The 57,292-nt window shown below is 60.0% G+C and carries 54 protein-coding genes and 3 riboswitches (2 of these 57 only partly in view); of the genes, 28 read left to right on the top strand and 26 right to left on the bottom strand.

Translation table 11 applies throughout. The features are described 5' to 3' along the window. Window positions 1-1,003 carry the end of a porin family protein gene (locus tag BM400_RS16665; RefSeq protein WP_089840857.1) on the top strand. Its footprint begins 1,133 nt before the window's first position, so 1,003 of the gene's 2,136 nt are visible here — the last part of the coding sequence; its start codon lies off the left edge, out of view; the stop codon is at window positions 1,001-1,003. An 11-nt stretch (window positions 1,004-1,014) separates the two neighbouring features. Here BM400_RS16665 and hypE read toward each other — a convergent pair whose 3' ends face one another. From hypE to BM400_RS16610, 11 genes are all read right to left on the bottom strand, one after another. Beyond that, on the bottom strand, window positions 1,015-2,097 hold the full coding sequence (gene hypE, locus BM400_RS16660; protein ID WP_245781923.1) for a hydrogenase expression/formation protein HypE: 1,083 nt from the start codon (window positions 2,095-2,097) through the stop codon (window positions 1,015-1,017). After that, the gene (hypD, locus tag BM400_RS16655) at window positions 2,015-3,100 is read right to left on the bottom strand and encodes a hydrogenase formation protein HypD (RefSeq protein WP_245781922.1); all 1,086 of its coding nucleotides are present in this window, start codon (window positions 3,098-3,100) and stop codon (window positions 2,015-2,017) included. Before hypD ends, hypE begins: the two co-directional genes overlap by 83 nt. Before the next feature lie 41 nt (window positions 3,101-3,141). Beyond that, a complete protein-coding gene (locus tag BM400_RS16650; protein ID WP_089840850.1) occupies window positions 3,142-3,399 on the bottom strand; it encodes a HypC/HybG/HupF family hydrogenase formation chaperone in 258 nt (85 codons plus the stop codon). A 12-nt stretch (window positions 3,400-3,411) separates the two neighbouring features. Further along, on the bottom strand, window positions 3,412-5,658 hold the full coding sequence (gene hypF, locus BM400_RS16645) for a carbamoyltransferase HypF (RefSeq protein WP_089840847.1): 2,247 nt from the start codon (window positions 5,656-5,658) through the stop codon (window positions 3,412-3,414). A 1-nt stretch (window position 5,659) separates the two neighbouring features. Beyond that, a complete protein-coding gene (hypB, locus tag BM400_RS16640) occupies window positions 5,660-6,337 on the bottom strand; it encodes a hydrogenase nickel incorporation protein HypB (RefSeq protein ID WP_089840845.1) in 678 nt (225 codons plus the stop codon). After that, window positions 6,304-6,696 carry a hydrogenase maturation nickel metallochaperone HypA gene (hypA, locus tag BM400_RS16635; protein ID WP_175529079.1) on the bottom strand — a complete coding sequence of 131 codons (393 nt, stop codon included), beginning with the start codon at window positions 6,694-6,696 and terminating at the stop codon, window positions 6,304-6,306. Before hypA ends, hypB begins: the two co-directional genes overlap by 34 nt. Further along, window positions 6,689-7,270: a hydrogenase maturation protease gene (locus tag BM400_RS16630; protein WP_175529078.1), complete on the bottom strand. Its 582-nt coding sequence runs from the start codon at window positions 7,268-7,270 to the stop codon at window positions 6,689-6,691. The genes hypA and BM400_RS16630 overlap by 8 nt, the downstream gene beginning before the upstream one ends. Next, entirely contained in the window at window positions 7,267-8,964 is a 1,698-nt protein-coding gene (locus BM400_RS16625) for a nickel-dependent hydrogenase large subunit (protein WP_175529077.1), read from the bottom strand. Before BM400_RS16625 ends, BM400_RS16630 begins: the two co-directional genes overlap by 4 nt. Beyond that, entirely contained in the window at window positions 8,964-10,100 is a 1,137-nt protein-coding gene (nrfD, locus tag BM400_RS16620; protein WP_342714596.1) for an NrfD/PsrC family molybdoenzyme membrane anchor subunit, read from the bottom strand. Before nrfD ends, BM400_RS16625 begins: the two co-directional genes overlap by 1 nt. 182 nt (window positions 10,101-10,282) lie before the next feature. Continuing rightward, a complete protein-coding gene (gene hybA, locus BM400_RS16615; RefSeq protein WP_089840837.1) occupies window positions 10,283-11,230 on the bottom strand; it encodes a hydrogenase 2 operon protein HybA in 948 nt (315 codons plus the stop codon). Further along, a complete protein-coding gene (locus BM400_RS16610) occupies window positions 11,227-12,420 on the bottom strand; it encodes a hydrogenase small subunit (RefSeq protein WP_089840835.1) in 1,194 nt (397 codons plus the stop codon). The genes hybA and BM400_RS16610 overlap by 4 nt, the downstream gene beginning before the upstream one ends. A gap of 313 nt (window positions 12,421-12,733) precedes the next feature. Between BM400_RS16610 and BM400_RS16605 the strand changes: the two genes are divergently transcribed. The 4 genes from BM400_RS16605 (at window position 12,734) to BM400_RS16590 (ending at window position 16,252) form a co-directional block, all read left to right on the top strand. Beyond that, window positions 12,734-13,015, top strand: a complete 282-nt coding sequence (locus BM400_RS16605) for a c-type cytochrome (RefSeq protein ID WP_175529075.1) — start codon at window positions 12,734-12,736, stop codon at window positions 13,013-13,015. A 117-nt stretch (window positions 13,016-13,132) separates the two neighbouring features. Continuing rightward, window positions 13,133-14,467, top strand: coding sequence for a cytochrome c3 family protein (locus tag BM400_RS16600; protein ID WP_245781920.1), 1,335 nt, complete (start codon window positions 13,133-13,135; stop codon window positions 14,465-14,467). Between the two features lie 197 nt (window positions 14,468-14,664). Further along, window positions 14,665-15,195 carry a general stress protein gene (locus BM400_RS16595; protein ID WP_089840829.1) on the top strand — a complete coding sequence of 177 codons (531 nt, stop codon included), beginning with the start codon at window positions 14,665-14,667 and terminating at the stop codon, window positions 15,193-15,195. Window positions 15,196-15,259: 64 nt separating this feature from the next. Beyond that, window positions 15,260-16,252, top strand: a complete 993-nt coding sequence (locus BM400_RS16590; RefSeq protein ID WP_089840827.1) for a zinc-dependent alcohol dehydrogenase family protein — start codon at window positions 15,260-15,262, stop codon at window positions 16,250-16,252. Between the two features lie 11 nt (window positions 16,253-16,263). On the opposite strand, the gene BM400_RS16585 is transcribed toward BM400_RS16590, so the two are convergent. Beyond that, window positions 16,264-16,956 carry a Crp/Fnr family transcriptional regulator gene (locus tag BM400_RS16585; protein WP_342714595.1) on the bottom strand — a complete coding sequence of 231 codons (693 nt, stop codon included), beginning with the start codon at window positions 16,954-16,956 and terminating at the stop codon, window positions 16,264-16,266. A gap of 466 nt (window positions 16,957-17,422) precedes the next feature. Between BM400_RS16585 and BM400_RS16580 the strand changes: the two genes are divergently transcribed. Next, a complete protein-coding gene (locus BM400_RS16580) occupies window positions 17,423-18,139 on the top strand; it encodes a nitroreductase family protein (protein WP_175529074.1) in 717 nt (238 codons plus the stop codon). 169 nt (window positions 18,140-18,308) lie between these two features. Here BM400_RS16580 and BM400_RS16575 read toward each other — a convergent pair whose 3' ends face one another. From BM400_RS16575 to BM400_RS21765, 3 genes are all read right to left on the bottom strand, one after another. Then, window positions 18,309-18,911: a DUF1269 domain-containing protein gene (locus tag BM400_RS16575; protein WP_245781919.1), complete on the bottom strand. Its 603-nt coding sequence runs from the start codon at window positions 18,909-18,911 to the stop codon at window positions 18,309-18,311. A gap of 111 nt (window positions 18,912-19,022) precedes the next feature. Beyond that, entirely contained in the window at window positions 19,023-19,559 is a 537-nt protein-coding gene (locus tag BM400_RS16570) for a DsbA family protein (protein WP_089840818.1), read from the bottom strand. A gap of 11 nt (window positions 19,560-19,570) precedes the next feature. Further along, window positions 19,571-20,254: a hypothetical protein gene (locus BM400_RS21765; protein ID WP_141223977.1), complete on the bottom strand. Its 684-nt coding sequence runs from the start codon at window positions 20,252-20,254 to the stop codon at window positions 19,571-19,573. Between the two features lie 158 nt (window positions 20,255-20,412). On the opposite strand from BM400_RS21765, the gene BM400_RS16560 reads away from it, so the two are divergent. From BM400_RS16560 to BM400_RS16530, 6 genes are all read left to right on the top strand, one after another. Further along, window positions 20,413-20,919 carry a universal stress protein gene (locus BM400_RS16560; RefSeq protein WP_089840814.1) on the top strand — a complete coding sequence of 169 codons (507 nt, stop codon included), beginning with the start codon at window positions 20,413-20,415 and terminating at the stop codon, window positions 20,917-20,919. A gap of 24 nt (window positions 20,920-20,943) precedes the next feature. Next, window positions 20,944-21,588, top strand: a complete 645-nt coding sequence (locus BM400_RS16555; protein ID WP_175529073.1) for a hypothetical protein — start codon at window positions 20,944-20,946, stop codon at window positions 21,586-21,588. Window positions 21,589-22,021: 433 nt separating this feature from the next. After that, window positions 22,022-22,582: a hypothetical protein gene (locus BM400_RS21760; RefSeq protein ID WP_141223976.1), complete on the top strand. Its 561-nt coding sequence runs from the start codon at window positions 22,022-22,024 to the stop codon at window positions 22,580-22,582. A 313-nt stretch (window positions 22,583-22,895) separates the two neighbouring features. Further along, window positions 22,896-24,368, top strand: a complete 1,473-nt coding sequence (locus BM400_RS16540; protein WP_089840808.1) for an FAD-linked oxidase C-terminal domain-containing protein — start codon at window positions 22,896-22,898, stop codon at window positions 24,366-24,368. Window positions 24,369-24,387: 19 nt separating this feature from the next. Next, window positions 24,388-25,593 carry an FAD-binding oxidoreductase gene (locus BM400_RS16535; protein WP_089840806.1) on the top strand — a complete coding sequence of 402 codons (1,206 nt, stop codon included), beginning with the start codon at window positions 24,388-24,390 and terminating at the stop codon, window positions 25,591-25,593. Continuing rightward, on the top strand, window positions 25,593-26,939 hold the full coding sequence (locus BM400_RS16530; RefSeq protein ID WP_089840804.1) for a (Fe-S)-binding protein: 1,347 nt from the start codon (window positions 25,593-25,595) through the stop codon (window positions 26,937-26,939). The genes BM400_RS16535 and BM400_RS16530 overlap by 1 nt, the downstream gene beginning before the upstream one ends. On the opposite strand, the gene BM400_RS22605 is transcribed toward BM400_RS16530, so the two are convergent. Together BM400_RS22605 and BM400_RS22600 are read right to left on the bottom strand one after the other, a co-directional pair. Next, the gene (locus tag BM400_RS22605) at window positions 26,936-27,412 is read right to left on the bottom strand and encodes a helix-turn-helix domain-containing protein (RefSeq protein ID WP_245781918.1); all 477 of its coding nucleotides are present in this window, start codon (window positions 27,410-27,412) and stop codon (window positions 26,936-26,938) included. The genes BM400_RS16530 and BM400_RS22605 overlap by 4 nt on opposite strands. A gap of 8 nt (window positions 27,413-27,420) precedes the next feature. Then, entirely contained in the window at window positions 27,421-27,693 is a 273-nt protein-coding gene (locus BM400_RS22600; RefSeq protein ID WP_245781917.1) for a hypothetical protein, read from the bottom strand. A 266-nt stretch (window positions 27,694-27,959) separates the two neighbouring features. Here BM400_RS22600 and BM400_RS22145 point away from each other — a divergent pair, with 266 nt between their 5' ends. Then, window positions 27,960-28,127: a hypothetical protein gene (locus BM400_RS22145; RefSeq protein WP_175529072.1), complete on the top strand. Its 168-nt coding sequence runs from the start codon at window positions 27,960-27,962 to the stop codon at window positions 28,125-28,127. Between the two features lie 60 nt (window positions 28,128-28,187). Here BM400_RS22145 and BM400_RS16520 read toward each other — a convergent pair whose 3' ends face one another. Next, a complete protein-coding gene (locus BM400_RS16520; protein ID WP_089840799.1) occupies window positions 28,188-29,504 on the bottom strand; it encodes a glycerate kinase type-2 family protein in 1,317 nt (438 codons plus the stop codon). A gap of 124 nt (window positions 29,505-29,628) precedes the next feature. After that, a riboswitch (cobalamin riboswitch) is annotated at window positions 29,629-29,806 on the top strand. A gap of 172 nt (window positions 29,807-29,978) precedes the next feature. Here BM400_RS16520 and BM400_RS16515 point away from each other — a divergent pair. The 11 genes from BM400_RS16515 (at window position 29,979) to BM400_RS16465 (ending at window position 42,479) form a co-directional block, all read left to right on the top strand. Continuing rightward, window positions 29,979-31,376, top strand: a complete 1,398-nt coding sequence (locus tag BM400_RS16515) for a cobyrinic acid a,c-diamide synthase CobB (RefSeq protein WP_089840797.1) — start codon at window positions 29,979-29,981, stop codon at window positions 31,374-31,376. Then, entirely contained in the window at window positions 31,373-32,233 is an 861-nt protein-coding gene (locus tag BM400_RS16510; RefSeq protein ID WP_089840795.1) for an ABC transporter substrate-binding protein, read from the top strand. Before BM400_RS16515 ends, BM400_RS16510 begins: the two co-directional genes overlap by 4 nt. Window positions 32,234-32,257: 24 nt before the next feature. Next, window positions 32,258-32,435, top strand: a riboswitch (cobalamin riboswitch). A 119-nt stretch (window positions 32,436-32,554) separates the two neighbouring features. Next, entirely contained in the window at window positions 32,555-34,948 is a 2,394-nt protein-coding gene (locus BM400_RS16505) for a TonB-dependent receptor (protein ID WP_175529071.1), read from the top strand. Continuing rightward, the gene (locus BM400_RS16500) at window positions 34,933-36,039 is read left to right on the top strand and encodes a FecCD family ABC transporter permease (RefSeq protein ID WP_175529070.1); all 1,107 of its coding nucleotides are present in this window, start codon (window positions 34,933-34,935) and stop codon (window positions 36,037-36,039) included. The genes BM400_RS16505 and BM400_RS16500 overlap by 16 nt, the downstream gene beginning before the upstream one ends. Continuing rightward, window positions 36,036-36,794, top strand: a complete 759-nt coding sequence (locus BM400_RS16495; RefSeq protein WP_089840791.1) for an ABC transporter ATP-binding protein — start codon at window positions 36,036-36,038, stop codon at window positions 36,792-36,794. Before BM400_RS16500 ends, BM400_RS16495 begins: the two co-directional genes overlap by 4 nt. Next, window positions 36,791-37,609, top strand: a complete 819-nt coding sequence (locus BM400_RS16490; RefSeq protein ID WP_089840790.1) for a hypothetical protein — start codon at window positions 36,791-36,793, stop codon at window positions 37,607-37,609. Before BM400_RS16495 ends, BM400_RS16490 begins: the two co-directional genes overlap by 4 nt. Then, the gene (locus tag BM400_RS16485) at window positions 37,606-38,181 is read left to right on the top strand and encodes a cob(I)yrinic acid a,c-diamide adenosyltransferase (protein WP_089840787.1); all 576 of its coding nucleotides are present in this window, start codon (window positions 37,606-37,608) and stop codon (window positions 38,179-38,181) included. Before BM400_RS16490 ends, BM400_RS16485 begins: the two co-directional genes overlap by 4 nt. A 26-nt stretch (window positions 38,182-38,207) precedes the next feature. Further along, window positions 38,208-38,870, top strand: a complete 663-nt coding sequence (gene bluB / locus BM400_RS16480) for a 5,6-dimethylbenzimidazole synthase (RefSeq protein ID WP_175529069.1) — start codon at window positions 38,208-38,210, stop codon at window positions 38,868-38,870. Then, window positions 38,867-40,435, top strand: coding sequence for a cobyric acid synthase (locus BM400_RS16475; RefSeq protein WP_089840783.1), 1,569 nt, complete (start codon window positions 38,867-38,869; stop codon window positions 40,433-40,435). The genes bluB and BM400_RS16475 overlap by 4 nt, the downstream gene beginning before the upstream one ends. Further along, window positions 40,432-41,394: an adenosylcobinamide-phosphate synthase CbiB gene (gene cbiB, locus BM400_RS16470; protein WP_089840780.1), complete on the top strand. Its 963-nt coding sequence runs from the start codon at window positions 40,432-40,434 to the stop codon at window positions 41,392-41,394. Before BM400_RS16475 ends, cbiB begins: the two co-directional genes overlap by 4 nt. After that, window positions 41,391-42,479, top strand: coding sequence for a pyridoxal phosphate-dependent aminotransferase (locus tag BM400_RS16465; protein ID WP_089840778.1), 1,089 nt, complete (start codon window positions 41,391-41,393; stop codon window positions 42,477-42,479). Before cbiB ends, BM400_RS16465 begins: the two co-directional genes overlap by 4 nt. Window positions 42,480-42,507: 28 nt before the next feature. On the opposite strand, the gene BM400_RS16460 is transcribed toward BM400_RS16465, so the two are convergent. From BM400_RS16460 to BM400_RS16430, 7 genes are all read right to left on the bottom strand, one after another. Next, entirely contained in the window at window positions 42,508-44,181 is a 1,674-nt protein-coding gene (locus BM400_RS16460; RefSeq protein WP_089840776.1) for an AAA family ATPase, read from the bottom strand. Beyond that, window positions 44,178-48,542: a cobaltochelatase subunit CobN gene (locus tag BM400_RS16455; protein WP_089840774.1), complete on the bottom strand. Its 4,365-nt coding sequence runs from the start codon at window positions 48,540-48,542 to the stop codon at window positions 44,178-44,180. The genes BM400_RS16460 and BM400_RS16455 overlap by 4 nt, the downstream gene beginning before the upstream one ends. 2 nt (window positions 48,543-48,544) lie before the next feature. Then, window positions 48,545-49,504, bottom strand: coding sequence for a FecCD family ABC transporter permease (locus BM400_RS16450; RefSeq protein ID WP_175529068.1), 960 nt, complete (start codon window positions 49,502-49,504; stop codon window positions 48,545-48,547). Between the two features lie 29 nt (window positions 49,505-49,533). Next, complete coding sequence (locus tag BM400_RS16445; protein WP_175529067.1) at window positions 49,534-50,301, bottom strand: ABC transporter ATP-binding protein; 768 nt, start codon at window positions 50,299-50,301, stop codon at window positions 49,534-49,536. Further along, window positions 50,298-51,188, bottom strand: coding sequence for an ABC transporter substrate-binding protein (locus BM400_RS16440; RefSeq protein ID WP_175529066.1), 891 nt, complete (start codon window positions 51,186-51,188; stop codon window positions 50,298-50,300). The genes BM400_RS16445 and BM400_RS16440 overlap by 4 nt, the downstream gene beginning before the upstream one ends. Before the next feature lie 60 nt (window positions 51,189-51,248). Next, window positions 51,249-51,436, bottom strand: a riboswitch (cobalamin riboswitch). A gap of 25 nt (window positions 51,437-51,461) precedes the next feature. After that, complete coding sequence (locus tag BM400_RS16435) at window positions 51,462-52,184, bottom strand: CbtA family protein (protein WP_089840765.1); 723 nt, start codon at window positions 52,182-52,184, stop codon at window positions 51,462-51,464. A gap of 3 nt (window positions 52,185-52,187) precedes the next feature. Then, window positions 52,188-52,406: a CbtB domain-containing protein gene (locus BM400_RS16430; protein WP_089840762.1), complete on the bottom strand. Its 219-nt coding sequence runs from the start codon at window positions 52,404-52,406 to the stop codon at window positions 52,188-52,190. Window positions 52,407-52,478: 72 nt separating this feature from the next. Between BM400_RS16430 and BM400_RS16425 the strand changes: the two genes are divergently transcribed. The 4 genes from BM400_RS16425 to BM400_RS16410 all read left to right on the top strand — a co-directional run bounded on the left by BM400_RS16425 (window position 52,479) and on the right by BM400_RS16410 (window position 56,640). Then, complete coding sequence (locus BM400_RS16425; RefSeq protein ID WP_089840760.1) at window positions 52,479-53,078, top strand: histidine phosphatase family protein; 600 nt, start codon at window positions 52,479-52,481, stop codon at window positions 53,076-53,078. A 36-nt stretch (window positions 53,079-53,114) separates the two neighbouring features. Next, window positions 53,115-54,593, top strand: a complete 1,479-nt coding sequence (locus tag BM400_RS16420; protein WP_089840758.1) for a sulfatase family protein — start codon at window positions 53,115-53,117, stop codon at window positions 54,591-54,593. A 263-nt stretch (window positions 54,594-54,856) separates the two neighbouring features. Then, window positions 54,857-55,684: a peptidylprolyl isomerase gene (locus tag BM400_RS16415; protein ID WP_089840756.1), complete on the top strand. Its 828-nt coding sequence runs from the start codon at window positions 54,857-54,859 to the stop codon at window positions 55,682-55,684. Further along, complete coding sequence (locus tag BM400_RS16410; protein ID WP_089840754.1) at window positions 55,681-56,640, top strand: formylglycine-generating enzyme family protein; 960 nt, start codon at window positions 55,681-55,683, stop codon at window positions 56,638-56,640. The genes BM400_RS16415 and BM400_RS16410 overlap by 4 nt, the downstream gene beginning before the upstream one ends. 194 nt (window positions 56,641-56,834) lie before the next feature. Here the strand turns inward: BM400_RS16410 and BM400_RS16405 are convergent, their stop codons facing one another. Continuing rightward, on the bottom strand, window positions 56,835-57,292 hold the 3' end of the coding sequence (locus tag BM400_RS16405; protein WP_175529065.1) for a rhamnogalacturonan acetylesterase. 850 nt of this gene lie beyond the right edge of the window; the window shows 458 of its 1,308 coding nt (coding positions 851-1,308); its start codon lies off the right edge, out of view; the stop codon is at window positions 56,835-56,837.

The following is a 57,292-nucleotide window of genomic DNA, read 5'->3' as shown; positions in this document are numbered from 1 at the left end:
GGCGACCAACCTCTTCGACTTCTCCGACTTCCGGGTTCCCGGCACCAATTCGTTGACCGAGACGGACTATGCAGGAACCACGATGCTCGCCGCGCCAGGCATCGCTACGGCGACCACAACCCCGAGCTATCAGGCGTTGAATCAGAAGACAAAGACGGACACCTTCGTCGTCGCCTGGGATGTGAAGCCGCGTGCACGACTGACGGCAGGCTATCGTTATCGTAGTCGCATCATTACGACTTCCGGCGGAGACTTCATCCCGATACACGAAGACTGGGGGCTCTTTGGTGCGGCTCTTCGCCCGACACCCCAACTGCGCATCAACTTCAATCTCGAAGCGATGTATGCCGATCGCTCTTATACACGGATCAGTCCCCGGCAACTTCAGCACTACATCGTGCGGACGACGTACAAGCCGAGGTCGTGGCTTGTTTTTGCAGGTACGATGAACCTCCGTGAGAGCCGCAACAATGTGCAGACCGTCAATCATCTAGAACACAATCGCGACTTCTCCCTGGGGAGCTCGATCTCGAAGAGTGAACGTTGGTCTCTCGATCTCAACTATTCCTACAACGACGTTTATTCGAGCACTCTCGAGTGTTACGCTTCCACTCCCGCGCCACCTACGGCTGGTGTTGCTCCAGCAGTCTGTGTCACGGCTGCTACGCCATTTCGCAGTACTGGCTACTACAACGCACCGACACATTTCGCCTCTCTGGGCTTGATGATGATGCCGGCTAAGCGGGCTCATCTTAACGCCGGGTACCGCGTCACGGCCGTGAACGGTACGGTCGACAACATCAATATCCGGGAGGTGCCAGGATCGTTGCAGTCGCAGTTTTATACTCCGTATGCGGGCTTGTCGATCGATATGGCGCCGAACTGGTTGTGGAAGGGTGACTACAACTACTACGGTTATGGCGAAGCCGGTCCTACCGGTCCCACGTTGCCTCGCAGCTTTCACGGAAACGTCACGACAATGGCCGTCCGGTACGCATTCTGACCGGAATGAGATCAGCAGATCCGTGGCAGTTGTTCGCCGGATAGCATATCGAGCACACGATTTCCGCCTATGCGGCTGCGCAGCGTGACGATCCCCGATGTGTGTTCGTGGACCATGCCTACTTGAACAGCTCCTGCTGAGACGGGCTCGGCACGGAGGATGGCAAGCGCCTGATCTGCATCCTTTGCTGGAACAAATATGGCGAAGCGGCCTTCATTGGCGACATAGAGCGGATCGAGCCCAAGCAATTCGCAGGCACCGCGAACGACCTCCTTTACAGGGATGAGAACCTCGTCGACCGTGATGCGGTGTCCCGCAATCATAGCGATTTCGTTCAGCGCGGAAGAAAGTCCTCCACGCGTGAGGTCGCGCAGACAATGTACTTCGATGCCAGCAGTAAAGAGTGCTTCGACCGCGGGCCAGAGGCAGGCCGTATCGCTGCGGACATCGCCCTCAAACTCGAGCCCGTCCCGCACCGAGAGGATGGCGATTCCATGCGATCCCAGGTCTCCGCTAAGGAGCACAACATCGCCGCTGCGGATATGCTCTGGGCCGATCGGATCCGGAGCAAGGACGACTCCGACGCCGGTGGTGTTGATGAAAATTCCATCTCCCTTTCCTTTGTCGACAACCTTGGTGTCACCCGTAACGATAGGAACACCTGCAGCCCTGGCTGCATCCCGCATGGCTGAGACAACATGGATCAGCGTCGCCATGGCAAGGCCTTCTTCAAGAACGAATCCTGCGCTTAATGCGATGGCCTTTGCACCACACATCGCGAGATCGTTGACTGTGCCATTCACAGCGAGGTCACCGATGTTGCCGCCTGGGAAGATGAGGGGTTTGACGACATAGGTGTCTGTCGTCATCGCGAGCCGCTCCCCGCTTCTCGCAAGAAGCGCTCCGTCGTGGCGAGCGTTCAAGGCAGGATTGGAGAAGGCGGGCAGAAAGACGTTCTCGATGAGTTGATGCGTGAGCCTGCCGCCGCCACCATGGGCGAGCAGGATGCGGTCAGTGGCAGGGTGAGGCAAGGGACACGAGAGAGGGTTCATCTTCTTTACGCCTTCCAAAGTGAAAGTAGGCTGCGCAAGCACCCTCGGACGAGACCATGGGCGCTCCGAGCGGAGTGTCGGGGGTACAGCGTGTGCCAAATGCAGGACAGTCATAGGGGCGGCGCATGCCCTGAAGCACGAGACCGGCGATGCATTCCCGAGACTCCTCAGCTTCTTCGAGAATGAGACCAAATCGAAATTCAGCGTCGAAGTCGCGATATGCAGCGCGCAGACGCAGCCCACTGGACGCGATGTTTCCGATGCCACGCCAAACCCGATCGGTGACCTCAAAGACTTCGCTCACACGCTGCTGGGCGTGTGTATTCCCCGCCTGTTGCACAGCGCGGGTGTACTGGTTCTCCACCTCGTTGCGCCCACTCTCAAGCTGCTCGACGAGCATCAGGATTCCCTGGAGGAGGTCCAATGGCTCAAATCCAGTGACCACGATGGGAACGAGATACGTTGAGCTGATGGAGAGGTATTCGTGATAACCGGTGACCATGCAGGCGTGGCCTGCCGCGAGAAAGGCCTGCACGCGACAATCGGGTGAGGCAAGCACTGCCTCCATAGCTGGGGGCACCAGAACATGGGAGACGAGCATTGAGAAGTTAGTGAGCTTCTCTCGAGCCGCCTGCCATACGGCCATTGCGTTTGCGGGTGCTGTCGTCTCGAATCCTACGGCGAAGAAAACGATCTCCCGTTGTGGATGAAGGCGCGCGAGTTGCAAGGCATCGAGCGGTGAATAGACGATACGCACATCTGCGCCCAGAGCCTTGGCATCGAGCAGGCTCTGGGCCGATCCCGGAACGCGCAGCATGTCGCCAAAGGAGCAGAGAATAACCTGTGGCAGCGATGCGGTTGCGACGGCGCGATCAATCATGGCAACGGGCGTGACACAGACGGGGCAGCCAGGACCGTGGACAAGAGTGATTCCTTTGGGCAGAAGCTCCTGCAAGCCGCTCTTGACGATGGTGTAGGTCTGGCCACCGCAGACTTCCATGATGGTCCAGGGGTGAGTGGCGATGCGGTGGATCTCCTTCGCCATGCGTTGAACGGAATCATATTCTCGGTACTCGTCGAGGAACCTCATGTCGCGATCACCTCCAACTCCTCCAGCAGATCCATCTCTTTGAGTGCATCAAAGACGTAGTTCGCTTCGGCTTCATCGACGACCGAGAGCGCGAAACCTACGTGAACCATTACGTAGTCACCCACACACGCATCGGGTGTGTAATCGAGTGACACCTCTTTACGGATGCCGCCGAAATCTACTTTTCCTCGGCGCAGGCCAAAGTGCGGGTCGACGAGGATCGTGAGAATCTTCCCTGGTACAGCGAGACACATGGCATTACCTCTCTAGTGCATTTGTCCCGCGAGGACAGCCTGGCCGAGCGCGAGACCGCCATCATTAGCAGGAGCCTGGTGGTGGGTTGAGACGAAGAAACCATGAGACTCGAGAAGTCGGCTCGTCTGCATGGTGAGGTAGGCGTTCTGAAAGACACCACCGCTGAGCACAACGCAAGGAAGGTCGCTGCTTTGAGCCACGGCAAGAATCCAGTTTGCCAGGGCGTTGTGGAACTTGATGGCAAGTATCTTTCTGTCTACCCGCATCTGCCGATCTGTAACCAGTTGGCGGATAAGGGGTGTCCAATCGCCGACACCATCCCGCCAGCCGATCTCATACGATGCATCCGATCGCGTGTCTCCTATGGCGCTCTCGAGCAGCATGGCGGCTGCACCCTCGAATGGGTTTCCTGCGGCGACCCCCGTGATATGCGCTACAGCATCGAAGAGTCGGCCGACACTTGAAGTCGCAGGAGCCTGGATGCCGTGCTCGAGTATGGTTGCGATACCCGGCGCGATGAGCGTTCGCGCTTGCTTGGGACCGAGCGCCTGCCAGAGCACACCCGCTGCCGAACGGGAGCAGTCTCGCATTGCTTGCTCTCCGCCTGGCAAGAGGAAGGGGCGAAGGTGACCGACTCGTACGAATCCTTCGGCGCTTGCACGGAAGAACTCACCGCCCCAGATAGTTCCATCTGTGCCGAGACCTGCTCCGTCGAAAGCCACACCAAGGTACTCTCCACGAAGGCCGTTCTCTGCAGCACAGGAGGCGACATGAGCGTGGTGGTGCTGAACTTCGACGAGAGGAAGTCCCATGGCAAGAGCGTGCTCTCTTGCCCAGGTGCTGGATGCATAGTCGGGATGAGAATCACACGCGAGCAATTCGGGCTTGAAGCGGTGCAGCGCGCAGAGGTCCGCGATCGTGCGGCTGAACGCATCGCGTGCTTCCATTGAATCGAGGTCGCCGATATGTTGACTGAGCACGACTTGGCGACCAAGTCCGATGGCGACAGTGTTCTTGAGGTGACCACCAACGGCAAGCACAGGCCGTAGGTGGTGTGGCACGGCGATGGGCAGAGGTGCATATCCGCGGGCGCGGCGCAGAACCTGCGGGGCAGAACTCGTCATCACGCGCACGATGGAATCGTCACAGGCACGGGCTATCGGGCGATTGTGAAGAACGAAGAGATCAGCTATTTCTTTCAATCGAAGAAGCGCCTCTTCATCTTCCGTTGCGATTGGCTCGCCAGCGAGGTTGCCGCTCGTTGCGACCACCGGGTAGGGGAACTGCAGCATGAGAAGATGATGGGTCGGAGAGCAGGGAAGCATTACCCCGAAGAAGGGGGAGAAGCGTGCGATCTCCGGGGCGAGTCCATGGGAGTCCTTCGGACGAAGCAAGACGATCGGCGATGCTTGCGACTGCAGCAAGTCTTGCTCGGCTCCGCTGACCCGGCAATATTGGTGAACACTCTCGATAGACGGCATCAGCAACGCGAAGGGCTTCTCGTCGCGATGCTTGCGCTCGCGCAGACGGCTCACGGCCGCGGAACTGCGGGCATCTGTGAGTAGTTGGAAGCCGCCGATGCCTTTCAATGCGACGATCTTACCCTCTGCGAGTGCGCACGCCGCCACGGCAAACGGGTTATCTCCCTTCATGCCTGGCGGCCAGAGGTAGAGACGAGGCCCGCAGGCGCGACAGCCATTAGGTTGCGCATGAAAGCGCCGATCTTGATACGAGTCATACTCGCGGCGACACGCCGCACACTGAACGAACTGCTTCATCGTGGTGTGCGCTCGGTCATAGGGTATGTCGAGAAGAATGCTGTAGCGCGGGCCGCAGAGTGTACAGTTCGTGAATGGGTAACCGAAGCGACGGTTGGCAGGGGCAAGAACTTCAGCAAGACACTCCGGACAGGTGGCAAGATCAGGGAGTACGCTTATTCCCTTGGGTTCCGATGCATCTCCGCGACTCCCCAGGATCTCGAACCCCACCTTGCCCGTGGGAGGAATGCGGGATATCTCCTCAGTCGCGATGACGGCTGCTTCGGGCTTGCAGACTTTTAGCTCGAGAAGCAATGCTTCGAGTTGGTCCGATGTGCCCTCGACCTCCATCTCGATGCCACTTGCCATATTTCGCACCCAGCCAGAAAGTCGCATCCTGGTCGCCAGCCGGTAGACCGTGGGACGAAATCCAACGCCTTGCACAGCGCCACTCAGCGCGATGTGAAGACGTTCAACCGGTGCGGATGCCGCGACGCCCATGCTATACACTCGCCATGGTTTTCACCGCATGGAGTTCGATGGCTTGCTCGAGCCACTCAATCCAGGCATCAAGACCGATCCGGGTCTTTGCGGAAAGGAGAAAGATCATCGCATTGGGATTGACCTGCCTCACGTTCGACTCCAGTTCCTGCAAATCGACATCTGAGGCTTCCGCCAAATCAATCTTATTGATGAGGACGACGTTGGCCTTGTTAAACATGATGGGATACTTCTTCGGCTTGTCAGCTCCCTCCGCAACACTGCAAACCACAACGCGAAGACTCTCGCCAAGGTCGAACGATGCCGGGCAGATCAGGTTGCCGACATTCTCAATCACCAGGAGATCGAGTTCTTCGATGGAGAAGGCGTCGAGGGCGCGCGCAACCATACGTGCATCGAGATGACAGACCGTTCCTGTGGTGATTTGGTGGGAGCGTACACCGAGCGCTTGGATCCGTTGTGCGTCGAGATCGGTCTGGAGATCGCCCTCGATGACTGCCAGGCGGCGACGGCCGCTAAGTGCCTTGATCGTCGCCTCGAGCAGGGTGGTCTTACCTGCGCCCGGCGCCGACATCAGATTCACGACCAGCAGGTTCCGCTCTGCAAATTGCAACCGGTTCCTTTGCGCGGTCTCCTGGTTTGCATTCAGGACATTTGTTTGGACAGGTACTCGTTCCATTGCAGTCGCTCCTCTTCTGTTTCTATCTCGATATATTCGATCCGCAGATCCTCGCCGGAGACGATCTCCATGGGAAAGCCACACGTCGCGCAAATCAAGCACAGCCCACCGATAGGCTTGGTGTTTGCGTCGCAGACGACGCAACGCACGATCATCGGAACGAACTCAATCTCCAATTGGGCGTGTTCGGCGAGAGTGCCTTTGCAGACGATCTCGAACGCGAACTCGAGTGCCTCTCGTACGATCGTCGTGAACTCACCAAGGAGGAGCTTGATCAGCGTAATACTGCATGCTCGCTGCGCTCGTGCCTTCTCCTCAACCAACTCGACGATGCCCTCTGCGACGGAGATCTCATGCATGCCAGGGTACCCCCGTCTGCTCGCCAGGTGCGACATGCATCCACCACAACTGCGGCGGCGTCGATCCCTCGCGTGGGTCACAGGCGATGCCGTGATCCACAAGGAGCTGTGCGATGGTCTTTGCCGCTTCCGTTGCGCTCCCGAGCACTTCGGGACTCATCCCTTCAGCGTAGCGGCACGATGTAGGATTTACGCCGAGCACGATGAGTTCGGTTGGCGCGAATCCCGCCAGTCGGAGGTGGGCGAGAGACTCCCATAGACCGGGATCGTGGCCAGTGATGCGCAGCTTGGCACGCTGGCTGACGAAGTCCTCTTCGCTGAACATGGAGAGAGTTCCTGACGGTAGGTCGGCGTGGACGGCATCGACGACGACGACAAGCTCACGGTCGTAAAGGTACGGCGCGAGATCGAGCCCTGGCGTGCCAAGATCGAGTACCTCAACCTCCGGCCCACACCGATAGGCGCAGCGAAACGTCTCTACAGCCAGTGGTCCGAAGCCGTCATCGCCGAGAAAGACATTGCCTAGGCCGATGATGGAGATGGATGGTATCGCATTGTTGTCGAGGATAGTCACTGTACCTTCACCTGCGCGATCTCCTTGCCGGTCGCATCGAGCGTATGGCAGGAGCAGGCCATGCATGGATCGAAAGAATGGACCGTGCGCAGGACCTCGAGTGGCTTCTCTGCGTCGACCACCGGATTGCCGATGAGCGAAGTCTCGTAAGGGCCGGGAACGCCCTTCTCGTCACGCGGGCTCGCATTCCAGGTGGTGGGCACGACCGCCTGATAGTTGGTGAAAGCTCCGTTCTTGATGACGACCCAGTGTGAGAGAGCGCCACGCGGCGCCTCGTGCATCCCCATGCCCATCATCTCGCCAGTGGGGAACTGGGGCACGTTGTACGTGGTATGGTCGCCGTTCAGGATATTGGTGGTGAGCAGCTCAAGGTGTTCAAGTGCGAGGTCGGCAAGCATAGAAGAGCGGATCGAACGTGCAAGGTATCGTCCCATGGTGGACTGCATATCGTTTGTTGTGACCTTCAAGCCATGAACGGAGGCGATCCCTTTGAAGGCTACGTCTGTCCACTTGCGCGTGAGTGGATGACCGGCTGCATAGCCTACGAGAACGTTGGCGAGTGGGCCGACCTGCATCGGGTTGCCGTCATAACGTGGCGCCTTGACCCATGTGTACTTTGCTTCTTCTTGGAAGTCGGTATAGTCCGGAATGGTCTCGCCTTTGTATGGTTCCAGGGGCCCGCCACCTTTGTACCAGGCATGGGTTGAGTCTTCAGTGACCGCCTTGCGGAAGGATTCATCTTTCCAGTTCAAGATAGGCTTCATGCTGCTGAGATCTCCGCCCATAATGACACCGCCCGGCAGATCGAATTTCGTGGCCTTCGCATCGAGAGGAAGATCCGGCACCGCGAGATAGTTTGCAACGCCACGGCCGTACTTGAAGTACTCAGGGTATGAGGCAGCGAGCAGGCAGTTATCGACGAGGAAAGCCTGCTGCACGAACGGAATGAGATCCTCTAGGATAGCCTTGAGCATTCCGAGCCGATCCATATTCATGGTTGCGAGACTGTTGAGGTTGATGGCGTTCATCACGCCGCCCACCGCAAGGTTTTGGATATGCGGTGTTTTACCTCCAAGGATCGCGACGACTTGGCAGGACTTGCGTTGGAAGTCCAGTGCCTGCAGGTAGTGGGAGAAAAGAATGAGGTTCAACTCTGGGCTGAGCCGCATGGCCGGATGACCCCAGTATCCATGCGAAAAGATTCCAAGCTGGCCACTCGCGACAAGCCCCTTCACCTTGTTCTGCACTGTCTCGAGCTCGCGCCGGGAGTTTCCTTTCCACGAACTAGCACCCTCCGCGATTGATGCCGCCTTGGCTGTATCCGCCTTGGGAATTTGCATGATGTCGACCCAGTCCAGTGCGGATAGATGATAGAAATGCACGATGTGATCGTGCAGGGCATGACAGATAAGAATCAGGTTGCGGATGTATTGCGCATTGGGAGGGATTTCGAGCGTGAGCGCGTCTTCCACTGCGCGAACCGAGGCCATGGCGTGAACCGTCGTGCATACTCCGCAAAAGCGTTGGGCGAAGACCCAACCCTCACGTGCGTCGCGACCACGCAGAATGGCTTCAAGGCCACGCCACATCGTGCAACTCGCCCAGGCCTTATTGACGATGCCGTCTTCAACTTCGACGTCGATGCGAAGATGACCTTCAATGCGAGTCACGGGGTCTATGGAGATACGGGCCATCAGATCCCTCTTTCAAGTGGTGCGGTTTGGTGTGGGTGGGTGTTGGACTGGGGCATCAGCTTGTGTGGCCAGCGAAAGGGACGGAAGCTGTGATCCCATGTGCTGGCCTCCCCAGGCAGAACCGCAAAGTAGTTGACGGCGAGGGTGAAGGCTACGCATCCGAGTGCGATGTAACCTGCGGCCATCACGATCTCCGGAGCTGAGGGGAAGTAGGCCGTGCTGCGATCGGGCTCATAGGCAATGGATGTTGGGATAAAGCGGTAAGCCATTCCTCCCACGCAGGCTAGCGCAGACATGTTGAGCAGCGATCGTGGTGTCCCACGCAGGCGCCGAAAGCAGAGAGCGACGGCGGGTGCAGCGATCAGAATTGTCTCAGCTAAGAATAGAAAGCTCATCCGGTCGAAGGCGAACACAGCAGCGAGTTGATGCCGCCATAAGAGATCGCAAAACTGGATCGTGAGAAAGACGAAGGATACTCCGGCGAGTATTTGAGCGAGCTCGTTGAGAATGCCCGCATCGAGAGATCTTCGATAGCGGAGGCAAGCGATCATGAGGAGAAGGATGGTGAAGGCGATGCCGCACAAGCCTGCCGCGATAAGGTAGAGCAAAGGCATGACGGGTGTCTGCCACAAAGGATTGATCTTCGTGCCGGCCAGAAGTAGAAGACCGCCCAGAGAAGATTGATGCATCAGCGGTATAACGTAAGCTCCGACGAGGAAGAACGGATAGACTTTGCGGATGACCGGGGAGAAGTGACGAAGAAAGGCACGACTCTTCTCGTTCCCGGTGTAGTAAAGCCGCTCGAGAAAAAGAGGGAGAATTTCGAAGGATAGGAATAAGGCGCAATAAAGTGGCATGCAAATAGAGATCTCGAGCATCGCCGACCCGCTGTTCCAACGCCATGGAAGGAGGGCACTGTAGAAGTTCCAGGGACGCCCGACATCGAAGCCCAGAGCGATAAGACCTGTGGAGTAAAAGAGGAAACCCGAGACCAGTGCGGTTCGCATCACGACGTGCAGCCTCTGCCGGTCGAAGACCCACGCCGCTATTCCGAGCGCCAAAGGGCCTGAGCCGAGTGCGGTGAGCGTCATGACGTTGTAGGTCTTCCAGATGCCCCAGGCATAGACGTCGTTCATCCCTGAGAATGGTCCAAGTGGAGAGACGAAGCGGAGTGCCGCTAACCCCAGACCGAGTGCTGCAATGGCGATGAGCACGAAAAGAAGTGGGCTGAGCACGGGTCCGCGCGTGACTGGCACACCGCACTGCCAGTGATTGATGAGAGTCGTGCCCCTCTTGTCCTCTGTGGGTGTGGTCGGTGTCATAGCTGGTCGGGATACCCTGTCTTCTTCTCTTGTGTCAATCGTTCCAACTCGTGGCGCTTCCAGTTGCGCCGGATGAAGAAGCCCAGAAGACCCGCCACAGCGACGGGACCGCCAAGCCATTTATAGAGAACCGAGGTGACCTTGGTGGCGTAGTGCCCAATCGAGGTGTTGCCGAGTTTAGGGAGACCGATCTTTTGAAAGGAAACGCCGGAAAGATACAGCACCTGCGTACCGCCTGCCTCATGCTCTCCGTAAACGCGCTGCTCGAAGTACTTGTCCGGCGTTGCTGTGATGCGGTCTTTAGCTTTGCTGAGCAGATCGACTCGCTTACCGAAGATCACAGCACCCGTTGGGCAGGCTGCCGTGCATGCCGGTTCGAGGCCTTCGACGAGACGTTGGTCGTAACAGAACTCGCACTTGACGATCTTGGGGTTCCAGTTCTCCCACTGGAATTGCGGCACTTCAAAGGGACAGGCGACCTCGCAGTACCGGCAGCCAATACACAGAGAGCTGTTCCATGTCACAGCTCCGAGATCACGCTTCACGAGCGAACCGAAGGGGCATCCGGTTACACACGCCGGGTCGAGACAGTGCATACACTGCTTCTTCACGAAAGCGAACTCATCCGTCTGTGGATCCTCGTAGAGTTCGATGATGTTCTTTGTCTTGGCATTCAGTCCGGTCGGCATGTCCCAGATACCGCCTGAGAGTGTAGTGTCCGTGGGTAGACCATTGGCCTCGTTGCACGCAGGCATGCAGGCTTTGCATCCGGTGCAGATGGTGCTGTCGTAGAGCATTGCAATCGCGTCGGGAGCGGCAACAGGATGAGCCGGATGTTCTTCGGTTGACGCTTGAGCCGGCTTGGGCAACACCGCGGCTGCGATGGCGCCACCCAGTCCGGCGGCTACCTTGAAAGCCTGGCGTCGCGTGAGCGGAGCGGTCATGCGTCGTCTCCCGGTTCTGAATTGGATGGTGTCGAACCTGGGGGGCCGTCGTAGCCCTGTTCCTTCGAGAACTTGCGCGACGCCACGTACCCTGCACCGGCAAGCGCGCCAACACCCAGTCCAACGAGTCCTGTCGCAAGGGGACTCATGCTGCCATGTGTTGTGGTGATAGGGGCGAAGCTGGTTGGCGGAGCCGCGATGGTATGCAACTGGACAACCTGAAACATCGGAATACGGAACGCGACGCTCTTTTCCGTGCAGCCGATGCATGGTGCCCCAATGCCGATGGGCCACACATCGGGAATTTCATTGAAGTGCCGCGTCGAACAGCCCGCATGTGTCTCAGGACCTTTGCAGCCCATCTCGTAAAGACACCAGCCTTCCCGATGCCCTTCATCGCCATACTGTTTTACGAAGTTGCCCGCATCGAAGTGTGCTCGCCGTGTGCAATGTTCATGAATGTCGCGATCGAAGGCAAACTTGGGTCGTCTGAGTTCATCCGCCTCCGGTAGCGTACCGTTCGACGCGTACTGCAGCAGCACACCGAGGAGCGTATAGGGATTCGGCGGGCAACCCGGGATATTGACAATCGACTTGTTCGGAAGAAGATCGGCGACGCCGACTGCGCCGGTCGGATCGGGATCCGCAGAGGGTATGCCGCCCCAGGAAGCACAGGACCCGATCGCAACGATCGCGGCAGCCTTGCCACCGATGTCCGCAAGAACATTCAGAGCGGGTCGACCCGCCATCTTCATGTAAATCCCTTGATCCTTGGTGGGGATCGATCCCTCGACTACGAGGATGTACTTGCCCGCATATTTCTTCACGGCCTCATCCAGCGCCTGCCGTGCCTGTAAACCAGATCCTGCCATCAACGTCTCGTGGTATTCGAGCGATATGATGTTCAGGATCAGATCGCCAAAGTCCGGATGTGATGTTTGTAGAAGAGATTCCGTGCAGCCCGTGCAGTCTTGAAAGTGAAGCCAGATCACGGGCGGACGGACCACCTTGCCGAGTCCGGCTGCGACCTCCTCCGGCGTCTTCTTTTCCGTAATGGCGAGGCCATACGGTGCGGCAATCATCAGGCTGGAACAGAAGATGAGAAAGGCTCGGCGGCTGATGCCACAACGAAGCAGACGCTCGTCGATTGTTTCAAGAACCTTCGCGGATGCAACCAGAGCATTGGGCATTCTGCCGCCTGAAATTTCTTGAAGGAGAGACTGCTCTTGTCCGAGGGGACAGACCTTGCTTCGACGTGTTCAGCTTAGCCGTATCGCTTCGGCAGTGGATGTATCGCATTGCTCATCCCGTGTGGCTTCGACGCTTTGCAAGTCTTCTTTCTATGGACGTGAGCAAAAGAGCACAGCCTTCCCGTGTGTGTCGACCCATACTCCTGATTAGCGCTTTTGGCTATCCGCAGAGAGTTGACAGAAGCTCTGCGAGACATGCATCTCAGGAGATATGAACGTGGGAAGATACCTTGTAGCTGCTGCAATCACGATCATGAGCGCATCCGGAACCATAGCGGCCCATGCACAAACGGGTGCCGAAACGTACAAGGCCAAGTGCATGATGTGTCACGCCGTGGATGGATCAGCAAGCACGCCTGCTGGAAAGGCGATGAAGGCTATTCCATTCAGCTCGCCCGATCTGGTGAAGGCATCTGACGCAGATCTGATCGCGGCCACTACGAATGGAAAAGGGAAGATGCCTGCCTACACCTCGAAGCTGACGGCACCACAGATCAAGGATGTAGTCGCTTATATTCGAACGCTGCAGAAGTAAGCGAGAGGCAGCATGCCAAATCTGAGTTCGTTCCGAGCGTCCTGGCTGCGCCCATTTCTTTTCTATGGGAATAATTGGTTGAGCCTTCTTGGAGGGGCGGTCACCACCGCCTCGGCCATGGTGCTGGTTGGCTTTTGGGTGGTCGGCTTCTTTGGCCGCAGCGGCTCGGCGAACCCTTATCTTGGCATTCTCTTCGATCTCATTCTGCCGGGTGTATTCGTCGCAGGTCTGGTGCTGATTCTGGTTGGGATTTTGGTTCGGAGGAGCTATCTCCTCTCTACGGATCAGGTTCCGGCCTTCTTTCCTGAGATCAGCCTTAACGATCCGATCTTTCGCCGTGGAATCGATTTTGTGGTGATCGCGACGCTTATCAACTTCATCATCGTGGGCACCGCTTCGTATCGAGGCGTGGCATACATGGACACGGTGTCATTTTGCGGTGCGACCTGCCATGTGATGACACCGGAGTTTACCGCGTATCACATCTCGTCGCACTCGAATGTTGCATGTACCGAGTGTCATGTTGCCCCGGGTACCGCAGGTTACATCCATGCCAAGGTCAACGGCACAAAGCAACTGATGATGGTCCTTGTCCATGATTATCCAAAGCCCATCATGGCAAACAATAAGGTTCCCGTCGCAAGTTCCACCTGTCTCAACTGTCATAGTCCAGAACAGTTTGTCGGGGACAAGATCGCGATCCAGACATCGTTTGCCGATGACGAGACCAACTCGAAGACCTCTTCACTCACAGTCTTGCATGTTGGTGGACGGGACGCGTTCGGCGGCCTCAGTGGTATACATGGGGCGCACATGGGCAAGATCGAATACATCGCAACCGATACCACCAATCAGACGATCCCTTGGGTCGCGAAGACCAACGCGGATAGCTCCGTCACGGAGTTTCTCGCGGACGGTACCAAGAGCAGACCCACGGGAGCGAAACGCTTGATGGACTGCATGGATTGCCATAATCGAGCCGCGCACTCCTTCGACACACCGGAGAATGCACTCAACAAAGACATGGCGCAGGGCAGTCCCAGTGCCTCCTTGCCGTTTGTGCACAAAGAGGGTCTTGCTCTCATCACGGCGAAGTACGTCTCCAGGGAAGATGCGAAGGTACGCATTACGGCGGACTTCGTCACCTTCTACCGCTCGCAGTATCCCGCCATCTGGAATACCCAGCGCCCTCAGATCGACGCCGCCGCGAAAACACTGGTCAACATCTATAGTTCAAATGTCTTCCCGTCGATGAACGTGAAGTGGGGCACGCATCCCAATAACATTGGCCACAACGATTCGCCGGGCTGCTTCCGTTGTCACGATGGAAACCATGCAAGCAAGGCGGCCGTGAGTATTACCAACGACTGTGCCACGTGTCATAACCTCGTGTTTACCGATGAGCTTCACCCGAAGCTCTTGGCAGATCTCGGCATCGCCAAAGCCAACTGATCTTGGTGGAATACTCTCCTCCGTCGTCGGTCCAATAACCCTGGGTGTCCGCCGAGTGCGATGTTACGCGGGATGTTGCGCGCCGGGAGTGGATGCCGATATCCCTGCGTTCGCGGAGAGTCGTATTGCACAGCCGAGAGGAGCTGAGAGTGGAAGACTGGAGATGAAAGAAAATAACTAGAACCCCGGAGGCATTCATGTCCACCCTCGCTTCAGTCGTCGCCGTATACAAGACCCATGAACAGGCAGAGCTGGCAGTCAAGCAGCTTCAAGAAGGAGGCATCCCGATGAAAAACCTCTCGATCGCCGCCAGGGATACCCACACGGATGAGCATGTCGTCGGCTATTACAACGCTGGCGATCGCATGAAGTACTGGGGCAAAATGGGCGCTTTCTGGGGGGGCTTTTGGGGATTGCTTTTTGGTTCCGCAATGTTCGCCATACCCGGGATAGGTCCCATCCTGGTGGCCGGCCCACTCGTCGCCTGGATCGTGGCGGGCCTCGAAGGCGCGGTTGTGGTGGGCGGAGTTGGTGCTATCGGTGCCGGACTCGTCAGTCTCGGCATCCCAAAGGACAGCGTCATTCAATACGAAGTCGCTCTCAAGTCCGATCATTTTGTCTTGGTCGTGAATGGCAGCCACGATGAAGCGATCGAAGCCGAGAAGATCCTCTCCAAGACGCCTCACACGTCGTGCGAGTTTCACGGTGCGCCAGTCTTGGCCGCGTAAAACTGACTGGGTTCCCACGACGGTGCCAACCACCGTCGTGGGTCTTATCAAAAGGAATCACATCATGAAAGCAGCGATCTTCAATGGAACCATGACAGGCAACGGGGAATATCTTCACATTTTGGACGTTCCCCGCCCGGAGATGAAACCTGGATACGTTTTGCTGCGGGTGATCGCCTGTGGCGTCTGTCGCACCGACTTGCATATTGTTCAAAATGATCTAACGCCGCAACGTTTACCCTTGATTCCCGGTCATCAGATTGTCGGGGAGGTCGTAGACGGGGCGAGCGATGTCTCGCCCCTCGGGAGTCGTGTCGGTGTCTCCTGGATGGGCGGCACGGATGGAGACTGTTGGTTCTGTAAGAACTCGATGGAGAATCTGTGCGATCATCCCACGTTTACCGGTTACACCGTGGATGGTGGCTACGCCGAGTTCGTACTCGTCCGTTCAGACTTTACGTTTCCTCTTCCTGACTCGCTTGATGCGGCTCATGTTGCACCTCTGCTCTGTGCCGGGATCATCGGCTTCCGCAGCCTTCGAGTCGCGGGCGTGCAACCCGGAGAGCGAGTTGGGCTCTTTGGCTTTGGCAGCTCGGCCACCCTCATGATTCCAATCCTGCAGTCCTGGGGATGCGAGACGTATGTCGTGACACGCGGTGGTGCCCACCGTTCCATTGCATGCGAACTGGATGCGACGTGGGTTGGAAGAGAAGATGATAGGCCCCCCGTAGTTCTGGATCGCGCGATTACATTCGCACCAAGCGGAAAGGTGATCGTAGATGCACTCGCGAGCTTGCGAAAGGGGGGTGTGGTCGCCATCAATGCAATCCATCTTGACGAGATGCGGGCATTCGACTATGACAAGCTGCTTTGGGGAGAGCGTCAGATTCGCAGTGTATCGAACATGACACGTGCCGATGCCCGTGACTTCCTCAAGATTGCATTCGACCTCAAGATTCAGCCACGCGCGTCCATCTTCTCGCTCGACGATGCGAGCCAGGCCTTGATGGCTGTACGGGATGAGACGGAACATGGCTCTGCAGTGATCGTCGTTTGAGCCACTCAGGCTCACTCTTTTCCGGTAGGGGAAACGACCTTGGCACGCTTTCTCTGATGGGCGGGAGTAGGAAAGTGATCCACGACAACCGGCCTCGTTGCTGTCTGGTGAGGCAGACGATCATGCAGCACTACGTTCAACAGCGCTTTGTGAACGTGAATGCGACCGTTGTAATCGATATAGCCCAGCTTGCGGAAGTTGTTCATGAATTTGCTGACACGAGAACGTGTCGTACCGATCATGTCGGCGAGCGCCTCTTGGGTAATGGGAGGAATCATGGTCTCCGGCTCACCCGGCTTACCGAACTCCGCCATGATGAGCAGAGTGCGTGCCAGTCGCTTCTCGCTGTTATTGAAGAGTTGATCGATGAGGTCTTCCTGAGTTCTCACGCCACGAAGCAGGACGAACTTAAGGAAGATATCTGCAAATTCATGTTGCTCGTGCAGCAGCAGAACCATCTCTTTGCGGCTCAGCTTCAAAGCTTTGCACGGAGTGACGGCCGCGGCCGTCGCGAGGTGAACTTCGGTCTGTCCCGCCAGTGACTCCTCTCCGATAAAGTCTCCGGGAGAAAGAAGTGTCACCGTTGCCTCCTTGCCTCGCTTTGAGACAACGGTCAGTTTGGCTCTTCCTGAGTCGAGAAAGAAGATTCCATCCGCAGGGTCGCCCTGCGAGTAGAACACGTGTCCTGCTTTTACCTGGATCATCCTGTGCGTAACTCCAGCCGCAGCAAGAAATCGGGCTGGATCAAACTGTGTGCGTCGGGTACCGGGCATTGATCCCTCTTTGTCGTCTTACCTGCAGTGAGATGCACTCAAAAGAGAGAGGTGCAGCATCGCTCCTTCATTTATCGCGGTAAATACACGAAATGTCTGTACAAGTCTGCTCACCCGGCAGGCTCTCCAAACGGTTCAGTTCAGCAGAATGGATTGTTGATACGCAGACGACTGCGGTAGAGAGCAATCGGACTCAGCATTGAGCCGTCAGTCAGATCAGACTTATTCCAGCCGGCATCTTCGACCGCCTCAAGCATGGAATCTGGCGGAATGAGTTGTACTCCTTTACCAGCAGAGATAACGGCAAGCCGCACGGGCTCGAAACGAGACGAGGCGCTGCACATAAACGGCGGGTGCAGTGTCATTCATGATCGTAAGGACGAACAAGGAGATGGCGATGCTCGACATACTGGCGACGATCCACAACAGGCATTCGATGCGAGGAGCCTTTGATCTAGGTCGTCCTGTCTCACCGGAGACGCAGGAAAAGATTCTGCAAGCTGCTCAATGGGCCCCGACACCGACCAACATGCAGAACTTCGAAATGATCGTGGTGAACTCCGCAGACCAGCTCGATGCAATCGGGAAGATACCTGCCGATATGTCTGAGCAGTTTCTCCGTGAGACCTACGCGCTTCTTTCCTTCACAGAGACAGAGCTGGCAGCAAAGCGGACAGGAATGCTTGCGAGTTCGTTCCCTCTTGCTTGGACAAATCCCGAGGCATGGAATCCCGAGGCTGATGCACGATCGCAACTCACATTTTTGGACCGGACAATCGGGGAGACGCCATTGCTGATGTTCGTCCTATATGACGGAAGCCGCCGCGCCCCAGGTTCTGATGCAGACACGGTGGGCCTTATCAGTCTCGGCTGCGTGATGGAGAACATGTGGCTCGCCTGTGAGTCTCTGGGGCTGGGCTTTCACGTTCTTACTGTGGTGAGCGACGGTGCGGTCGAGAAGCAACTCAGAAGCTTGATGCACATACCCGTGCAGATGAAGATCGCATTCGCCTGCAGCATCGGCTATGCCGCGCAGCAAACCGCTCCCGATACGCGCGTTCGACGCTTGCTGAAGGACTTCGTTCACTACAACAAGTTCGATGCAAGAGCTTGAAAGCTCCGTCGAACTCAGCGCTGGATAGCTCCCGGCGACCTCTCCATATCCGGATGAGATGCGGGGCATCCATGCTGGCCATGAGGCTATCTACGATCATGGTGGATAGATGTGATCTATGGCTGACTCCCGGCGTTGATCTCCGCCGACAGCCGGCGAGACCTCCTCTTCAAGACTTCACGGCGTCGAGCGGAGGCAAGGTTGCCCCATGGAGTTCGAACGACTCGTGATGCGTATCTTCAATGACCCGTGCCGCTCGGAGTGCCGTGTCGGGAGTGCCATGGACGATGAGCAGAAGCTTGTCTGCTTGTAAGGCTTTCTCATACCTCCCCGCGCTGTCTTTGGGAATCCCGATACTCGCAAGACCCGCCCCAAGCGCGCTCAACCCGCCAAAAACAACCGCCCCTTCTAGGATCGCGACGATCCACGAGACGAGTGGACCGGCCAGCACGACGGGCCCAATGCCTGGAATGGCGAACAGCGCGGTATCGAAGATCAATCCCCAGATCGCACCGAAGAATGCTCCCCTCGCACCCCAATAGCGCATCCTATTGCCGCTGCTATAGTAGCCGGTAACGGCCTCCTTTCCTGGTGTCTCTCTCGCTGCGAGAGAGACACTCTGCATATCAATACCTGCAAGTTCAAGGTCTCGCACCGCTTGTTCTGCCAGTCCCTGCTTCTGAGAGATTGCGACGACGGAGTCTGTTCTGTACATGGAGTAACCTCTCGATACAACATAGTGTTCGCTGTCGATAAAGCTTCCGCTGAGCAATCTGAAACAGCTCCGCCAACTGAACCGGGACGAACGGGAGGCAAGTGAACAACTGGATGAATACCTTGCGAATCCTTCATGGCTGATAGAGGATGGTTCGGTTCTTCGCCACTACGCTTCCGTCTGTAAGAGTGTTTCGCCGATAGCGTCTGCTAAGGACTCGGAGTCGAGCGAACCGTCATAGCGTTGGTCGTCGATGAACAACGTAGGCGTTCCATTGACTCCATTCCGGACGCCACCTTCGAAGTCGTCGAGGACCTTGTGTCGGTACGTCTTCGCGTTGAGCGCAGTGTCCAGTTCTGTGCTGGAGAGCCCCAACCTGTTGGCCAGGTCAAGCAGGAGGGACCCCGACAAAATAGCCTGGTTCTCGATGAGCAGATCATGCATCTCCCAGAACTTGCCATGCGCACCGGCGAACTCAGCAGTCTCGGCCGCAGCCTCCGCCCACGGATGCATTTCACGGAGCGGGAAGTTGCGGAAGACGAAGGAGAGACGCGATCCAAAGTGTCGTTGTAGCTTCTTGATCACTGGCTGAAGCTGGGCGCAAGAGGGGCACTCGTAGTCGCCATATTCGACGAGGCTGCAGCCTGCCTCTGGATTGCCCTGGACGTGCTCGTCCGGACCGATGGAGATAGAAAGTCTGGTCATATTGATGTCTCCTAGACAACCGCAATCATATGTCGCTTTGCAATGACTTCGATCTCGGGCTGGGTCAATGCCGACAGATCGACCGTTTCCGTCGCGATGATGTGTCGCGCCACGGCGTGGTAATGGCTCTTCAAATATTCGATAAGGAATTCAACAGCGCTACTTTTGCCTGTGCCATGGCCGATCATCACGATCTCATCGGCAGGCAGCAGTTCTTTCGCAATATCCTCGTAGAACGATATCTCTTCCGGAACGCGTTCGCCCTTGTAGTGGGCCTCCTTGCGATGGATGAGGTGATGGTGAAACCCGAAGGGATCATAGGGATGAAGTGTCTTTTCATCGACAGGGAGGGACCTGTTGAAATCTTGGTAAAGATGCGCAGCATGATGATCGATGACGACGATCATGCGGCAGGGCTGCGCGGATGCATCCTCTGTAACCTCTGGGCCTGCATCACGCAGGAACTTGCGGAGTCTTGCGACTTCTTCAACGGCCAACTCATGTGTATGAGGACGCTTGAAGAAGGTCCTCTGTGTTCCCACGAGAAAAACGAACTCGTCGCTGTTGCGTGGTTGGACCTCACCGAGCTGGGAGACTAGCTCAACCGCTTCATTCCAGCTAAGGTTGCGCGGCAGTTTCCCGCTAAGTAGGCTCTGGTGCAGTAATGCAAGGTCATGGCGAAGATGCAGGCTCATTCCCTGAGCATGGCAGCAGGGCGACAAGCAAGCTGTGTCGCTTTGCTCACGCCCATGCCGCATTGTCGAGCGCTTGAGCAAAAGCGCACAGCGGCTTCTCTCGAGAGAGAGGACGATGGAGACGCGGATCACCGGACAGGTCGAACCAAGGAGAACTCATGCCTGACACACTTGCAATTCACTTTGCCCCCACGAAGATTCTCGTTCCAATCGACTTCAGTGTTTCCTCGCAGGCAGCTCTAAACACAGCCACTGGCTTGGCGCAGCATTTTCACGCCGAGATCTATCTGCTGCATGCGATACCCATGATCCCCATCACGACGGGAGTTGAGTTTCCGACAACGTTTTATCCTGCTGAGGAGTTTCTCGAGACAGCTATCATGCAGGCGAATAACAGGCTCAGCGAGATGGCATCTGTTCTCACGTCCTTGGGCATCGAAGCGAACTTTGGTGTCGAGGTGGGTAACGATATCGTGGCCCCAGTCTTGATGGTGGAGCAGCGTGAGGGAACTGACTTGATGGTGATCTCCACCCACGGTATGTCTGGTTGGCGCCCGATGATCTTCGGATCGACCGCCGAGAAGATCCTTAAACTCGCCCAGTGTCCAGTGCTGCTTCTCCGCAGTGCAAAGCCAGGTGTAGATGAGACCGAAACGGAATCGTAGTCTTCAGTCCTGAGGATGCTGCACATGATCGATCTTGCTTTTGAGATGCCGATGAAGAGACTTGGAATTTTCTGGTGGGCCTTCGCGGCACGCGGAGGTCTCGCTATCCTTTTTTCTGCCGTCCTTCTTTACACCGGGAGTCTCTTCGGGAGTATCTTCCTGGATCCCATCATGTTCGTGGCACTGGGCATGCTGCTTGGCTTCTACATCCTCGGGAACGGAGTTCTGCTCGGGGTGGCCGCCGGCTATGCCGCTGAGCATCGGATAGGTCTCTGGAAAGTCCTCCTCGCCGAGTGTATCTTCACCACAGCGTTGGGGACCTACATTGGTTTTACCTTGATCATGTCTTCCGTGTCACTGGCGTGGCTAGCGGGTTTGCATGCGTTTGGGACCGGTTGCTTCCTCGCAGTTCTCGCTTACAAGCTGCGCGCGAATAGACTCTATGGACTGCTCCTCGCCTCGGCGGGTCTTCTATCCTTGTGTGTTGGAACCTTGTTCTTAGGCAATCGCTACGCCGCAACGCGAAGCGCAACCGAGTGGCTGGCTGCGTTTGAGCTTTTTTATGGCTTGAGCATGCTTTTGTTCGCTTTCTGCCTTCACCGATGTCAAGCCCCCACCTCTCTAACGCTCGGCATCTCAGGGGTGGCAGCTCACCAGTCGGAAGGCTAGGCCATCATCGGTGCTGACCGTCAGCGATCTTCCATGCTTCACGCTTCACTGTGTCGTCGAGTGCGGCGATCTCTTCGCAGAGCCGATTGCGGGAACTGGCGTCGCGGAACCCTTGATGTGACATATTGCTCTCAATGCTCTGCTTCTCAGTGAGAAGTTCTTTGAGCCGTAGCCGGTCGTGTTGCACTTCTTGAAGCGCTTGATCGTCCCGTGTTTCTTCGGTCCCACTGCAAGGGAGTGTCATGATTGGTCTACCTCATACTCTAGGATTGCATCGGAGCATTGCTTCGCTTAGGCTTTCACTTCGGTCCCGCATGCGCTGTGCAATCGGACACAGCCTGTCCAACGCACCGAGAGCAGAATCATATTTGGGCTCCCTGTTTCTCGTCTCGCTGGGGTGTCCATCCATCTCGGTACAGGTCAGGCGGGTTCCATGCAGATGCAAAACGCGTTTCCTAAGTCATACGTGCTCCTGCCGTCAGGCACTTTGGTCGTCGAACCGAATCCTGGATTGCTAGCGTCTCGCGCCCTGTTGCTAGCCGCTGCCGAAGACTATGTAGCTATCGTGGAAAGCAGCGTGCCGCCAGCGAAATATGAAGGTGTTCATGTCAACATGGCGGTACTGAGCCATAGTTTGGGCAAGAAGCTGCTCGCCTCCTTGACGGCCAATGTGCGCACTCATTGGCCACACGCCCGAATTCTCATCATTGGAAATGCAATGGAATATCTGGATGAGAGTCGCTACGATATCGCGATCGGGGAGCATTGCCGGCCAGAGGTGTTACTCGAAACTCTGTATCAACTCTCGCGTGGAATCGGAATACCTCGCGGACCAGCGGACCACCGGGTCTTGTTTCTTGCTGCAGGTAAGCGAGTCCGCTACGTGCGTGCCAGCTCAGAGAGCGACCCAAGCAAACGACTGGAATCGGTTGCCGGAGATGTGCGCAGTGCCCACGACCTTCCCGCTGGAGAACACGCTGTCGGCCTGTACTAAATCGGATCCTCGCCACCGGTTCGCTCATCTTGGCCTTCTAGTCCTCAAGGCTTGATGGTTCTGGCATCCGGGGGGAGTCCATGTCACCGACCGCCCGGATGGCTGGTTTCCATGGATATGGAAGGCGCGTTCTTCATGGACGTCCCACCCTGCATGTGCCGCTTTCGCGCACAGCAGGCCGCTTCCATGACAGAAGAAACTCCCCATCGGTACAATGATCCGACGTTTGCGAGATGCGCGTGAAGCCGCCGAAGCGGTTCAGCCGGCTGATTGGCGCATGTACGGAATACACCGAATAGCCAGGGAGCAATCCATGAAGACGCAAGACCACGCATTACTTCCCGCTGTCATACTCGCAGAATTGGAAGCGGCTGTGGGGCGTGATGGGTTGCTTGTGGAACGCAGCCAACTCCAGACGTACGAATGCGATGGGTTGACAGCCATACGCACGCTGCCCTCTGCGGTTGTGTTGCCGCGTTCCACGGCTCAGGTGCAGGCGGTTGTACAAACGTGCGCTCGCCATAAAATTGCGTTCGTCGCGCGTGGTGCCGGCACAGGTCTTTCGGGTGGCGCGCTCCCAGCGGAGGGCGGTATTGTCATCAGTTTCGCGCGCATGACTGAGATCCTCAACGTCGATCTCGTCAATCAGCGCATGACCGTCCAACCAGGTGTGATCAACAATCACCTGACCGCGCGTGTCGCACCGCACGGGTACTTCTATGCTCCAGATCCATCATCGCAGAGCGTGTGTACCATTGGCGGGAACGTGGCAGAGAATGCGGGCGGAGCGCACTGCCTCAAGTACGGCTTCACCACCACCCATGTGCTTGGGCTCGAGGTCGTGCTGCCGACCGGTGAGAAGGTGCATCTGGGGGCTCCCACGCTGGATGCCCCAGGGTACGATCTCCTTGGTGTCTTTGTTGGTTCGGAGGGCACACTCGGCGTGGCGACGGAGATCACGTTGCGCATCGTCAAGAAGCCCGAAACGGTTCAAGTATTGTTGGCTGCCTTCGACAGCATCGCGTGCGCAGGTCAAACAGTCTCCGATATCATCGCGGCGGCGATTCTTCCCGCAGCCATGGAGATCATGGACCGGCTCTCAATCCAGTCCGCCGAAGCGGCCGTGCATCCGAACTACCCTGTGTGCGAAGCACTGTTGTTGATTGAACTGGACGGCCCTGCAGCGGAGGTCGCGCTCCAGATGGACCAGGTTCGCCAGCTTTGCCGGGACAATGGCGCGTGGGAAGACCGGCTGGCGCACACCGAACGCGAACGCATGCTGGTGTGGAAGGGACGCAAGGCTGCATTCGCCGCCGCCGGAAGGTTAGCGCCGAACTACATCGTGCAGGATGGCGTCATCCCGCGCACCAGGCTGCCCGAGGTCCTCGACAGAATCGCACAGATGTCCCAGGAAGTAGGACTGCAGGTCACCAACGTGTTTCATGCCGGCGATGGCAACCTGCATCCCATCGTGCTTTACGACGCATCGATCCCCGGCCAGGAACAGATTGCCGTGAACCTTTCGCTCGGCATTCTGCGGGTCTGCGTCGATCTTGGTGGTTCCATCACCGGCGAGCACGGCGTAGGACGCGAGAAGCAGGAATCGATGGGCTACATGTATGCCGAACCTGATCTCTCCACGATGCACCGTGTTCGCCACGCCTTCGATCCGGAGAACATCTCGAACCCAGACAAGCTCTTTCCTCGCCCCAGACTCTGCGGTGAAAAGACCGGACCGTATACCCCGCATCCGCTTGAGACTGCGGGTATCGCTGAATATTTTTGACAGGAACGAATCGTAGAAGATGACCTCGATATCGCAACAAAGTGTGATGGAATACGCCGCGTCGATTGCTGGTCTTGAACACGTCGAAGCGACCGGCAGTGCCTGTTCCGTTGCGCCGGCAGACGCTCAACAGGCCGCGCATCTCCTTCGCTACGCCAATGAGAAGGGTCTGGTGGTCTGCATCGAGGGGGCCGGGACCAAGTCCCCATGGCTGGATGAGGCGCCGGCCGAGATACGGCTTCGTACCTCGCGCATGAATCAGGTGCGTGAACACACATGGCAGGATATGACCTGCAGTGTGGATGCTGGATGTGGCTGGCAGTCCATGCAGTCGACGCTTGCACAGCATGGCCAGCACGTCGCGCTCGATCCTCTGTGGCCGGAGCGCGCGACCGTCGGTGGCGTGCTTGGTGCCAACGATTCCGGCAGCCTTCGCCTGCGGTACGGCGGACTGCGCGATCTGGTCATCGGTATGACGATCGTACTCGCCGACGGCACCGTCGCACGCAGCGGCGGTAAGGTCGTCAAGAACGTCGCAGGCTACGATCTTCCGAAGCTTCTGTGCGGATCCTTCGGTACGCTTGCTCTTATCACGGAGGTCACGTTCCGCCTGCACTCCATCGCACGCCACAGCAGCAGCATCACGGTTTTAGCAGCCAGTGCGGAGCCGCTGAACGATCTGCTGCTGCGTCTGCTGGACGCGCACTTCAGTGTGCAATCCATGCAACTCCGTGCGCACAAGCAAGCATTCGCTCTGGATGTACGGCTCGCTGCCTTGCCGGAGGTCGCGTCCACGCAACAGGATGGAGTGATCGCGATGGCAGAGAGCACGGGACTGAAGACCGAACCCTCGCACGCCGGAGCGTGGGCCGCGCGCGAGAACTTATTTGCCGGTGCCCGTTTCGTGGTGAAAGCGACGTTGTTACCCAGCGCGATTGGCCGTACGGTGCAGGCGATGCACGACCTTGGCGGAAGCGTGGTTGCGCAGGCGACGGGCATCCTGACAGTCAGCTTTCCGAACAACCCTGACGTGCGCCATCTGACGCATCTGCGTGCCCAACTCGAAGCCGCGGGAGGCTCGCTGACGGTCCTTATCGCAGCCGGGGAAGCGGTTCTCGATCGATGGGGCACACTCCCGTCCAGCTTTCCGGTCATGCGAGCCGTGAAGGAAAACTTCGATCCCAAACGAACTCTCAATCGCGGCAGATTTCTCGGAGGACTCTGATGAGTGAGCTCGTTCAGGTTGGCCTGCCCGGCGCATCCAATTTTGACGCCCATCATCCGCCAGAGAAGGCGCTGATCGACGATTGCGTCCACTGCGGATTCTGCCTTCCTGCGTGCCCGACGTACGTGCTATGGGGTGAGGAGATGGATTCGCCACGCGGTCGCATCTACATGATGAACAAGGTTGCGCAGGGCGAAGCCACGCTGGACCATATCTTCCAGCGGCACATGGATAACTGCCTCGGCTGCATGGCGTGCATGACGGCCTGTCCATCGGGCGTCCAGTACGGCAAACTGATCGAAGATACCCGCGCACAGGTAGAGCGAAACATTCCGCGTTCGAGTGCCGATAGTCTATTCCGTAGGATGCTCTTCGCGACCTTCCCCTATGCAACGCGCCTGAGGGTCCTCGCATTGCCCATGCTCGTGTATCAGCGCTCCGGGTTGCAGAGCCTTGTCCGAAAGTCCGGTGTCCTGCAGCGTCTGCCTGAGCGCATGGCAGCGATGGAGGCGCTCCTGCCCCGTGTGCCGGCCACACTCTTGCGAAGGATGCCCGCAAGAGTCTCTGCGGATCGACCGCGGAGACGTGTGGGGATGCTCTCCGGCTGTGTCCAGCAGGTGTTCTTCTCGCATGTCAACCAGGCGACTGCCCGCGTGCTGGCAGCGGAGGGATGCGAGGTGGTCATCCCGCAGGATCAGGCATGTTGCGGTGCGTTGATGGTCCACTCCGGGCTGGAGAAAGACGCCGCCGCGATGGCACGGCAGTTGATCGCGGCCTTCGAGCATGCCGAGGTCGACACCATCGTCGTCAACGCGGCGGGCTGTGGCTCGACCATGAAGGACTATGGCCACATGTTGCGCGACGACCCCGCGTGGGCAGCGCGAGCCGCTGCGTTCAGTGCGAGGTGCCGTGACATCTCGGAAATACTTGCCGAACTCCCACCCCAGGCTCCCCGGCACGCGCTGCCCATGCACGTCGCGTATCACGATGCGTGTCATCTGCGGCATGCGCAGTCCATCTATCAACAGCCGCGCGATGTACTCGCCGCCATTCCCGGCCTCGAAGTGGCGACCGTTGCGGAGGCCGACCTCTGTTGCGGCTCGGCAGGCGTATACAACCTGTTGCACCCGGAGGCGGCGAACATACTGGGTGACCGAAAGGTAAAGAATCTACTGGCCACCAACGCGAGCGTGGTGGTCTCCGCGAATCCCGGTTGCCTCCTGCAACTGATGAGCGGGCTGCGGCGACAGGGAAAGCAGACGATGCCCACGTTCCACATGGTGGAGCTGCTCGATGCCTCGATCCGGAATCTTTCTCCCGAAGAGCTGCTGAGAAGGTCACGCTAGTCCAAAGGGCTGCTGGAATGGCCGTGGTCTTTTCTCCACGCGCCCGGACTCCGGCCCACCCTCTGCCGGAAGGCTCGCACGAAGTTCACGGAAGAGTTCCAGCCCGTCGAAAGGGCGATCTCTTCCACCGAAAGAGCAGAGCCGGATAGAAGCTGTCTGGCGCGCGCGATGCGCTGGTCCTGCAGATATTGGTAGGGCGACTGTCCAAGGCTCCCTTTGAACAGGTGAGCGAAGTGAAAAGCGCTGATTCCGAGTTGCTGGGCGACCTCATCGAGCCGAACGTCGCGATGGAGATTTTCCGTGAGATATTCCATCGCCCGCCGCAGTTGGATCACAGGCAGACCCCCTTTGAAAGGGGGACTGGCAATGGACGTCGCGGCGTACCGGCCCATAAGGTATGCGGAAAGCCTCATGCCCAGAAGATCGGCATAGAGGCTATTGAGCGGCCAGCCCTCCTTGGCCTCGCGTCCCATCTCGGTCACTAGATGCCGTAAGCCAGGATCGCGCAAAGACCACTGATCCCTGAACTCCATGGCAGGAAGCGATCGATCTTCTCCGACCGCCCGTTGGAATGCTTCCGCGCCCACCGAAAGAACGAGGCGTCGTGACGTGCCTTGCCACCGCAGGCGGTCGCGTGTCCCGGCGGGCAAAAGGATGAACGATCCGGGACCAGTACGCTCCAGGCCATGGCGGCCTCCGGTCCACCACTCCAGCTCTGTTTCGCCCTCCAGTTGAAGGTGCATGCAGAACTCATGGTGATCGTGCTCAGGGATCTCGATGTCCCCAACCGTGTGGCTTTCGAGCAGGATATTCCGCCACGGCTGAACCCGCGCTGGAGACACAGTCCGCGTCTCCGGGATCAGCGGAACGAGCCGGTCGTTGCGCAGTACCGAGATCCGACTTTGCGTGGACGTGGACACCCTATAACGATGGCCTCTTCCTCCCAAAAGTGCAAACCAATCGCAGGAATTGCATAGCGCGCAGCGGTTCCGGATCGATCCTCAATGCAGAGGGATCGACATGAGAAAGTTCACTGAAATTGTCAGCGAAGGATTCATCTGGGGTGTTGGCATCACCCGTCCAGCTCCTGGGCAGGAGAAGCGCGCAGCCCTGTACATCACGACTACACTCTTCGGATCGATCTTGGCGGTCATCGCATTGTTCCTTCTGCTCCTCCACACGCTGTAGCACGCAACGTGCGGCGTCGCATGCCCCTTTCCATAGCAGCGGGCAACGGAGTGAAAAGCTTTACCCCACATTGCGGTCACTCAGAAAGACGCGCAGGTCGCGAAGATTGTTCCCAGTGGGACCGGTCATCAGCGTGTCGCCCAATGCGTCGAAAAGGGGGTAGGCATCGAAGCTTCTGAGCGCCAGAACAGGATCGAAACCTGCGGCTGCGGCGCGCTGCCACGTCGTACGGTCGACGACGGCTCCGGCCGCGGGACTATGGCCGTCGATGCCATCGGACCCGGCGCTGAGGAGCGTCAAGGGGAGCGCACGGCGAGCCAGCTCTCCGGCACAATACAGCGCAAATTGCTGGTTCCGTCCCCCCCGGCCGGCTGGGCCGTCCACCGTGACCACTACCTCACCCACAGAGATCAGGCAGGCTTTCTCATATTGCAACGCGTGTTCCGTCGCCCGTCCGAGCAGATAGTCTGCCGCGTGCCGATAGGGATGGTCGTCACACGAAGAATCGAAGAGCACGGTGTAGCCGAGCGCGCGTGCGGCGTCCGCGGCGCGTGCCGCCAGTTGCTCGCTCGAAAGGATGGCCTCGAAGGTGGCTCTGGCGAAGACGCCGTCCGTATCTTTGGGCGTCTCGGGAAGAGCAGGATCGGCGAAGCACGCCGCAACGGCATCAGGGAGAGGCGAAGACAGTCCTCCGAGAAGAGCACGCGCGTCCGCCAGCGTCGACGGATCCGGCATCGACGGCCCGGAGGCGACCGCGTTCAGCGCATGCGCGGGCACATCGGAGACGAGTAGAGTGACCTGCGCGGCCGCACCTGCCGCAGCTACGGCGAGCCGCCCTCCCTTGACCGCCGAGAAATGTTTCCGGATGATGTTGATCTTCTCGATGGGCAGGCCAGAGGCCACCAACGCCTTGTAAAAGTCGGCGACGTCATCGATGCGGATCGTGGGATCGAGCGGCAATTCAAACATCGAGGAGGCACCCCCGCTGATGAGAAACAGGACAAGCGTCCTGGCATCAGCCGTGCGGAGCAGAGCCAGAGCAGCCTCGGCCGCCTGCCGGGAGACCTTATCCGGCGAAGGGTGCGCCCCATGCAGGACGGTGACCCCCGCAGAGGTGGGAAGTGTCGCCTCCGGCGTGACGACCAGCGCCTGAATCGGCAGCAGCGTGGGTGCGAGTGCCTCGCGAGCCGCCTCGAACATCGTTGCCCCGGCCTTCCCGATCGAGAGGACCACAATGTGGTCCAGCTCGGCAACCCGAAGAGTGCGGCCTGTGACGGTCAACGCATCGGCGCTTACCGAGAGTGCGTCTCGAACCGCTTCCCCGACATCAAGGGTCGCAAGCGTGGTGTGGAAGATGGCGGCAGCGTCATGATTCATACGGTATCCATTCTTAGCACGCAGCAACGAACCTGTCGCGTCGGTGCCGAAGAAACATCGAACACACGCTCTGACGAGCCCGCAGCTCGACGTTCCCCCCGCTCCATGGGTGCCTGGGGATGCTAAACTTCAAGTAATCTCTGGTGCTCGAAAGAGTGAAAATGGGAATCCGGTGAGAATCCGGAACTGCCCCGCAGCGGTAAGCAGGAACGAACGCCCAACAGGTATTGGCCTCATGGCTGAGAAACCGGGCAAGTAGGTAGCCTGCAAGTCCGAAGACCTGCCAGAGACAATCGCACGCGCCTCCGAGGGGAGGTGGAGTCGCAATGGCCTCGTCTCTACATTGCGTGGAGTTTCCAGTCTCTGGAACCGTTGTCTCTTCATCGAACATCCTCTCCCAGGTCTGGGAGTCTTCATGGTCATATCCGTTGTCACACGGCGCGACACGCTGAACGCGAAAGGAACCCCTGCGTCATGACGGGATTTCTCATCGCGGGCACGTCGAGCGGCGTCGGCAAGACGACCGTGACCCTCGCTCTCATCGCCGCCTTTAGAAAACGTGGACTCATCGTGCAGCCCTTCAAGGGCGGCCCGGACTTCCTCGACACCGGCCATCAGACCCTGGCCTCCGGCCGGCCCTCCCGCAATCTAGACACCTGGATGCTCGACCACGAGAGCAACCGCGCAGTCTTCGCCTCGGCCTCCCAAGGCGCGGATGCAGTGATCGTCGAAGGCATGATGGGCCTCTTCGACGGCAAGGACGGAGCCTCAGACGCAGGCAGCAGCGCGGAGATCGCACGCCTCCTTCAACTCCCCGTCGTCCTCGTCCTGGACGCCGGAAAGAGCGCGCGCAGCATCGCCGCCGTCGTCCTCGGCTTCGAACTCTTCGATCCGCAACTCAACATCGCCGGCGTCATCCTGAACCGCGTAGCGAGCGACCGTCACTTCCACATGTTGAAGGCGGCCATTCACTCTCGCTGCGCCACGCCTCTGCTCGGATGGCTTCCACGCGAACCGGCCATCGCCATTGCGGAACGCCATCTCGGATTGCAGACAGCGGAAGAGCAGTCCGCCGCGCACAACGCGCAACGGCTGGACACGCTGGCGCAGTTGGCCGAAACCCACCTCGATCTCGATGCTCTGCTCACCCTGCAGTGCGGCATGCAATTCGAAGCATTCGCTTCGACGCCCGCCCCCGCCGCGCAAGTCCGTATCGGAGTAGCCCGCGATGAGGCCTTCAGCTTCTACTACGAGGACAACTTCGATCTCCTCCGCCAAGCCGGAGCGGAGATTGTTCCCTTCAGCCCACTCCACGATCGAGCCCTTCCACCCAACCTCGACGCCCTGTACCTCGGTGGCGGCTATCCGGAGCTGCACGCAGACTCCCTCAGCGACAATCACTTAATGTTGATGGCGATCCGTGCATTTGCCGCCACAGGCAAACCCATCTACGCGGAGTGCGGCGGCATGATCTATCTTGGCGAATCGTTGCGTCTGAAAGACGGTCGTTCTATCTCCTTCGCGGGCTTGCTTCCCCTCACCTTTGCGATGACCCAACGTCTCGTCCGTTTCGGCTACGTCACCGTCGAGTTGCTCCACGATTGCCTCTTGGGGCCTGCCGGAACGACTTTTCGCGGCCATAGCTTCCATCACTCCGACGTCACGTCCGACGTCGATCGTTCGACGCTGTCGAAGGCCTACCGCATCTCCTACTCTCTTGCGAGCAAACAGGAGCTGGAAGGCTTTGGCACCGCAGACCGCAACGTCCTCGCAAGTTACATCCACATCCACTTCCGCACCAACGGCAACATCGCGGCAAACTTCGTTGAAGCCGCCATAACCGCTCGAACCAACACGATGGTGACCGCGTGAAATCTCTCTCGACCCTCCTGCTTCTCTTCGCGCTCATCCCTTTGCCATGTGTTGCCAGCCGTGTCGTTACGGATGAGACCGGTCGCCGCGTCACCGTGCCGGACCATCCGCATCGCATCATCTGCCTGGTCCCCAGCATCACGGACGATGTCTTTTCCCTCGGCGCCGGCGACGATGTCGTAGCCGTCTCGGACTACGTCCGCTTTCCCGCCGAAGCCCAGAAGAAGCCCAGCGTAGGCTCCATCATGGCGCCTTCCATCGAGACCATCGCCTCGCTGCATCCCGATCTGATTCTCGGAATCCCCAAGGCCAATCCCCAGGCCTCACTCGATCAGATGCAGGCCATGGGCATCCCCGTGTTTCTCGTCGACCCTCACGGGCTTGCCGGTATCTTTCGCTCCATCACATCGCTCGGCATCGCCCTCAACCGCGAATCCCAGGCAACGGCTCTCACAACGCGCCTGCAACAGCGTATCGATGCCGTACGCGCAAGTGTCCGTGGAAAGCCTGCCGTGGCGGTCCTGATGCCGGTCTGGTACGACCCCGTCATCACCATCGGCAAGGGAGCATTCATCACGGAGATCATCGAAGCAGCGGGCGGCCGCTCCATCACCGCCGACATCCCGCAGGAGTGGCCGCACATCAGCATGGAAACGGTCATCGCGCGCGCGCCGGAAGCGCTTCTTCTGGTGCGCGATGGCAAAACCAACTTCGATGTGCTCAAGGACAAGCCAGGATGGGAGAATCTGACCGCCGTCAAACAACGGCGCGCCTACTACGTGGATCGCCGCATCGACTTTCCAAGTCCCGTTGCGATCGACGCACTGGAGGATCTGGCCAAACAATTTCATCCGTAGTTGAGAGCTCATCCTCAACCTTCAACCGCAACAACTCAGCAGAGTGTCGGGAAGCGCGGTGCAAATCCGCCACTACCCCGTAACTGTAAGCGTCGAGAAATCATGCACGGACGAGCAACGCCACCTGGCCCAACGGCTGGGGAAGGCAGCATGACTTCGAGGACACGCAAGCCAGGAGACCGGCTCTGCTGCCACCAGATTCCGAGGGGAAAAATGTCGCAAAAGCACCGCATCGCATGGGCAACCGTCACTCTTTTAAGTAGCTTTCTACCGCTTTCTTGCACTCTGAAAGCGCAAACACCGCCGGACAGAATCATGGAGATGCGCGGTACCGTATACGGCGTCATCAAAGACCCATTGGGAGCGCTCGTGGCCAACGCCAAAGTGGAGCTGCTGAACAACAAACACGTCGTCGTCGCCGAGACCATCGCAGGCCCCGACGGTAGCTTCCGCCTGTCCGTTCCAACGTCCGGCCGCTACGGACTGCGCTCCAGCGCCACGACCTTCGCCCCCACCCTGACGCCCTCGCTCTTCCTCTCCGCAAAGGAATCGACGAAATTCGACATCACGCTCTCGACCCCCACGCTGACCCAGCAGGTCACCGTACTCGCAACGGGCACCCCCACACCACTGGCGCAGATCGCCGCCCCCATCACAGTGCTGACCTCCAGTCAGTTTCCGCATGCGAACGATATCCAGGAGCCTCTTCGCTATGTGCCCGGGGCGCAGGTCACCCAGACCGGACAAGCCGGCGGCACCACCGGTCTGTCGCTGCGCGGTGGCGCAACCAACACGTCGAAGGTCTTGATCGACGGCGTTCCTGTCAACGACATCGGCGGAGCAACCGAGTTCGCGAACATCGCTACCACCGGCATCGGACGTCTCGAAGTCCTGCGCGCCCCCAATAGCGCGCTCTACGGCTCCGACGCACTCGCCGGTGTCGTGCAACTGACCAGCAAGCGCGGAACCACACCTCTGCCGCAGCTTGACTACTCCGCCGAAGGCGGCAACTTCAGCTCCTATCGACAGGAAGCAGCACTCAGCGGAGCCGCTCACGCTCTTGATTATTTCGCCGACTTCGGCCGCCAGGACACCCACAACTCCATCCCCGGCAACGCCTTCCACAATGCCACCTTCGCCGGGAATGCAGGCTACCAGCTCAACGCAACCACCGATGTTCGCTTCACCTACCGGCATCTCGCTGCCTCCGGCGGCAAGCCCAATGCCTATCTGCTCTACGGCATCGCCGACGCGGCAGGATCGAAGGAGCAGGACCAGGTGGTCAGCGGAGTGCTCAACCAGCAGACGACCCCACGCTGGCACAACCTCCTGCGCTACGGCTCATTGCGTCTGAACTACGAGTACTCCGACTACGCGCCCACCGGCATTCCTCTCCTCAACTCCAACGGAACCGTGAAGTATTATCTCGGTGCGCCAGTCACCATCCGTGGCGCGAACGGCTACTCCGTCAGCGGTCAGGCCATCTTCCAGCGACCCACCACAACCTTCCCCAACTTCTCCACCAACCACACCAGCCGCGACTTCGTGTACGCGCAGTCGGACTTCCGCCTCGATGCCCACACGCTCTTCCTCGGTGGCTTCAAATATGAAGCGGAACGTGGCTCAAGCGCATCCACCGGCAGCCCCACCGGGTACGCTGACCGTGGCAACTACAGCTACGTCATGGAAGTGCAAGGTGACATCCGCAACCGTGCGTACTACACAGTCGGCACCGGCCTTGAGAAAAATGGCGTATATGGCTTCGCGGCAACCCCGCGCGCATCGCTCGGCTACTATCTGGTGCGGCCCGGCGGCGACGCCTTCCTCTCCGGCACCAAGCTCCACGCCAACTTCGCCAAGGGTATCAAGGAGCCAAGCCTGTACCAGCAGAACAATTCCTTGTTGGCTCTGCTCGCCGCGAGCGCCGCAACCAGCCCCTTGATCACGCAGTTCAACATCGGAACCGTAGGCCCTGAGACATCGCGCTCCTACGACGGTGGCCTCGATCAGGAGTTCGCACGCGGCCGCGTCCGCCTCGGTCTCACCTACTTCCACAACGAATACGGCAATACCCTTGAGTTCCTCTCGCAGACTGCACTCATCAGCTTCGGCGTTCCAGCCGCGGCATTGCCGAACGTGTCCGGAGCCTATGTCAACTCGCTCTCCTATCGCGCCCAGGGCCTCGAAACCGAGATCGAGGCAAAGCTGGGCAAGCACCTCCTCGCCCGCGGAGGCTATACCCTCCTCGACGCCAAGGTGCAGAACTCGTTCGCCAGCAGCGCTCTCAAGCCGGTATTCAACACCGCCTATAACTTCGGCGCGATCCCCATCGGCGCCTCGGGTCCGCTTAAGAACAACCGCCCCTTCCGCCGTGCTCGAAACTCCGGATACTTCGGCCTGCAGTACACGCAGTCGCGCTTCACCGCCGCGCTCAACGGAACGCTCGTTGGCTACCGAGACGACAGCGACTTCCTCTCCACCGACCCCAACGGCAAGACCTCTCTGCTCCTGCCGAACCAGAACCTCGATGGCAGATACCAGCGCCTCGAGTTCACCGGCGACTACCACGTCACGCACCGCCTCACCGCCTACGCTGAGATCCAGAACCTCCTCAGCGAGCGTTACAGCGAGGCCTTCGGATATCCGGCTCTCCCGCTCAACTTCCGCGCGGGCTTCCGTGTCTCGATTGGAGGAGAGTCGTGGAAGCTGAAGTAACCAGGGTCGCGATCACCCCCTTGAGCTCCGTCCAGCATGGACGGAGCGCAAGGGGCGTGCCGCCAGTACAGCAGGACAAGGGCAGGGCAGTGCATCTGCCCTTCATCCTCGTTGCGCTCGCGATCCTTCTCGGTGCGGAGATCCTCATCTGCACCACCTATGGCGCCGTGCATATTCCTCTGCATGCGCTCTGGCATACCCAGTCCTTGACTGAAACCCAGCACATCATCCTCTTCACAATCCGTCTTCCTCGCGTCCTTGCCTCGGCAGTTGTGGGAGCAGCGCTCGCTGTCTCAGGTCTCATGTTCCAGGGGCTGTTTCGCAATCCCATGGCCGACCCCTACATCATCGGTTCATCCGGCGGAGCCGTCGTCGGCGGATGCATCGGCATCCTCTTCCTCTCGCAACTGACGATCTTTGGCTTCTCCGCCACGGCCCTGCTGGCCTTCCTCGGCTCCGTGCTCACCATGGGAGTCGTGTACTCCCTGGCCCGCGCGCGCGGACGCACGAATGTGGTCACGCTCCTCTTGGCCGGCTTCGCCATGAGCACCATGCTTTCGAACTCTACCTACGTCTTCGAGATCTTCGACCCCAACCCAGCATCGGGTACACGCGCGTTGAATGCATGGCTCCATGGCATCATCGGCATCCCGCACTGGTCGCAGTTAGGTGTAACCACCGGCATCTTGGTCTTCTCGATGTTCGCCGCCTACCCGCTCATGCGGCAACTCAACACCCTCTCGCTCGGAGACGAGTACGCCCACCACCTCGGCATCCGCGTCGAATACACACGCCTCTGCATCATCCTCGTGGCCTCGCTCCTTACGGCAGCGGCAGTGTCGCTTGGCGGCCTCATCAGCTTCGCCGGCCTCATCGTTCCACACGTGGCAAGGCTGTTCCTGGGACCGGACCACGTCCGCCTGCTTCCCGTCACCGCGCTAGCCGGAGCCATCTTCCTCGTCTTGACCGACACCTTCGCACGCACCCTCTTCGCGCCCACTGAGCTTCCCGTCGGCGTGCTCATGGTCTTCCTCGGCGGCCCATTCTTCCTCTATCTTCTCCGTAAGAGCAAGCGGGAGTACGTCCTATGACTCCCATCATGTCGGTCGACGCCGTCAGCTTCAACTACGCCGGACGCAGCATCCTCGATCATCTCTCGTTCACGCTCACGGAACGCACGAGCGCAGCCTTGATCGGACCGAACGGTGTCGGAAAGACCACGCTCCTCCGCATCCTTGCAGGCACGCTGCTTCCAACATCAGGCAGCGTACGGCTCGATGGAGTCCCTATCGCCTCCTATGCCGCGAAAGCTCGCGCGCAACGCATCGCCATGGTGCCGCAGCAACTCGACGTCCCCTTCGCCTTCACCGTGGAGCAGGTCGTCGAGCAGGGTCGTACGCCATATCTGGGCCGTCTGCGTGGATTCACCATGACCGATCGCAAGGCCGTAGACCGTGCCCTGTCGCTCGCGGATGTTTCCGGCCTGCGCAACCGCATCTTCAACGAACTTAGCGGCGGCGAGCGCCAGCGAGTCAAGGTAGCCCTTGGCCTCGCGCAGGAGCCGCGTCTTCTTCTCCTCGACGAGCCAACCCAAAACCTCGACATCGGGCGCCAGGTAGAACTCATCGATCTGCTCCACCAGCTCAACGCCGAAGGCATTACCGTCTTCGCATCCATCCATGATCTCCACCTCGTCACGCACAACTTTTCGCACGTCCTCCTGATGGCGCCGGACTGCAAGGTAACGCAAGGCGCTCCTGCTGACGTGATGACACCGCGGCATCTGTCTGAGGCCTTCGACTGCGATCCCGCCCGTCATCCTCTGCTGATGGGAGCTGCCCGATGAACGCCTCGCATGTCACCGTGCGCGAGCTCGCCGCGTGGGGGATCGACGACAATCCCTATCGCCCCACCAGCGACGCCGTCACAACCGCGCTCGACCACGCAGGAACATTCCTCGCAACACTCGCTCCCTTCAAGCAGGAAGACCCGCGTGCCAGTCACATCCCGGATGAGGTAGCGTCGGCACTCGCCACGCAAAGCCGCCGCGCCGATCTCATCGAAGAGATGAACGGTCTCGACTGGACGACAGGCATCGTCGATCTCACCAGGCTCGTGTCCTTCCAAAGACGCATCATCCCCGGCGAAGAGAGTCTTCCCATAGCAGACGACTGGTCCTCTCTCGTTGCTATCGCCTTCGGTCCGGTCGCATCCATCGCGTACGATGTGATCGAACGCAAAGGCCCGGTTCTCACGATCCAGACAGAGAACCCCAACCTCCAGTTCCGCGCCGGCAACACCATCGAAACGCCTCTCGTGCTCCATGGTGGCAGTCCCTTCTTGGAGGTCGCCCAGTACCATGGCCGCTGGTTCCTTCGCGATGGCTACCACCGCGCCTATCGCCTCTTGCACGCCGGCATATCGCATGTTCCTGCCGTCATCATCCAGGCTAAGACCTTGGCCGAGTTAGGCCCCGTCCAGCCATGGTTCTTCAACGAAGAGACGTTAGGCTGCGTGCGCCCTCCGCTGGTCACAGACTTTATCAACGACACCCTCACGTTGACGTACACCCGGCCGAAGCTCCACAAGCGGTTGCGCGTCACGATGGAAGAAACGGTCGAGCCGGCCACAACCCAGCATCTGAAGGAGAAGACAACATGAGCATTTCAACGAAACGAGGCGATGGCGGACAAACAGGGCTGGCGGGCGGCATTCGCGTCTCAAAGGCTGATCTCCGCGTCGAATCCTACGGCACCGTCGATGAACTCAACACCGTCCTCGGATTCGCCCGCAGCATCTGCAGCGACGCCGAGATCGCAGCCTGGACCGAAACCATCCAGCGGACCCTCTTCCGCCTCGGCTCCGCACTCGCCACACCACCCGAGAGCAAGAAGACGCCTCCCATCATCTCCACCGAAGACGTGGATTTCCTCACCAACCTCGTCCACCAGATCGAGGCGACCGAAGGCATCCTCGGAGACTGGTCCCTCCCAGGAGCACATCGCGAATCCGCCGCCTACGAGATCGCGCGTGCCGTCTGCCGCCGCGCCGAGCGGTGCGCCGTCCGCTTCGTGGAGAGCGGTGGCGTCGTGGCACCCGAGGTGTTGATGTACCTCAATCGCCTCTCCGATCTCATCTGGCTCTTCGGTCGCCTCATCGAGTTCAAAGCCGGCGTGGATGCCCGTCTCCGCCCTGAAGAAAAAGCCGGACCGCGCTGGTCGAGGGCCTGGTAATGCCGGTAGATCCAACAGAAGCCGCGATGGCATCGGCCTACACGCCCGAGGAGCGCGAAGCGGTCTACCGCTCCATCTCCGAGCGGCGTGATGTCCGTCGCGGCTTCCTGCCCACTCCTCTTCCGCAGGAACTCCTCGATCGCCTCCTCGCCGCGGCGCACAGCGCCCCTTCCGTCGGTCTCATGCAGCCCACCCGCTTCATCGTGGTGCGGTCCATCGAAACACGCACGAAGGTCCATCATGCCTTCGTCGAGGCAAACCAACAGGCCTCGCAGATCTATACCGGCGCGCGTCTCGACGCCTATTCTGCCTTGAAACTCGAAGGTATCCTCGAAGCCCCGCAAAACCTATGCATCGTCTGCGAAGCGCAAAGCACGCAGGGGCACGGCCTCGGCCGACAGAGCATGCCGGAGACGGCCGTCTATTCAACCGTCTGTGCCATCCAGAATCTCTGGCTCGCCGCACGTGCGGAAGGCGTCGGGGTCGGATGGGTCAGTATCGTCTCGCCCGATGCCTTGCGTTCCATCCTCACCATCCCCGCTGAACTCATGCTTGTCGCCTACCTCTGTCTCGGCTATGTCGACGGCTTCGGCAACGCGCCGGAGCTCGAGCGACAGGGCTGGGAGCGACGCAAGGCGCTCGCCGACGTCGTCTCCTACGAGCGATACCAGGCCCGGGAGCAGCCATGAGCGCACGCGCCATCATGGTACTCGGCACCAGCTCCCACGTCGGGAAATCCCTTCTCGTCGCCGCCTTGTGCCGCATCTTCGCACAGCACGGCGTCCGCGTCGCACCCTTCAAATCGCAGAACATGTCTCTGAACTCCGCAGCCACACCCGAGGGTCTCGAGATTGGTCGCGCGCAGGCCCTGCAGGCCGAAGCTGCGGGAATCGCGCCATCCGTTCACATGAACCCCATCCTCCTCAAGCCCATGGGCGACATGCGTTCGCAGATCGTGGTGCACGGCAGGATCTGGGGATCGCTCTCCGCCTCGGACTATCATCTGCGCCGCGTCGAGGAGTTGATGCCTGCCGTACGCGAAAGCTACGCCACGCTGGCCGAATCCTACGACGTCGTCGTGATCGAAGGCGCAGGCTCTCCCGCCGAGATCAACCTCAAACAGCACGATATCGTCAACATGCGCATCGCCGCCATGGCAGACGCCCGCTGCCTTCTTGTCGGTGACATTGATCGTGGTGGTGTCTTCGCCTCTCTGCTCGGCACGGTTCTGCTCCTTGACCCCGAAGAGCAGGCCCGCATCGACGGCTTCGCGATCAACAAGTTTCGCGGCGATCTGTCCCTGCTCGCTTCCGGCGTTCATAGGATGGAGCAGCGCCTCGCAAAGCCGTGCCTCGGCGTCGTACCTTTTCTGCAAGATCTGAAACTCGACGAAGAAGATTCGGTAGGGCTCCGCATCGAACCCGGCCTGAAGTGGAAACCCGACACGAACTCGTCGCGCCCTCTCAACATCGCTGTCATCGCGCTGCCGTCCTTCTCCAACTTCACGGACTTCGACGCACTCCTCGCCGAGCCATCCATCGCCCTGCACTTTGTCCGTACCACCGAAGCCCTCACCCTGGCCGACGTCGTGATCCTGCCCGGCAGCAAGCAGACGGTGGACGACCTCCTCTGGCTCCGTGCGCAAGGCCTCGATGCAGCCATCGAAAAACACGCCATCGCGAAGTGGGTCGTGGGCATCTGCGGAGGCATGCAGATGCTCGGACATACCATCCTCGACAGCGAAGGCATAGAGCACGCTGGCACCTTCGCGGGCCTGGGTCTGCTGCCGATCCACACCACCATGCTGGCACACAAGATAACAAGCCTGGCGCACGGCGCGGTCATCGAGGGGAGCACACTGGGTGCGCACCTCTCCGGAATCCCTGTCTGCGGTTATGAGATCCACGTGGGAGAAACGACCTATCTCGAACACGCAGCGCCCTTTGCGCGCATCGCACGCCTCGATACTCCAGGCACGGAATATACCGATGGCTGCATAGCCCCTGCGGGACACATCTTCGGGACATACCTGCACGGTCTCTTTGACGAGGACGCCTTTCGCCACGCATTCCTCGCAGACGTCCGTGCCTTCTATACACTCAGCCCTGCAACAGAGTTCGCGGACTGGAAGACCGTGCGCGAAAACGAACTCAATCGCTTGGCCTCTCACGTGGAAGCCGCCCTTGATATGAACACGATCTTCCGCTGGGCAGGTCTTCGCTACGAAAGCAGCAAAGCGGAGCCACCCCGATGAAACGAGCCATCCTGCTCCCCGCTGCCTTTCTCGTCGATCAGGTCGCCGGCGATCCCGAATGGTTTCCCCATCCCGTCCGCGCGATGGGTGCTGCCATCGAGCATGGGGAAGCCCTCATCCGCCGCGATGAGGACGACGAAGCGGCACAGTGTATGAAGGGCCTTCTTCTCTCGACGGCTCTGGTGGCTTCGACGTATATCTTGACGCAACAGGCCATCGCGCTCTCCTATCGGCTTACACCCGCCATCGGACGCACTGTGGAGACTCTTCTTGGATGGACCTGCCTCGCCGCACGCAATCTGCACCAGGAAGCGGAAAGCGTAAGCGCTGCGTTGGACGCAAACGATCTCGCCCTGGCAAGACTTCGCATCGCACGCATCGTGGGTCGCGATACCGCGCACCTCGACACCCATGAGATCAGCAGGGCCCTCATCGAGACGCTCGCCGAGAGCGCATCAGACGGCGTGGTCGCACCGATGTTTTACCTGACCTTGGGCGGCGCTCCACTCGCCATGGCATACAAGGCGGTCAATACACTCGACTCCATGATCGGCCATCGCAACACAAGGTATCAGTACTTCGGCCGGTTCGCCGCGCGCCTCGACGACGCCGCAAACTTCATCCCCGCACGCCTTACGGCTCTCTATTTCGTGCTCACGTCCGCTGCTGACGCGCCAGCCTCGTGGGCCACATGGCGACGCGATGGATCCAGGCACAAGAGTCCTAACGCAGGCCAGCCCGAAGCTGCGCTCGCCGGTGCGCTGGGTGTGTGTCTCGGTGGCTCCAACACCTACGATGGCGAACTCATCGCCGCGCAACGGATGGGAGAAGAGTTCGCCGCACCCACCCCCGCAAAGGCCCGCGATGCGATCCGCGCCACAGCGCGCGTAGCCGCGCTCGCCCTCGGTGTCTGCGTCCTGTTTGCGTTCTGCCGCAGCAGGCACAAAGGAGAGCAATGAAACTACCCAGCCACGGCGGGCAGCGACACACCATCGCAGCGTTCGCCGGCATGCCCATGGAGCGCCTGCTGGACTTCAGCGCGAATATCAACCCAGAAGGTCCACCCTTCTCGGTGATACCGGCGATCCGCAAGGCGCTCGACGAAGCCTCCATCCTCGAAGAGTATCCTGACCTCGCAGAACTCGCCCTGCGCGAAGCGATCGCAACCTACGCATGCGTCCCGCTCGAGACAATCACCGTAGCCAACGGTTTCGTTCCTCTGCTCGAAACCCTCCTTAGGATCCAGCCCGTCAGGCGTTGCCTCCTCCCGGTACCTGCATTCGTGGAGTACGCGCGAGCAATCCAACTCGCCTCGACTGAGATCGTCCCATTCCCGCTGCAGCCAGACTCCTTCATCTACAACCCTGAAACGCTCGTCTCCGCGGCAAGCCATGCCGGCTGCGATGCGGTTCTGCTCGCGAATCCACAGAACCCCTCCGGCGTCCTCGCTACTCGATCCACAATGCTGCGCCTGGTCGAAAAGCTCAATGGCCTCGGCATCCGCCTGTTGCTGGATGAGGCCTTCATCGACTACGCACCCGAGGCATCCCTCTCCGCCGACGTGGACACCTTCCCGCATCTGACGGTCTTTCGTTCAGTCACGAAGTTCCACGGCCTGCCCGGTCTGCGCGTAGCCTATGTCCTCGCCAATCGGCAGCTCACCGCACACCTCTCCGCGTCGCTCGCTCCATGGGCCATCACCACGCTTGCCAGCCGAGGCGTCATCGCAGCATTGGATGACATCGACTACGTGCAGCAGTCTCGTCAACGCAACGAGCATCGCCGTCAAACGCTGAGCATCCAGCTCCATGCACTGGGAGTGGAGACATACCCGTCCGCTGCCAACTTCCTTCTGCTTCGTCTACCCGCACGCATGGAGGCAAGCGTGTTCTGGAACCGCATGATCCGCGAATTTGGCATCGTGCTGCGCAACTGCACAAACTTCGAAGGGCTGTCCGGCGATCATCTCCGCTGTGCCGTGCGCGACGAGGACGACAACGCTCGTCTGGTCCATGCCTTCGCATCGATCCTGCGAGACCTCTAACGAAAGCCGCCAGGGAAGCGCCTTCCCGTTAGCCGGTCGCAATCAACTCTTCCAGCGTCACATACCGAGCACGCAGCGAATCCGCCAACAACCTCGCCTGCCCCAGCGGATTCTGAGAAATCTCCGTATCGACAACCAGCGCACCGCATTCAATCTGTGCGGCAACATCCAGCGCCTCTCTCCACGGATCGCCCCCAAAGAGCGGATAATTCGCCCGGCTATCCGTCATCACAATAAGAGTCGTGTGCGCCGTCACATACCCCTTGCTCAACTCCAGCGCATGCGCCAGCGGCGTTCGTCCCCCCGTAGGCAGATACTCCAGCGCGGTCAATGCATCCGCAAGGTTCGACGTAGGTTCAACCAGCACCTCCGCGGATGTGCCGCGAAACACAAGGATCGCAACCTCGTCCCCTCGCCGGAACGAGCGCGTCAACAGACTCTCCGTTGCGCCCTTCACCAGCCGCATCCGCTCATGAATCGCATGCGATCCACTGGAGTCGATCACAATCACATGCCGTCTCGCCGCGCCTCCATCTCGCACCCGCTCATGCAGGTCGGAGGTGCGCGGTTGCAGTGACCCCGTCTCCTGCAGCGCATGTTTCACCGTGCTCAGAAGATCGAGTTCACGCGGCTGGCTCGACGCGCGTTGACCCGTAACTGGCCCGCGTCCGGGCTCCTTCACCGCAGCCCCACCGCGCTGCCCACCCTCATGCGGCGACGCAACCATCGTCGTCTCCACGGATCGCGGTGCAAACACGCGCTCGGCCGTGTAGCCCGAGTCTTCGTTCGCCCCGGATGCTTTCTCCTCCTCCCGCCTGGGTGGAGGTGGTGAACTCGGTGGCCTCTGCGTGCGGTTCGCATCTCGCGCCCGATGGCCCAGCGCGAGTGGCAACACAGCCTCAACATGATTCGCCCCGACGGCCTCCTCGCCCGACAACGCCGCATACGCAGCCGCTGCGCGCATCACCGCCAGATCCGCACGCAGCGAACGGATGCCTCGCTCAGAGACCACCGCGCAGATCGAACGCAACATCTCCGCAGAGCACTCCACCAAACCAAGTCGCGCGCGTGCCCCTGCGATCTTCTCCCGCAGTGCTTCCTGGGCAGCCTCCCACGCCACGGCGAATCCCGCAGGATCGCGCTCAAACGAAATCCTCCGGCTCACAACCTCTTGCCGCAACGCAGGCTCGTCCGGAGCGTCCACGGACACCGAAAGCGCGAATCGATCCAGCAGTTGCGGGCGCAGCGTACCCTCCTCCGGGTTCATACTGCCCAGCAGCACGAACTCCGCCGGATGCGAAGCACTCAGCCCTTCACGCTCGAGGTAGTTCACCCCCGTCGCCGCGGCATCCAACAGCGCATCGCCCAGATGCCCCTGCAGCAGATTCACTTCATCGACATACAAAATCCCGCCATGCGCCTCCGCCAGCAGACCGCGCTTCAACTCCGGCTCGCCCTTCAGCGTACGCTCCAGGTCAAGCCCACCCAACAGCCGATCCTCGGTGGCTCCAAGCGGCAGGTTCACGAACGGGGCAGGCGAAGGCAACAACGCCGCGAGCCCCCGCGCCGTGGTCGTCTTGCCCGACCCCTTATCGCCGCGCAGCAGAACCCCCAGACGCCAATCCACCGCGGCCAGCAGCAGCGCAAGCTTCATCGCGTCCTGGCCCACGACAGCGGCAAACGGATAGGTTGGAGATCTCATAGAACCGCCTCTCGTCGACGCTCGCCCTGCTCTTCAAGCAGCGTCTCTGTATCGAGCAAAATCCCCCGCAGCTTCTCGAGCGTCTCCGCGGCAGGCGCCTCCCACAACTCACGCCGCGCCGCCTCCAGCAATCGTTCCGCAATCGCATGGAGAGCCCACGGATTCGACGCCTCAAAGAACGCACGCATCTCCGGCACCAGCGCATAATGCTCCGCCAGCCCTTCGTACACGAAGTCCGGAGCGATATGCGCAGTCGCATCGAAGCCAAAAATATAGTCGACGGTGGCCGCCAGCTCCAGGCCACCCTTATATCCATGCCGCTTGATGCTCTCGATCCACTTCGGATTCACCACACGCGATCGATACACCCGCAGCGCCTCTTCCTTCAGGTCCCTCACCTGCGCCGACTCAGGACGGGAGCTATCCCCAAAGTAGGCCTTGGGTTGATTCCCCGTAAGTGCCCGGATCGAAGCGACCATGCCTCCATGAAACTGGAAGTAGTCGTCCGAGTCGAAGATGTCATGCTCTCGATTGTCCTGGTTATGCAGCGCAACCTGAATTGACTTCAGGCGTTCCGTGAACACAGGCTGCGCGTCCACACCCTCGGTTCCTTTGCCATAGGCATAGCCGCCCCAAGCAAGAAACGCCCGCGCAAGGTCGTCATCGTTCTTCCAGTTGCCGGTCTCCATCAGCGGCAGTATCCCCGCCCCATACGATCCTGGCTTCGACCCGAAGATGCGATACCGCGCCTGTGCCTGCGCCTCATGATCCGGCATCGTATGGTGCTTGGCCAGGTCGGCAAGGTAATGCTTCCGCGGAAAGTTCTGGTCGAGCGGTTCATCCAGCTCAACCACCATGCCGACAGCCTCATCGAACAGCTCGATCAGATGCGGAAACGCATCGCGAAAGAATCCGCTGATCCGTAGCGTAACGTCGATGCGCGGACGCCCCAGCTCACCCAGAGGAATCACCGCAACGCTCTCCAGCCTTCGCGATTGCGAACTCCACACCGGCCGCACTCCAAGCAGCGCGAACGCTTCGGCAACATCGTCTCCATGCGTCCGCATCTGCGACGTTCCCCACACGCTCAACCCCATCATCTCCGGATAGCTGCCCTCTTCGGCGCGAAAGCGCTCAACGGCTTCATGGGCCAACTGTTGTCCCACCCGCCAGGCTGCCTGCGAAGGCAAAGCACGCGGATCGACCGCATAGAAGTTGCGTCCCGTGGGCAACACATGCGCCATCCCACGCGTCGGCGCTCCCGCTGGCCCCGCCGGCACATACTTGCCCTCCAGCGCATCCAGTAAATGTTCAATCTCATCGCCCGTCTGTTCGAGCTTCGCCACCAGCTCCACACACGCGAACTGGAGCGCCGCTGTCATCTCCGCCGTCGCCAACCCAATCACTGCACGCTGCACCTCTTCGATCGCCTCGGCACGAAACCCAAGTGTCTCCAGCATCGTGAACAGATCCAGCGCAGCGCGATCCAGCGTCTCAAGCACATCGGCATGCGTGTAGCACGTAACACCAAGAAGCTGCCTGTCTTCCTCAAGCCGCTCTCCCGGTGCATCCAGCAGGCTCGCAAGATCAAACCCAAACGCCGTAGCCAGGCTCGCCTGCAGACTCGGCACGTTGATGTTCGCCAGCCGCGTCAACGAACGCAGCATCTCTGGCATGGGAGGCATCTGCCCCAGGATGTGCAGACCATCGCGTATCTGCGCCATGCCAAGCTCGCAGAGATAGCCATCGAGATCTTCAATCAGATGCGCGACCTCATTGCCCGTCATCGACGCCAGCGTCGTAGGCACACCCTCCGGTGTCAGCGCATCATCCCACTCATGCGTATGATCCCCACGCTCCCGCGTCAGCATGGTCTTCATATCGAGATCGGCCTTCAGATTCGTCCGTTCCACCAGCTCCCAGATCTGCTGTTGCAGATAAGGCAGCTTCGCCGGATCCAGCTTCTCCACTGCATAGTATTCGTTCACGAGCTGGTTCAACTCCGCGAGCGCACCATACGTCTCCGCGGTTGTCATCGGCGGCGTCATATGGTCCACCACTACCGCATGCGCACGCCGCTTCGACTGACTGCCTTCACCCGGATCGTTCAAGATAAACGGATACACCAGCGGCAGATCGCCCAGCAACAGATCCGGATAGCACTCCCCGGAGAGTCCAATCCCTTTGCCCGGCAACCACTCCAGCGTTCCATGCTTGCCCATATGGACGATCGCATCCGCCCCCCACCCGCCATCGGCCTGCGGCGTCGCAAGCCATCGGTAGAACGCCGCATAGTGGTGCGTCGGTGGAAGATCGGGCGTGTGATAGATCGCATCCGGATCGATGCCATAGCCACGCGGAGGCTGCAACGCAATCAATGCATTGCCCAACTCCATCGCAGCGAACAAATAGTCGCGGTCGTCTCCCCACGGCTCTTCCTGGTCGATCGAAACGACCTTGCCACCGATCGTAGGCAGCAGCTTCTTATCCGTCTTCTTCGCCGGCAAAATACTTGGACCGCGATCTTGTGGCTGTCCCCAGAAGTCCTGCATCCTGCGGCCGGCCTTCTCCGGAAACTTCGTGAAGACTGCGCGATAGCCCGTCCGCGAGAAGCGTTGCGCCCGCGCAGGGTCCAGCGGATACATATCGTCGTACGTCCCTCGCCGCAACAGGTCCTGCATCAGTGCATCCGACGTATCGGGCAAAGCCGCGATGCTATAGCGCCGCGCCCGCATCGCTCTCAAAGTTGTCAGCAGACTCGCCGCCGAATCAAGCCCAACCGCACCACCCACCTGCGCAGCCTTCGCGGCAGAGTTGGTCAGCACAAACGCAATCCGTTTGTCGCGATTTGGCGTCCTGCGCAACGCAGCAAGCCGCGCAGCAATTCCAGCCACTCGCTTCACTCGATCCGCGTGCGCCACATACAGATGTTCCGCACCTGCGGCACTCCGTTCCTTGAACGAAACCGGCACACTGATAATGCGTCCATCGAACTCCGGAATCGCAACATTCACCGCCGTATCCAGGGCGTTCAGTCCCCGCCGCGACCCTTCCCACGCGCCCCTCGGCATGCCGCTCGCAATGGCCTGCACCACCGGTATTCCCAGCGCGTCAAACGCACCAACACCATCCCCCGCATCCGTCACCGAGCCCGTGTTCACCTCACCCAGCGCAAATGAGAGCGTCGAAACCAGAACATCCGTGCGTCCTTCAATCAACCGAAACACTGCGGGCCGACCATCCTCTAGCGCCTTCAGGCTCGAAGTGAAGACACAAAGCGCGTTCAGACCTTGGCTCTCCAGTGCCGCCGTCATCGCATCGATAAAGTTGGTGTTGCCGCTCATGCGATGCGCGCGATAGAACAACACCGCGGCCGTGGGCTTCGCAGGGTCCGCCTGCCTCTGCCAGTCTTCGAACGTCGCGCCCTCCGTCTCCGGAAGATAGATCCCATGCTCCGGCATCGCACTCGCCGCGGCATAGCCATATCCAGTCAGCATCAACCGGTCGGAGAGAAATCGGAACAACTCCCCGAAGTTGGCCGCGCCACCCAGATCCAGGTAAGACGCCGCAGTCTGCATCACGTCGAGCGGCGTATGAATGGTCTCCGAGAACTCCGTAGTGTTCTCTCCGCATCCACTCACCAGCACCAGCGACTGACCGCGCGTCGCGCACGTTGCCTTCAGCCGGTCGAATCCCGGGATACAATGCAACGGCCCATGGCAACGCACCACGATCACCTTGGCCTTGCTCATCTCTCCCGTGATCAGCACATGCATCTGATCTTCGGTGCGCAGTGCGTTCAGCGAGAACCCACTCACCTTCAGCTCTTCCGGCATCGTCTCAGCGGCCTTCATCAACGTCAGCAGATCCGTATCCGCATGCGACAGCAGCATGATGGCGCCATGCGGCTTCACCACCTCCAGCGTCGTTATGGACTCCGCCGCGCTCGGCAGCCGCACATCCCAGTCGTAGTAGTTGAAGACATACTCACTCAGCTCCGACGGTGGCTGCAGAAAGCGATCCGCCTTCAGCATCGAGTCCACATACTCGAAGATCTGCCGCACCTGCCACGCGCTGTTCACTGAATGAAACCAGATGCTCTTGCCGTCGAACACAAGACTCACCACATTCGCCAGGGCACACGGTCCAAGACATCCGCCCTTGGTCAGGTGAACATCCTGTCGCATCTTGCGCCGCAGCCACTCCTCCGTATACACATCCACCGGCACAGCCGCATATCCGCGCTCCGTGATGCCGCAGCAGCATCCCGTGTAGCAATACGTAAGGTGGGCTCTGTGCTGCACGATGTTGAAGGCGCGTCCATCCGCCCGAATCACGCGCTGGCGATGCTGTGTCGACATGGCTATGCTTCCTCCAATGGTTTTCTCTGCCGTACGACCCACACCAGGTATGGCCCGCCAAGCAATGCCAGCACAGCCCCGGCCGGTACCTCCACCGGAGCGATCACGCTCCGTCCAAGCGCATCGCACAACGCAAGAAAAGCGCCGCCCAGCAGGAACACGCAAGGCAACAGGATGCGGTGGTCGGCACTTACCCTTCGCCGCACAAGATGCGGCACAATCAAACCCACAAAGCCGATCGGTCCCGTCAAAGCGATCGCCGCCGCAACCAGAATCGAGCCGGCGATATATCCGCTCCGCATCACGCGCGCCACCCGCAGCCCACGCGACGCAGCCCACTGCTCTCCCACCGCGAGCAGGTTCCAGTTGCGTGCCTGGGTCAGGATGAACACACCCAGAACAAACACAATCGCAGCGAGCACCGCCAGCGAAGCGTAGCTGATCGAATCGATACTCCCAATCAACCAGTGCGCAATCGAGAACGAGCGCGACATCCCCGAATAACTTCCCAGGATGATGATGCAGGCCGCACACACACTGTTGATCGCAATGCCTGTCAACAGCATGCTGAACGCCGAGATCCGGCGTCCGCGCAAAGATCCGCCGATCACCAGACCAAGCACCACAAACGCTCCCGCGAGCGCCCCGAACCACGTGCCTGGAATGCCCCAGATCACCGGCCACCCACCCGCAATCACCGCGACCGCCCCCAGCGAAGCGCCCCCGGTAATTCCCAGCGTATACGGCGTCGCAAGCGCATCGCGCAGCATCGCCTGAAACAGCGAACCCGCCAGCGACAGCGCACCGCCCGCCAGCAAGGCCAGCAGCGTGCGCGTCACCCGAAGCTGCACGAGAATGTCGTAGTCCGGCCCCTCGCGATGCAGCACATGCGCGAGGCTGATCGGTCCCGCACCGATCCACGGCAACACCAACGCGGCCACCACAAACACCAGAAGCGACACACCGAGACTCGATCTCTCCCGCGAAGTCTTCATTGATACCAGACCCACGGCGTCCCCGCCGATGTACTGTCGATCCGAAGCCGCGACGAAAACAGCCTCAGCCAAGCCTGATCGCGTTGCGCCTCGGACGACAGAAGGTCATACGCGATCACGCCCTCCGACAGAACAAGCAACCGCGTGCAATGCGTCAGCGCAAGGTTCAGGTCATGCGTAGCCGCGATACAAACCTTGTCCCTTCGCGCCTCCTCGCGCAGCACGCTGAAGCAATGCAACTGCTGCTCGATATCGAGAAACGTAGAAGGCTCATCCAGCAACAACGTAGACGCGCCCTGCGCCAGGCACGCAGCCAGCAGCACCCGCTGCCGCTCTCCGCCGCTCAGCGTTCCGAACGTCCTCTGCCGATGATGCCAGCAATGCGTCCTCTCCATTGCTGCCTGAATCAGCCTGTGATCTTCCTCCGACTCGAACCACCGGTCCGTATGCGGATACCTTCCCATCGCAACCAGTTGTTCCGCGGTAAACGGCAGGTCCGCATGGATCGCCTGCGGCAGATGGCTCACCCTTTGCGCCAGCTCACGCTCACCCCATGCCCTCTGCGCACGCCCATCAATCTCCACCGTGCCGCCATCCGGCTCACGCAGCCCCGCCAGAATATCCAGCAACGTACTCTTGCCCACTCCATTGACACCCAGCAGCGCGAGAAACTCCCCCGGCTGCGCACGAAACGTAGCATTCCGCAGCACCTGCCGTTTGCCATGCGAGAAGCTCAGGCCGTCGATCGCCAGCACATCCTTCACCGCTTGTTTCTCCCATCCACGCCATGCATAAAATCGAACAACAACTGCGCGGCTTCCGGTGCACGCGGCCCCGGCACAAGCAACGCATTCGAAGTCCCGAAGTAAACATGACCGCTCGCGGCAGCCTTGAGCCCCGCATGCTGCGCCCACAGCGCCAGCACCGCAGGCCGCGCCTGTTCGCGCATCGCCTCGCTGTCCTGCGTGCTGCTCAAATCGAAGATCACATCCGGGTTCTCCCGCACAATCGCCTCGAGCGAGAGATGCGGATAGCGCGGCAGCCCAGCCTTCGCGAACACATTCGTCCCGCCCGCGATCCCCAGAATCTCATTCAGATAATTGTCCGGCCCAATCGCCGTCAGGTCGCCCAGCGTGCCCTGCCTCCGGTCTACAACCACCGCAACACGCGGCGAGGACAACACCCGTGCCTTCGCCTGAATCTTCGCCAACTCCCCCTGTATCTTCCCGATCAGCGCCACCGCTCGATCCGCCACAGCCGCGGCGTTCGCAATCAGGCGAATCCCCGTATAGACATCCTCCAGCGTCCCATGCGGAACCTCGACATACGTCATCCGCATCGCCTTCAGCCTCTCCGTCAGCACCGCGGAGGCGGTTTGTAACACAATCAGATCGGGAGCCAGTCGAGCGATCGCTTCCACATCCGGCTTCATATACGTGCCAACCTTGGGCAGCTTCTCCACCTGTGCCGGATAGTTGCAGTACCGCGACACGCCCACCACCTGGTCACCCAGCCCAAGCGCAAACAGCGCCTCCGTAATGCTCGGCGCCGTGGAGACGATCCGCCGATGCTGTTGCGCATCCAGCCGCATCGTGGCAATCAAGCCAACCAGCGAACACGCAAAGGCTCGCCGCGAAAGGGAAGGGAACACACGCGAATTGGGGTGGAACGTACCGGCTATAGGGCGCAAGGCGTCTGTTCTCCGCAGAACGTTGCAACATGAACCCTGGCAGGTCTCCTGACTCAAAGCGGCACATCGTACCGGACTGCCTTCCTTCCCCGGTGCAACCGAGTGGTAACGCAGGCAGCGTCTCTTTGTTTACAGTGGCGGGACCGCGCCGGTATCGCACCGGACTTCCCTTTTAAGCCCTCATGGGCACCGTGGGTCTGACCCATTGTCTCACGCTGCATCCTGCGACCGCCGTCAGACCATCGCACCGGACCATCGTGCATCCCGCTCCGTAAGCCACCCGAACAACAACCCGATCGCACCCCACAGCACCACCTGTAACGCCCACGACGCAAGCCGAAAACGCCACAGAAGATCGGCCGGAAACCCCACCGGAACCTCATCGATCGTCGGCAGAAAATAACCAACCACGCCCACGAGCCCAACATAAAACGCCGCCCCCACAAGCCCTGCGTTCCAAGCCCCAAAGCGCCGCGCCGCAACCCGGCTCACCTTCGTCGCCAGCACCATCCCTAAAATCGAGATCGCGATCATCAGGAAAAACGCCGTGGTTCTCACACCAATTGTTTCGGGATTACCAACCGCCGGAGGATCCGCCGGATACTTCAAACTCGGCACAAACGACACCGTGACGAACCCCGCCACAGCAAGCAGCGCAGCCAGAGCCCGCGGCCTCCGTGGCCCAAACCGCCCATGCGCATACGCGAACACCAGCCCGAAAATCCCACCCAGCGACGATCCATACAACACCGCGGCCGTCAGCAGTCCAAACGTCTTCTGCACATGCCGGCTCACCACCTCCGGCTCCGCAGCCTCGCCCTTTGCCTCATCCGCGGCAGCCTCAAACGCAATCGCGCGATCCACCTGCGGCTCTCCCAGCACGCGCGCCGCAAGAAACACCAGCAGACCGGCGAGCACGCCCACCACCATCCCGCGAATCAGAAGACTACGAGTCATCGCTCAGTGGCAGGGGAAGCCAAGCAGATGGCGGCCATCGTGAACGAACTCATGCACCGAGCTTCCGCGCAGCATATGCGTCGCACCCTGCTCCGCGCCCACAAAGTACAGCACCAACAACAGCAACAGACCGCCAAACACCGCCCACGGGATCAGCTCAGACAGCGGAATCGTTGGTACAAAAGTGGGGCGCGCGATCGAGCCTGCGGTTTCAGATGCCATGGTGAAACTCCTCCGGATGCTTGCGTCGCCTTCCAGTGTAGCGCACACAATTCTCGTAAAATAAAACCGTCTATGAGCCGATACTCTCCGCCAGTCCGCATCTCGCTCATCACGCACCCCGCCACCGCGCAGCAGAAGGCCGGAATCTTCCCCAGCGACGAACCCCTCGATCCGCAGTCGCTCGACACCCTCTCCGCCATCTCCTGGCAGGCACCCGCCGCAGCCCACGCAGTTACCGCACCGGAGCAGCGCACACGGCAAACCGCGTCAGCGCTCGGCCTCCATGCAGTGGAAGCGCCAGACCTGCGCGAGTGCGACTACGCCCTGTGGAGCGGCATCGCCCTCGACACCCTCCAGACCGAAGACCCCGACGGCCTCGCAACCTGGCTGATCAACCCATCCGCCCGTCCCCATCAGGGCGAGTCCTTCCTCAGCCAGATCGAGCGCATAAGCAACTGGATCGAGTCGCACCGCACCACCGGCCACGTCGTCGCCATCACCCACACCTCGGTCGTACGCGCCGCCCTCGCCTACATCCTGCAGGTCCCACCCCATCACGCCTTGCGCAGCATCGAGCCATCCCCCCTCACCCTCACCGACATCCGCCTCACCGGCGACACCTGGCGCTTGCGTTCCACCGGAGTGCCTCTCACCCAGGCACTCCTCGACTAGATCCATCCTCATCCTCACCACGAACTGAGAGCATCCATGAATCGACGCAAGTTTATCGGACTGTCCTCCACTGCATTCGCCGCCGTCCAGGCTAGGCCTGCCCTCGCCCTCAGCGATCCATCCTCCAGGCCCAACTTCCTCTTCCTCATCGCGGACGACCTCATGTTCCGCACCATCAATGCCATCAACAACGCCGAGGTCCACACCCCAAACCTCGACAGCCTCGTCCGCTCCGGAGCCCACTTCACCCACTGCTTCCATCAGGGCTCCTGGACCGGAGCCGTCTGCGTAGCCAGTCGCACCATGCTCAACACCGGCCTCTCTACCTTCCGTGCCGAACAATCCGACGCAGCCAACCAGGCCGGCGACAAACCCTGCTGGGGCCAGACCCTCCGCGAGGCCGGCTACGACACCTTCATCACCGGCAAGTGGCACCTTGACGCCGTCACCCTCCAGCGCTCCTTCTCCGAGCAAGGCCCCGTAGCCCCCGGCTACCTCCCGTCGACGCCCGACATGTACCACCGCCCCGCCCCCGGCAACCATTGGGACCCCACCAACCGGCAGCTCCTCGGCCACTGGCTCAAGAAGGGCATCTGGCTCAACCGCAAGGACGAGACCATCCAGCACTCCAGCGCCCTCTACGCCGACGCCGCCATCGACCACCTCATCAGGAAGGTCCCCACCAAAACGAACCCGTTCTTCATGTACGTAGGCTTCAACGCCCCGCACGACCCCCGTCAGGCACCGCAGGAGTACCTCGACCTCTACCCGCCCGACAAGATCGCTATCCCGCCCAACTTCCTCCCCGAGCATCCCTTCGATCAGGGCGAGCACAAGACCCGCGACGAGATCCTCGCGCCCTTCCCGCGCACCGAAGACGCCGTTCGCACCCACCGCCGCGAGTACTACGCCATCATCACGCACATGGACGCCCAGATCGGCCGCATCCTCGACGCTCTCAAGGCCTCCGGCAAGGCCGGCAACACCTACGTCATCCTCACCGCAGACCACGGCCTCGCCGTCGGCGAGCACGGCCTCATGGGCAAGCAGAACCAGTACGAGTGCTCCATGCGTATGCCTCTGCTCATCTCCGGCCCCGGCATCCAGCCCGGCAAGCGCATCGACGAGATGGTCTATCAGCACTCCATGTACGCCACTACCTGCGATCTCGCCGGCGTAGCAATCCCGCCGCACGTCGAGTTCCCCTCGCTCGTCCCCATGCTCCGCGCCGAAAAGCCCGCGCCCCTGTACGACGCCATGTTCGGCTGGCTCAACACGGTCCAGCGCTCCATCCGCACGCAGAAGCACAAGCTCATCTTCTATCCGCAGCTCAATCGCTTCCAGGTCTTCGATCTCGAGCGCGACCCCTGGGAGATGCACGATCTTGTCGACGATCCCGGATACGCTCAGATCAAACTCAACCTCATCGCCACCTTCAAGCGCCATCAGAAAGAGTTAGGCGACCCCATGGACATAGACCACCCCAGGGCCATCGCGCCCCGACAGGATTTGTAAACCAACGGCAACACCCTGTTGTCGTTGTCTTTGCGGTTGCCGTTGCCCTTCGGATGCGAGTGGGGCTTTAGCCTCACGTCGAGCCACGAACCAGAAAGGGGGCTTTTGCCCCGGGCCGTTGCTGTTACTTTTGAGGTCAGCCAAGGCATCACCCCTCGAAAGAAGTTCTTCAAAGAAAAGCCACTCTCCATGCAGACATCACCGCAAGAGGCTATCGTCATTCCGAACATCCCGCCCGAAAGGGCAAAGCACACGGAGAAAACGTGCCAATCACCATCAACGGCGAACGCATCGAAGATGCACTCTTCCTCGAAGAGTTCCGCCACCTCGGCGGTCAGAGCATCGACCCCACGCAGCCCGGTGCGGAACACGAACTCGACCGCCTCCGCCATCTCGCCGAGCGTCGCGTCCTCCGCAACGTCCTCCTCCGTCAACGCGCCATCGCCGCCGGCTTTACCGTTACTCCGGAAGAGGTCCTCAACGAACGCTCCCGCCAATGGGGAACCTCCAGCGCCTCCGTCTGCACGCAGGTCATGGCCTCATCCATCGCGGGCCACCTTCTCATCGAGAAGTACTGCCACTGGCTCACCCGCCACGAACTCCGCCCCTCCCGCGCCGAGGTCGAGCGCTTCTACCGCGAGCATCGCGAGCAGTTCCGCATCCCCGAGCAGATTGAAGCCGCTCACATCGTCTGCAACATCGAACGCCCAGCAGACGAGCCCATCGCCCGCGACCGTATCCAGCAAGCCGAAGAGCAACTCAACCGCGGGGTAGCCTTCCCCAAAGTGGCCGAGCGATTCTCCGACTGCGGCGGCAAAGCCACTCTCGGCTGGATCGAGCGCGGCACCATGGTCGAAGCCTTCGACGAAGTCGTCTTCGCCCTCAAGCCCGGCCAGCGCTCGCCCATCTTCCAAACCGTCTTCGGACTTCACATCGCCACCGTCCTGCGCCGCAAGTCCGCCGGCTACGAGTCCCTCGAAGAACTCCGTCTCAACATCGCTCGGCACATCCTCGAAGAACGCAAGAATCGCACCATCGCTGCCGCCACCGAAGAAGCCTACCGCGCCGCGACGATAGAAGGGACCCTATGAAGCCCACGCCTCCAGCATGCTGTGTCCCCAGCAAACACCGCGCCGAGCGCCTCGCCGCCTCGACGGAACTCTCCGCCCAGCGCATCCGTGCGACCGAAGGCTCGACCGGCGACATGATCCTCCTCGAAGGAGGCGACTTCCTCATGGGCACTGACGCCCAGGAGGGTTTTCCAGCCGACGGCGAAGGCCCCGTACGCCGCGTCACCCTTGACCCCTTCTACATCGACCCCACCCCCGTCACCAACCAGGCCTTCGCGAAGTTTATCGAGGCTACCGGCTACCGCACCGAGTCCGAGCTCTTCGGCTGGTCGTTCGTCTTCCAGGGTGACCTCACACCCGGGCAGCTCGAAAGCCAAGCCGTCCACGGCGTCGAGTGGTGGCGCCGCATCGAAGGTGCCGCCTGGAACCACCCCGAAGGCCCCCTCAGCGACATCCTCGCCCGCCCCTCGCACCCCGTCGTCCACGTCTCCTGGAACGACGCCGTCGCCTATGCCTCCTGGGCAGGGAAGCGTCTCCCCACCGAAGCCGAGTGGGAGTATGCTGCTCGCGGCGGTCTCGAACAAAAGCTCTTTCCCTGGGGCGACGAGCTTACCCCTGGCGGTCGCCACCTCTGCAACATCTGGCAGGGCACCTTCCCCACCCAAAACACCGCCGAGGATGGCTATCCCTCCACCAGTCCCGTCGACGCCTTCCCCCCCAACGCCTTCGGCCTCTACTCCACCACCGGTAACACCTGGGAGTGGTGTGCCGACTGGTTCGACGCCGAGTACCACCTCAACGCCACCCGGACGAACCCCATCGGCCCCCCGACCGGAACGGCCCGTATGCTCAAGGGCGGCTCCTACCTCTGCCACAAGTCCTACTGCAACCGCTACCGGGTCGCCGCCCGCTCCTCCAACACACCCGACAGCGCCACCACCAACATGAGCTTCCGTTGCGTGCGCGATATCCGGTGACATGTGCGTTCATCGAACCGGAAACAAGCCGCTTTCCGCGAAATCGCATTTTCCATACATTTGGCCACAATATCCATGCATCTGCCCATGTTTGAGCGTCCAAAAAGTTCCTGGTGAAACATGGGCATTTCCGCACCACAGCCAGTAACCCCTTTGGATCGCCACGATACGGGCAAGAGAAATTTCCCGGATAACTACAGCGGTCCGGGCCCCGGATTCCCCGCCGCCGCCCGCCGTGCCTCCCGCTTACTGAACAGCCCGTCCAGGTTCAGCGCCGCGCTCGTATCCGGATGGCTAGGGTCGAAATCCCTAAAATCATCAACGACATAGCTCGCCAGCGGAAGCCGATTCTGCCGAATCCCCGTCACCACCGCCTTCGCAAACTCATACCCGCCATACGCCGTGGAATGTGTCCCATCCGCCAGAATCTTCGGTGCATCGGCTCCCGCAGCCCCATAGAATGTTTGACTTACGGCATAAAGATCGATCAATGCCACATTCTCGTCCCGCGCCACCTCCCGCACCGCCTCCGGATACCCGCCATGCCCATGCATCGGCGCTCCCGTAGTCCGATCCCCCCGATCCATCGCCGTCACCAGCACAGGAGTAGCCCCCCGCAGCCGCGCCTCAGCGATATAAACCTTCAAATAAG

Origin of the sequence: Granulicella pectinivorans, assembly GCF_900114625.1 — a bacterium.
Lineage (GTDB): Bacteria > Acidobacteriota > Terriglobia > Terriglobales > Acidobacteriaceae > Edaphobacter > Edaphobacter pectinivorans.
The sequence above is the reverse complement of the archived record's forward strand: the minus strand, read 5'-3'. Positions and strand labels throughout refer to the sequence as shown.

Excerpts from the sequence above, each read along its gene's own strand:
- hypD (WP_245781922.1), bottom strand. The coding sequence starts at position 3,100 with ATGGCGAAGGAGATCCACCGCATCGCCACTCACCCCTGGACCATCATG.
- BM400_RS16650 (WP_089840850.1), bottom strand. The coding sequence starts at position 3,399 with ATGTGTCTCGCTGTACCAGGGAAGATTCTCACGATCCTCGTCGACCCG.
- hypF (WP_089840847.1), bottom strand. The coding sequence starts at position 5,658 with ATGGGCGTCGCGGCATCCGCACCGGTTGAACGTCTTCACATCGCGCTG.
- hypB (WP_089840845.1), bottom strand. The coding sequence starts at position 6,337 with ATGGAACGAGTACCTGTCCAAACAAATGTCCTGAATGCAAACCAGGAG.
- hypA (WP_175529079.1), bottom strand. The coding sequence starts at position 6,696 with ATGCATGAGATCTCCGTCGCAGAGGGCATCGTCGAGTTGGTTGAGGAG.
- BM400_RS16625 (WP_175529077.1), bottom strand. The coding sequence starts at position 8,964 with ATGGCCCGTATCTCCATAGACCCCGTGACTCGCATTGAAGGTCATCTT.
- nrfD (WP_342714596.1), bottom strand. The coding sequence starts at position 10,100 with ATGAACGACGTCTATGCCTGGGGCATCTGGAAGACCTACAACGTCATG.
- hybA (WP_089840837.1), bottom strand. The coding sequence starts at position 11,230 with ATGACCGCTCCGCTCACGCGACGCCAGGCTTTCAAGGTAGCCGCCGGA.
- BM400_RS16610 (WP_089840835.1), bottom strand. The coding sequence starts at position 12,420 with ATGCCCAATGCTCTGGTTGCATCCGCGAAGGTTCTTGAAACAATCGAC.
- BM400_RS16605 (WP_175529075.1), top strand. The coding sequence starts at position 12,734 with ATGAGCGCATCCGGAACCATAGCGGCCCATGCACAAACGGGTGCCGAA.
- BM400_RS16600 (WP_245781920.1), top strand. The coding sequence starts at position 13,133 with ATGGTGCTGGTTGGCTTTTGGGTGGTCGGCTTCTTTGGCCGCAGCGGC.
- BM400_RS16595 (WP_089840829.1), top strand. The coding sequence starts at position 14,665 with ATGTCCACCCTCGCTTCAGTCGTCGCCGTATACAAGACCCATGAACAG.
- BM400_RS16590 (WP_089840827.1), top strand. The coding sequence starts at position 15,260 with ATGAAAGCAGCGATCTTCAATGGAACCATGACAGGCAACGGGGAATAT.
- BM400_RS16585 (WP_342714595.1), bottom strand. The coding sequence starts at position 16,956 with ATGATCCAGGTAAAAGCAGGACACGTGTTCTACTCGCAGGGCGACCCT.
- BM400_RS16580 (WP_175529074.1), top strand. The coding sequence starts at position 17,423 with ATGCTCGACATACTGGCGACGATCCACAACAGGCATTCGATGCGAGGA.
- BM400_RS16570 (WP_089840818.1), bottom strand. The coding sequence starts at position 19,559 with ATGACCAGACTTTCTATCTCCATCGGTCCGGACGAGCACGTCCAGGGC.
- BM400_RS21765 (WP_141223977.1), bottom strand. The coding sequence starts at position 20,254 with ATGAGCCTGCATCTTCGCCATGACCTTGCATTACTGCACCAGAGCCTA.
- BM400_RS16560 (WP_089840814.1), top strand. The coding sequence starts at position 20,413 with ATGCCTGACACACTTGCAATTCACTTTGCCCCCACGAAGATTCTCGTT.
- BM400_RS16555 (WP_175529073.1), top strand. The coding sequence starts at position 20,944 with ATGATCGATCTTGCTTTTGAGATGCCGATGAAGAGACTTGGAATTTTC.
- BM400_RS21760 (WP_141223976.1), top strand. The coding sequence starts at position 22,022 with ATGCAGATGCAAAACGCGTTTCCTAAGTCATACGTGCTCCTGCCGTCA.
- BM400_RS16540 (WP_089840808.1), top strand. The coding sequence starts at position 22,896 with ATGAAGACGCAAGACCACGCATTACTTCCCGCTGTCATACTCGCAGAA.
- BM400_RS16535 (WP_089840806.1), top strand. The coding sequence starts at position 24,388 with ATGACCTCGATATCGCAACAAAGTGTGATGGAATACGCCGCGTCGATT.
- BM400_RS16530 (WP_089840804.1), top strand. The coding sequence starts at position 25,593 with ATGAGTGAGCTCGTTCAGGTTGGCCTGCCCGGCGCATCCAATTTTGAC.
- BM400_RS22605 (WP_245781918.1), bottom strand. The coding sequence starts at position 27,412 with ATGGGACGCGAGGCCAAGGAGGGCTGGCCGCTCAATAGCCTCTATGCC.
- BM400_RS22600 (WP_245781917.1), bottom strand. The coding sequence starts at position 27,693 with ATGAGTTCTGCATGCACCTTCAACTGGAGGGCGAAACAGAGCTGGAGT.
- BM400_RS22145 (WP_175529072.1), top strand. The coding sequence starts at position 27,960 with ATGAGAAAGTTCACTGAAATTGTCAGCGAAGGATTCATCTGGGGTGTT.
- BM400_RS16520 (WP_089840799.1), bottom strand. The coding sequence starts at position 29,504 with ATGAATCATGACGCTGCCGCCATCTTCCACACCACGCTTGCGACCCTT.
- BM400_RS16515 (WP_089840797.1), top strand. The coding sequence starts at position 29,979 with ATGACGGGATTTCTCATCGCGGGCACGTCGAGCGGCGTCGGCAAGACG.
- BM400_RS16505 (WP_175529071.1), top strand. The coding sequence starts at position 32,555 with ATGCGCGGTACCGTATACGGCGTCATCAAAGACCCATTGGGAGCGCTC.
- BM400_RS16495 (WP_089840791.1), top strand. The coding sequence starts at position 36,036 with ATGACTCCCATCATGTCGGTCGACGCCGTCAGCTTCAACTACGCCGGA.
- BM400_RS16490 (WP_089840790.1), top strand. The coding sequence starts at position 36,791 with ATGAACGCCTCGCATGTCACCGTGCGCGAGCTCGCCGCGTGGGGGATC.
- BM400_RS16485 (WP_089840787.1), top strand. The coding sequence starts at position 37,606 with ATGAGCATTTCAACGAAACGAGGCGATGGCGGACAAACAGGGCTGGCG.
- bluB (WP_175529069.1), top strand. The coding sequence starts at position 38,208 with ATGGCATCGGCCTACACGCCCGAGGAGCGCGAAGCGGTCTACCGCTCC.
- BM400_RS16475 (WP_089840783.1), top strand. The coding sequence starts at position 38,867 with ATGAGCGCACGCGCCATCATGGTACTCGGCACCAGCTCCCACGTCGGG.
- cbiB (WP_089840780.1), top strand. The coding sequence starts at position 40,432 with ATGAAACGAGCCATCCTGCTCCCCGCTGCCTTTCTCGTCGATCAGGTC.
- BM400_RS16465 (WP_089840778.1), top strand. The coding sequence starts at position 41,391 with ATGAAACTACCCAGCCACGGCGGGCAGCGACACACCATCGCAGCGTTC.
- BM400_RS16460 (WP_089840776.1), bottom strand. The coding sequence starts at position 44,181 with ATGAGATCTCCAACCTATCCGTTTGCCGCTGTCGTGGGCCAGGACGCG.
- BM400_RS16455 (WP_089840774.1), bottom strand. The coding sequence starts at position 48,542 with ATGTCGACACAGCATCGCCAGCGCGTGATTCGGGCGGATGGACGCGCC.
- BM400_RS16435 (WP_089840765.1), bottom strand. The coding sequence starts at position 52,184 with ATGACTCGTAGTCTTCTGATTCGCGGGATGGTGGTGGGCGTGCTCGCC.
- BM400_RS16430 (WP_089840762.1), bottom strand. The coding sequence starts at position 52,406 with ATGGCATCTGAAACCGCAGGCTCGATCGCGCGCCCCACTTTTGTACCA.
- BM400_RS16425 (WP_089840760.1), top strand. The coding sequence starts at position 52,479 with ATGAGCCGATACTCTCCGCCAGTCCGCATCTCGCTCATCACGCACCCC.
- BM400_RS16420 (WP_089840758.1), top strand. The coding sequence starts at position 53,115 with ATGAATCGACGCAAGTTTATCGGACTGTCCTCCACTGCATTCGCCGCC.
- BM400_RS16410 (WP_089840754.1), top strand. The coding sequence starts at position 55,681 with ATGAAGCCCACGCCTCCAGCATGCTGTGTCCCCAGCAAACACCGCGCC.